The 55,567-nt window shown below is 64.5% G+C and carries 53 protein-coding genes (2 of these 53 running past the window's edge); 26 read left to right on the top strand and 27 right to left on the bottom strand.

All coding sequences use genetic code 11. The features are described from left to right. Positions 1-1,663: the 3' portion of a TonB-dependent receptor domain-containing protein gene (locus AC07X6_RS07005; protein WP_494790490.1), read on the top strand. The gene continues 398 nt to the left of window position 1, outside the view; only the last 1,663 of its 2,061 coding nucleotides appear in the window; its start codon lies beyond the left edge, outside the window; its stop codon occupies positions 1,661-1,663. A 4-nt stretch (positions 1,664-1,667) separates the two neighbouring features. Here the strand turns inward: AC07X6_RS07005 and AC07X6_RS07000 are convergent, their stop codons facing one another. The 8 genes from AC07X6_RS07000 to AC07X6_RS06965 all read right to left on the bottom strand — a co-directional run bounded on the left by AC07X6_RS07000 (position 1,668) and on the right by AC07X6_RS06965 (position 8,440). Continuing rightward, positions 1,668-2,018, bottom strand: coding sequence for a glycine zipper family protein (locus AC07X6_RS07000; RefSeq protein ID WP_494790489.1), 351 nt, complete (start codon positions 2,016-2,018; stop codon positions 1,668-1,670). Positions 2,019-2,115: 97 nt separating this feature from the next. Beyond that, on the bottom strand, positions 2,116-4,239 hold the full coding sequence (locus AC07X6_RS06995) for a sodium-translocating pyrophosphatase (protein ID WP_494790488.1): 2,124 nt from the start codon (positions 4,237-4,239) through the stop codon (positions 2,116-2,118). 179 nt (positions 4,240-4,418) lie between these two features. Then, positions 4,419-5,075: an adenylate kinase gene (gene adk, locus AC07X6_RS06990; RefSeq protein WP_230538443.1), complete on the bottom strand. Its 657-nt coding sequence runs from the start codon at positions 5,073-5,075 to the stop codon at positions 4,419-4,421. Positions 5,076-5,318: 243 nt separating this feature from the next. Further along, entirely contained in the window at positions 5,319-6,074 is a 756-nt protein-coding gene (gene kdsB / locus AC07X6_RS06985) for a 3-deoxy-manno-octulosonate cytidylyltransferase (RefSeq protein ID WP_230538444.1), read from the bottom strand. A 2-nt stretch (positions 6,075-6,076) separates the two neighbouring features. Continuing rightward, the gene (locus tag AC07X6_RS06980; protein WP_010395789.1) at positions 6,077-6,253 is read right to left on the bottom strand and encodes a Trm112 family protein; all 177 of its coding nucleotides are present in this window, start codon (positions 6,251-6,253) and stop codon (positions 6,077-6,079) included. Beyond that, complete coding sequence (lpxK, locus tag AC07X6_RS06975; RefSeq protein ID WP_494790487.1) at positions 6,234-7,289, bottom strand: tetraacyldisaccharide 4'-kinase; 1,056 nt, start codon at positions 7,287-7,289, stop codon at positions 6,234-6,236. Before lpxK ends, AC07X6_RS06980 begins: the two co-directional genes overlap by 20 nt. Before the next feature lie 111 nt (positions 7,290-7,400). Further along, positions 7,401-7,841, bottom strand: coding sequence for an ExbD/TolR family protein (locus tag AC07X6_RS06970; RefSeq protein WP_230538446.1), 441 nt, complete (start codon positions 7,839-7,841; stop codon positions 7,401-7,403). Further along, positions 7,838-8,440 carry a MotA/TolQ/ExbB proton channel family protein gene (locus tag AC07X6_RS06965; RefSeq protein WP_230538447.1) on the bottom strand — a complete coding sequence of 201 codons (603 nt, stop codon included), beginning with the start codon at positions 8,438-8,440 and terminating at the stop codon, positions 7,838-7,840. The genes AC07X6_RS06970 and AC07X6_RS06965 overlap by 4 nt, the downstream gene beginning before the upstream one ends. An 881-nt stretch (positions 8,441-9,321) precedes the next feature. Between AC07X6_RS06965 and AC07X6_RS06960 the strand changes: the two genes are divergently transcribed. Both AC07X6_RS06960 and xseA read left to right on the top strand, forming a co-directional pair. Then, entirely contained in the window at positions 9,322-9,453 is a 132-nt protein-coding gene (locus AC07X6_RS06960) for a hypothetical protein (protein WP_265334726.1), read from the top strand. 316 nt (positions 9,454-9,769) lie between these two features. After that, positions 9,770-11,131, top strand: a complete 1,362-nt coding sequence (gene xseA / locus AC07X6_RS06955) for an exodeoxyribonuclease VII large subunit (RefSeq protein ID WP_494790486.1) — start codon at positions 9,770-9,772, stop codon at positions 11,129-11,131. An 83-nt stretch (positions 11,132-11,214) separates the two neighbouring features. On the opposite strand, the gene AC07X6_RS06950 is transcribed toward xseA, so the two are convergent. From AC07X6_RS06950 to AC07X6_RS06925, 6 genes are all read right to left on the bottom strand, one after another. Next, the gene (locus tag AC07X6_RS06950; RefSeq protein ID WP_494790485.1) at positions 11,215-13,677 is read right to left on the bottom strand and encodes a TonB-dependent receptor; all 2,463 of its coding nucleotides are present in this window, start codon (positions 13,675-13,677) and stop codon (positions 11,215-11,217) included. 107 nt (positions 13,678-13,784) lie between these two features. After that, positions 13,785-14,825, bottom strand: a complete 1,041-nt coding sequence (locus tag AC07X6_RS06945; RefSeq protein WP_494790484.1) for an ABC transporter ATP-binding protein — start codon at positions 14,823-14,825, stop codon at positions 13,785-13,787. A 1-nt stretch (position 14,826) separates the two neighbouring features. After that, the gene (locus tag AC07X6_RS06940; protein ID WP_494790483.1) at positions 14,827-16,203 is read right to left on the bottom strand and encodes a GH1 family beta-glucosidase; all 1,377 of its coding nucleotides are present in this window, start codon (positions 16,201-16,203) and stop codon (positions 14,827-14,829) included. Positions 16,204-16,228: 25 nt separating this feature from the next. After that, the gene (locus AC07X6_RS06935; protein WP_478310464.1) at positions 16,229-17,047 is read right to left on the bottom strand and encodes a carbohydrate ABC transporter permease; all 819 of its coding nucleotides are present in this window, start codon (positions 17,045-17,047) and stop codon (positions 16,229-16,231) included. Then, on the bottom strand, positions 17,044-18,036 hold the full coding sequence (locus AC07X6_RS06930; RefSeq protein ID WP_494790482.1) for a carbohydrate ABC transporter permease: 993 nt from the start codon (positions 18,034-18,036) through the stop codon (positions 17,044-17,046). Before AC07X6_RS06930 ends, AC07X6_RS06935 begins: the two co-directional genes overlap by 4 nt. Positions 18,037-18,044: 8 nt before the next feature. Beyond that, positions 18,045-19,337 (bottom strand): extracellular solute-binding protein, encoded by a 1,293-nt coding sequence (locus tag AC07X6_RS06925; RefSeq protein ID WP_494790481.1) that lies wholly within the window; start codon positions 19,335-19,337, stop codon positions 18,045-18,047. 392 nt (positions 19,338-19,729) lie between these two features. Here AC07X6_RS06925 and AC07X6_RS06920 point away from each other — a divergent pair, with 392 nt between their 5' ends. The 4 genes from AC07X6_RS06920 to kdoO all read left to right on the top strand — a co-directional run bounded on the left by AC07X6_RS06920 (position 19,730) and on the right by kdoO (position 23,071). After that, entirely contained in the window at positions 19,730-20,749 is a 1,020-nt protein-coding gene (locus AC07X6_RS06920; RefSeq protein WP_230538454.1) for a LacI family DNA-binding transcriptional regulator, read from the top strand. Between the two features lie 184 nt (positions 20,750-20,933). Beyond that, entirely contained in the window at positions 20,934-21,512 is a 579-nt protein-coding gene (locus AC07X6_RS06915) for a superoxide dismutase (protein ID WP_070224622.1), read from the top strand. A gap of 244 nt (positions 21,513-21,756) precedes the next feature. Next, positions 21,757-22,116 carry a lysozyme inhibitor LprI family protein gene (locus tag AC07X6_RS06910; protein WP_230538456.1) on the top strand — a complete coding sequence of 120 codons (360 nt, stop codon included), beginning with the start codon at positions 21,757-21,759 and terminating at the stop codon, positions 22,114-22,116. Between the two features lie 79 nt (positions 22,117-22,195). Then, positions 22,196-23,071: a Kdo hydroxylase KdoO gene (gene kdoO, locus AC07X6_RS06905; protein ID WP_494790480.1), complete on the top strand. Its 876-nt coding sequence runs from the start codon at positions 22,196-22,198 to the stop codon at positions 23,069-23,071. Between the two features lie 118 nt (positions 23,072-23,189). On the opposite strand, the gene AC07X6_RS06900 is transcribed toward kdoO, so the two are convergent. After that, a complete protein-coding gene (locus AC07X6_RS06900; RefSeq protein WP_494790479.1) occupies positions 23,190-24,770 on the bottom strand; it encodes a CYTH and CHAD domain-containing protein in 1,581 nt (526 codons plus the stop codon). A gap of 120 nt (positions 24,771-24,890) precedes the next feature. Here AC07X6_RS06900 and mgrA point away from each other — a divergent pair, with 120 nt between their 5' ends. Continuing rightward, positions 24,891-25,931 (top strand): L-glyceraldehyde 3-phosphate reductase, encoded by a 1,041-nt coding sequence (gene mgrA, locus AC07X6_RS06895; RefSeq protein ID WP_474295355.1) that lies wholly within the window; start codon positions 24,891-24,893, stop codon positions 25,929-25,931. Positions 25,932-25,936: 5 nt separating this feature from the next. On the opposite strand, the gene AC07X6_RS06890 is transcribed toward mgrA, so the two are convergent. The 3 genes from AC07X6_RS06890 to AC07X6_RS06880 form a co-directional block, all read right to left on the bottom strand. Next, positions 25,937-26,425 (bottom strand): DUF2244 domain-containing protein, encoded by a 489-nt coding sequence (locus AC07X6_RS06890; protein WP_230538460.1) that lies wholly within the window; start codon positions 26,423-26,425, stop codon positions 25,937-25,939. 96 nt (positions 26,426-26,521) lie between these two features. After that, positions 26,522-26,839 carry a hypothetical protein gene (locus tag AC07X6_RS06885; RefSeq protein ID WP_494790478.1) on the bottom strand — a complete coding sequence of 106 codons (318 nt, stop codon included), beginning with the start codon at positions 26,837-26,839 and terminating at the stop codon, positions 26,522-26,524. Between the two features lie 66 nt (positions 26,840-26,905). Continuing rightward, positions 26,906-27,241, bottom strand: coding sequence for a hypothetical protein (locus tag AC07X6_RS06880; RefSeq protein ID WP_230538462.1), 336 nt, complete (start codon positions 27,239-27,241; stop codon positions 26,906-26,908). A 286-nt stretch (positions 27,242-27,527) separates the two neighbouring features. On the opposite strand from AC07X6_RS06880, the gene AC07X6_RS06875 reads away from it, so the two are divergent. The 7 genes from AC07X6_RS06875 to AC07X6_RS06845 all read left to right on the top strand — a co-directional run bounded on the left by AC07X6_RS06875 (position 27,528) and on the right by AC07X6_RS06845 (position 34,150). Then, positions 27,528-27,845, top strand: coding sequence for a DUF4148 domain-containing protein (locus AC07X6_RS06875; protein WP_230538463.1), 318 nt, complete (start codon positions 27,528-27,530; stop codon positions 27,843-27,845). 130 nt (positions 27,846-27,975) lie between these two features. Next, on the top strand, positions 27,976-29,388 hold the full coding sequence (locus AC07X6_RS06870) for an efflux transporter outer membrane subunit (RefSeq protein WP_494790477.1): 1,413 nt from the start codon (positions 27,976-27,978) through the stop codon (positions 29,386-29,388). Between the two features lie 64 nt (positions 29,389-29,452). Next, positions 29,453-29,959: a MarR family winged helix-turn-helix transcriptional regulator gene (locus AC07X6_RS06865; protein ID WP_230538465.1), complete on the top strand. Its 507-nt coding sequence runs from the start codon at positions 29,453-29,455 to the stop codon at positions 29,957-29,959. 10 nt (positions 29,960-29,969) lie between these two features. Then, positions 29,970-32,108, top strand: coding sequence for an FUSC family protein (locus AC07X6_RS06860; RefSeq protein ID WP_494790476.1), 2,139 nt, complete (start codon positions 29,970-29,972; stop codon positions 32,106-32,108). Further along, a complete protein-coding gene (locus AC07X6_RS06855) occupies positions 32,098-32,298 on the top strand; it encodes a DUF1656 domain-containing protein (protein ID WP_070224633.1) in 201 nt (66 codons plus the stop codon). The genes AC07X6_RS06860 and AC07X6_RS06855 overlap by 11 nt, the downstream gene beginning before the upstream one ends. A 38-nt stretch (positions 32,299-32,336) precedes the next feature. After that, positions 32,337-33,245, top strand: coding sequence for an efflux RND transporter periplasmic adaptor subunit (locus AC07X6_RS06850; protein ID WP_494790475.1), 909 nt, complete (start codon positions 32,337-32,339; stop codon positions 33,243-33,245). Next, entirely contained in the window at positions 33,242-34,150 is a 909-nt protein-coding gene (locus AC07X6_RS06845; protein WP_494790474.1) for a LysR family transcriptional regulator, read from the top strand. Before AC07X6_RS06850 ends, AC07X6_RS06845 begins: the two co-directional genes overlap by 4 nt. 9 nt (positions 34,151-34,159) lie before the next feature. On the opposite strand, the gene AC07X6_RS06840 is transcribed toward AC07X6_RS06845, so the two are convergent. The 5 genes from AC07X6_RS06840 to AC07X6_RS06820 form a co-directional block, all read right to left on the bottom strand. Next, complete coding sequence (locus AC07X6_RS06840; RefSeq protein ID WP_494790473.1) at positions 34,160-34,702, bottom strand: ester cyclase; 543 nt, start codon at positions 34,700-34,702, stop codon at positions 34,160-34,162. A 130-nt stretch (positions 34,703-34,832) separates the two neighbouring features. Beyond that, complete coding sequence (locus AC07X6_RS06835; protein ID WP_494790472.1) at positions 34,833-35,525, bottom strand: SDR family NAD(P)-dependent oxidoreductase; 693 nt, start codon at positions 35,523-35,525, stop codon at positions 34,833-34,835. A gap of 81 nt (positions 35,526-35,606) precedes the next feature. Beyond that, positions 35,607-35,831, bottom strand: a complete 225-nt coding sequence (locus tag AC07X6_RS06830) for a hypothetical protein (RefSeq protein WP_494790471.1) — start codon at positions 35,829-35,831, stop codon at positions 35,607-35,609. Between the two features lie 12 nt (positions 35,832-35,843). After that, positions 35,844-36,515 (bottom strand): thiol:disulfide interchange protein DsbA/DsbL, encoded by a 672-nt coding sequence (locus tag AC07X6_RS06825; protein WP_494790470.1) that lies wholly within the window; start codon positions 36,513-36,515, stop codon positions 35,844-35,846. Positions 36,516-36,662: 147 nt separating this feature from the next. Further along, a complete protein-coding gene (locus tag AC07X6_RS06820; RefSeq protein ID WP_494790469.1) occupies positions 36,663-38,213 on the bottom strand; it encodes a TonB-dependent receptor domain-containing protein in 1,551 nt (516 codons plus the stop codon). A 245-nt stretch (positions 38,214-38,458) separates the two neighbouring features. Here AC07X6_RS06820 and AC07X6_RS06815 point away from each other — a divergent pair, with 245 nt between their 5' ends. Continuing rightward, a complete protein-coding gene (locus AC07X6_RS06815; RefSeq protein ID WP_494790468.1) occupies positions 38,459-40,747 on the top strand; it encodes a M1 family metallopeptidase in 2,289 nt (762 codons plus the stop codon). After that, complete coding sequence (locus AC07X6_RS06810; RefSeq protein ID WP_230538474.1) at positions 40,744-41,628, top strand: hypothetical protein; 885 nt, start codon at positions 40,744-40,746, stop codon at positions 41,626-41,628. The genes AC07X6_RS06815 and AC07X6_RS06810 overlap by 4 nt, the downstream gene beginning before the upstream one ends. Here the strand turns inward: AC07X6_RS06810 and AC07X6_RS06805 are convergent, their stop codons facing one another. After that, complete coding sequence (locus AC07X6_RS06805; RefSeq protein ID WP_474295332.1) at positions 41,629-42,519, bottom strand: LysR family transcriptional regulator; 891 nt, start codon at positions 42,517-42,519, stop codon at positions 41,629-41,631. Positions 42,520-42,631: 112 nt separating this feature from the next. Between AC07X6_RS06805 and AC07X6_RS06800 the strand changes: the two genes are divergently transcribed. Then, the gene (locus AC07X6_RS06800) at positions 42,632-43,435 is read left to right on the top strand and encodes a DODA-type extradiol aromatic ring-opening family dioxygenase (RefSeq protein ID WP_494790467.1); all 804 of its coding nucleotides are present in this window, start codon (positions 42,632-42,634) and stop codon (positions 43,433-43,435) included. Between the two features lie 70 nt (positions 43,436-43,505). Here AC07X6_RS06800 and ylqF read toward each other — a convergent pair whose 3' ends face one another. Further along, entirely contained in the window at positions 43,506-44,426 is a 921-nt protein-coding gene (gene ylqF / locus AC07X6_RS06795; protein ID WP_230538477.1) for a ribosome biogenesis GTPase YlqF, read from the bottom strand. Positions 44,427-44,653: 227 nt separating this feature from the next. Here ylqF and AC07X6_RS06790 point away from each other — a divergent pair, with 227 nt between their 5' ends. Then, on the top strand, positions 44,654-45,451 hold the full coding sequence (locus AC07X6_RS06790) for a hypothetical protein (protein WP_494790466.1): 798 nt from the start codon (positions 44,654-44,656) through the stop codon (positions 45,449-45,451). Positions 45,452-45,614: 163 nt separating this feature from the next. Next, entirely contained in the window at positions 45,615-45,938 is a 324-nt protein-coding gene (locus tag AC07X6_RS06785; protein ID WP_230538479.1) for a BREX-1 system adenine-specific DNA-methyltransferase PglX, read from the top strand. Here the strand turns inward: AC07X6_RS06785 and AC07X6_RS06780 are convergent, their stop codons facing one another. Continuing rightward, on the bottom strand, positions 45,939-46,865 hold the full coding sequence (locus AC07X6_RS06780) for a histone deacetylase family protein (RefSeq protein ID WP_230538480.1): 927 nt from the start codon (positions 46,863-46,865) through the stop codon (positions 45,939-45,941). Positions 46,866-47,091: 226 nt separating this feature from the next. Here AC07X6_RS06780 and AC07X6_RS06775 point away from each other — a divergent pair, with 226 nt between their 5' ends. The 5 genes from AC07X6_RS06775 to AC07X6_RS06755 all read left to right on the top strand — a co-directional run bounded on the left by AC07X6_RS06775 (position 47,092) and on the right by AC07X6_RS06755 (position 52,935). Then, entirely contained in the window at positions 47,092-48,000 is a 909-nt protein-coding gene (locus AC07X6_RS06775; RefSeq protein WP_494790465.1) for an AAA family ATPase, read from the top strand. A 5-nt stretch (positions 48,001-48,005) separates the two neighbouring features. After that, the gene (locus AC07X6_RS06770; RefSeq protein WP_494790464.1) at positions 48,006-48,992 is read left to right on the top strand and encodes a DUF58 domain-containing protein; all 987 of its coding nucleotides are present in this window, start codon (positions 48,006-48,008) and stop codon (positions 48,990-48,992) included. Further along, on the top strand, positions 48,989-51,010 hold the full coding sequence (locus AC07X6_RS06765) for a transglutaminase TgpA family protein (protein ID WP_494790463.1): 2,022 nt from the start codon (positions 48,989-48,991) through the stop codon (positions 51,008-51,010). Before AC07X6_RS06770 ends, AC07X6_RS06765 begins: the two co-directional genes overlap by 4 nt. Positions 51,011-51,018: 8 nt before the next feature. Further along, a complete protein-coding gene (gene mltB, locus AC07X6_RS06760) occupies positions 51,019-52,164 on the top strand; it encodes a lytic murein transglycosylase B (RefSeq protein ID WP_494790462.1) in 1,146 nt (381 codons plus the stop codon). Between the two features lie 438 nt (positions 52,165-52,602). Beyond that, positions 52,603-52,935, top strand: coding sequence for a hypothetical protein (locus tag AC07X6_RS06755; RefSeq protein ID WP_034751784.1), 333 nt, complete (start codon positions 52,603-52,605; stop codon positions 52,933-52,935). Between the two features lie 102 nt (positions 52,936-53,037). On the opposite strand, the gene cysM is transcribed toward AC07X6_RS06755, so the two are convergent. Next, a complete protein-coding gene (cysM, locus tag AC07X6_RS06750; protein WP_035825682.1) occupies positions 53,038-53,940 on the bottom strand; it encodes a cysteine synthase CysM in 903 nt (300 codons plus the stop codon). Positions 53,941-54,192: 252 nt separating this feature from the next. Between cysM and AC07X6_RS06745 the strand changes: the two genes are divergently transcribed. Continuing rightward, positions 54,193-55,567, top strand: the 5' portion of a protein-coding gene (locus AC07X6_RS06745; RefSeq protein ID WP_494790461.1) for an FAD-dependent oxidoreductase. It continues 395 nt past the right edge of the window; the window shows 1,375 of its 1,770 coding nt (coding positions 1-1,375); the start codon lies at positions 54,193-54,195; its stop codon lies off the right edge, out of view.

Raw genomic sequence — 55,567 nt, 5'->3', positions numbered from 1 at the left:
CACGGCTTACCGCCCGGATCTGGGCCGCCAGGACTTGAACTGGATCTCGCCCGACATGATCGAGCGCATCGAAGTGGTGCGTGGTCCCATGTCCTCGCTGTACGGCTCGGACGCCATGGGCGGCGTGATCAACATCATCACACGCAAGGTGCCGGGCAAGTGGAACGGCTCGGCCACGGCCAACTACACGCAGCCGCAGGACAGCGACCGCGGCACGGCGCACCAGTTGGGCGTGAACCTGGCTGGTCCCTTGTCGGACACGGTCGGCATGCGCCTGGGCGTGAACCAGTCGCGCCAGAATCCCGATGAAAAATCCTTCGACAAAGCGGGCGCCATGGGCGGCGAACGCAACCAGACTGTCTCGGGCCAGCTGACCTGGGCGCTGGACAAGAAACAGAACCTGTCGCTGGACGCCAGCTATGGCAGGCAGGAAGCGAGCAATTCGAGTGCGCATGATGCGGATGGCGAGCCGCTGGTCTACAGCTGGGGCGCCAACAAGCTGATACGCAAGAGCGTCAGCCTCGGCTACGAAGGCCGCTGGGACTTCGGCAAGACCACGGTCAACCTGTATCACAACGACTTCGATAACCAGGACGTCGGCACGGTGGCGAAATCCAAGGACAGCACGCTCGATGCCAGCCTGGAAAAACGGCTCGGCTGGGGCGGCATCGAGCAAATGCTCGTGATGGGCGGCCAGTGGAAGCACCAGGAACTGACGAACACGAATACCATCGGCACCGTGCCCACCGATTATCTGGGCAACACCGTGAGCGGCGCGACCCTGTCGGGCACCACCTCGGCCCTGTTTGCGGAAGATCAATTGTTCTTGCGCGAAAACTTGACGGCCACGGCCGGCCTGCGCCTCGATCACCACAGCAAGTTCGGCAACCACTACAGCCCGCGCCTGTACCTGGTGTACCACCCCGCCCCCGCCTGGACCATCAAGGGCGGCGTGTCGCAAGGCTTCCGCGCCCCGAGCCTGAAGGAAAACTCGCCGGCGGCAGCGACCAACTCGGCCGGACGCGGTTGCGGCAGCCTGAAACCGCTCGGCTACATCACGGGCGACTGCTACATGGCCGGCAATGCGGACCTGAAGCCGGAAACGAGCACGGCCGGCGAGATCGGCGTGGCGTGGGAACAGAATGGCTGGGACGTGGGCCTGACCTGGTTCCACACGGATTTCAAGAACAAGATCGACTATGCGCCGCTGGGCTTTTACCAGCAGCGCTGGTGGACCAAGATGACGAATATCCAGAAGGCGCGCACCAGCGGCCTGGAAGCGACGGCCACCATCCCGCTGACGAAAAACCTGAACTGGCGTAACAACGTCACCTACATGGCGGAAGCGAAAAACCTCACTACGGGCGCCAACCTGCTGTCCACGCCAAAACTGTCGTGGTACTCGGCGCTGGGCTGGCAAGTCAACGACCAGCTGTTCGGCGAAGTGTCGGCCCAGTACACGGGCAAGGAACTCGATGCCGGCAAGCTGGCCGACAAGGCCTACACCATCGTCGACACGGTCGTGTCATACAAGGTCACGCCCCAGTGGACGGTACGCGGCGGCGTGCAAAACCTGTTCAAGAAGGGCCCGATGGCCGACGGCCTGGTCGACTACTACGTGCCGGGACGCCGCATGTTCGTCGGCCTGACGTCGCGCTTCTAAGCGGCTAATAACGGGGCGGCGGCGTATCGGGCGGCGGCGTGGCGGCATTCGCCGGCACGCTGCCCAGCATCCGCCCGGCCAAGGGCACCTTGTGGCCGCTCGCATACATACATTTTTGATAAGGGTCATCGTAGCTGCGCTGCATGCCATGCGAGGAGCTCTCGGCCGCGCCCGTGCCGGCCAGCTGCGCCTGCGCATAGCCACGGCAACTGCCGTCATCGCCGCGAAATTGCTCGAAACTCTTGCCCGTGCCGGGCAAGACCATGGCCGACGGCCCTTCCGGCAGCACCGTGCAGGCGGCCAGCAGCAGCGGCGCCAGCAGGCCGGCACGCCCCATCAACGCTATCGTGTTCATGTTCGCCTCCCCGTCAGCGCACGCTGGCCGGTGCTACGGCACGCCATGCCGTACTGCAATTTTTCACGTGCCACGGGGCTGCGGGAACCGCACCCTCTTATTGCGCGGGCAAGCTTTGCACAGGTGTCGCCGGCGCCAGGATGGGTGGCGCGGGCGCGTGGACGGGTGCCGGCGCTGCCACGGCCAGCCAGCCCGTGGCCGGCAGCAGCGGCACCAGCAGCAGGGCCACGATATTGATGATCTTGATCAAGGGGTTCACCGCAGGACCGGCCGTATCCTTGTACGGGTCGCCCACCGTGTCGCCCGTGACGGCCGCCTTGTGCGCGTCCGACCCCTTGCCGCCGAAGTGGCCATCCTCGATGTATTTCTTCGCATTGTCCCAGGCGCCGCCGCCCGTGGTCATGGAAATGGCCACGAACAGGCCCGTCACAATCGTCCCCATCAAGAGACCGCCGAGTGCCGCAGGCCCCAGCAGCATGCCCACGACGATGGGCACGACGACGGGCAGCAAGGACGGCACGATCATTTCGCGGATGGCCGACGCCGTCAGCATGTCGACGGCCTTGTCGTATTCGGGCCGCGCCGTGCCTTCCATGATGCCTTTGATGTCGCGGAACTGCCGCCGTACTTCCACTACCACGGCACCGGCCGCGCGGCCCACGGCTTCCATCGCCATGGCGCCGAACAGGTACGGTATCAGGCCGCCGATGAACAGACCGACGATGACCATCGGGTTCGACAAGTCAAACGTGATGTGCTGGCCCACGGATTCGAGCGCATGCGTGTAATCGGCAAACAGCACCAGCGCGGCCAGCCCGGCCGAGCCGATGGCGTAGCCCTTGGTGACGGCCTTGGTCGTATTCCCGACGGCATCCAGAGGATCGGTGATGGCGCGCACGGAGTCGGGCAAGCCCGACATTTCCGCGATGCCGCCCGCATTATCCGTGATGGGGCCATACGCGTCGAGCGCGACGATGATGCCCGCCATCGACAGCATCGACGTGGCCGCAATGGCGATGCCGTACAGGCCGGCCAGCTGGTACGAGACGAGGATGGCGACGCAGACGGCCAGCACCGGATAGGCAGTGGACTTCATCGACACGCCCAGGCCGGCGATGATATTCGTGCCGTGGCCCGTCGTCGACGCTTCGGCGATATGGCGCACGGGCTTGAAATCCGTGCCCGTGTAGTACTCGGTGATGTACACCATCAGGCCCGTGAGGACGATGCCGACGACGGTGGCGCCCAGCATCTTGTAGCGCATGGCGTCGTCGGGCCACAGCAGCCACGTCACGACGGCAAAGCCCACCAGCGACAGGCCGGCCGCCCACCACAGGCCCGTGTACAGGGCCGACATGATCTTCTTGCCCGGGGCCGTTTTCACCATCGAGCAGCCGACGATGGAAGCGAGGATGGAGACGGCGCCCAGCAGCAGCGGGTAGATGATGGCCGTGCTGCTGGCCTCTGCCATCAGCAGCGCGCCCAGCAGCATGGTGGCGATCAGGGTCACGACATAGGTCTCGAACAGGTCGGCCGCCATGCCGGCGCAGTCGCCCACGTTGTCGCCCACGTTGTCGGCAATGACGGCCGGATTGCGCGGGTCGTCCTCGGGGATGCCCGCCTCGACCTTGCCCACCAGGTCCGCGCCCACATCGGCGCCCTTGGTGAAGATGCCGCCGCCGAGACGCGCGAAGATGGAAATGAGCGAGGCGCCGAAGGCCAGGCCGATCAGGGGCTTGATCAGGTCATGCTGGGTCAGGCCGGGCGCGCCCGTCGTCGCCAGCAGCCAGTAGAACAGGGTCACGCCCAGCAAGCCCAGGCCGACGACCAGCATGCCCGTGATCGCCCCGCCCTTGAAAGCCACGTTCAAGGCCTGGTTGATGCCCAGGGTGGCCGCCTGCGCCGTGCGCACATTGGCCCGCACGGAGACGTTCATACCGATGAAGCCGCAGGCGCCCGACAGCACGGCACCGATCAGGAAGCCCAGCGCCGTGTGCAAGCCGAGCAGCACATAGATGGCGATCAGCAGCACCACGCCGACGATGGCGATGGTGCGGTACTGGCGCGCCAGATAGGCGGCCGCGCCCTGCTGGATGGCCAGGGCGATTTCCTGCATGCGCGCGTTGCCGGGATCCTGCCTCAGGATCCAGCTGCGCGACACCAAACCGTAAATGACTGCGACCACGCCGCAGGCTACCGCAAACCACAAACTGGCTGCCATATCGTCCCCTTCTGTTTTTATCCGACGTCATTGCCAACAGCTGCAGACCGCACCGGGTAGGCACGCGCAGCCAGGAAAACACGACCTGCAAAAAACCTGAACCACGAAAACGACACGGCACCGCTGGCGAAAAGCGGGCACAAAAAAAGCGGACACTCAGGTCCGCTTTTCAATACTGCTTATTCCGCCAGGGCGGCAAATGCGCTGTCGCGGATTTGCTCGACCGGACCGACGCCGGCGATGCGGCGGTATTTCGGTGCGCCCGGCAGACCGGACTTGGCCCAGTCGTTGTAGTAACCGAGCAAGACCTTGGTCTGGTTGTGGTACACATCCAGGCGCTTCTTGACCGTTTCTGCCTTGTCGTCGTCGCGCTGGATCAACGGTTCGCCCGTGATGTCATCGACGCCGTCGACCTTGGGCGGATTGAATTTGACGTGGTAGACGCGGCCCGAACCCGGGTGGCTGCGGCGGCCGTCCATGCGCTCGATGATCGACTCGTCCGGCACGTCGATTTCCAGCACGTAGTCAACATGGATGCCCGCATCTTTCATGGCGTCCGCTTGCGCGATGGTGCGCGGGAAGCCGTCGAACAGGTAGCCATTGGCGCAATCGGCGTCCTGCAGGCGGTTCTTGACCAGGCCGATCATGATGTCGTCCGACACGAGGCCGCCCGCATCCATGACTTTTTTCGCTGCCAGGCCCAGTTCCGTGCCTTCCTTGATCGCCGCGCGCAGCATGTCGCCCGTGGAGATTTGTGGAATATTGTATTTTTCTTTGATGAAATTAGCTTGGGTGCCCTTGCCGGCACCGGGTGCTCCTAAAAGTATCAGACGCATTGAAAAGTTCCTAAAAAACAGATTTTGGATGGTGGTATGTGTAATTATTTTTAGATGGTGTTGCTATGGCTATCTTTCCCTACGAAACTTACCACAAAAAATCCCCAGAGCGCCAGTTTGCTATCGAATTGCTATGCCCTGATTGATCAAAGCCAGCAATTAGCGAGGCGGACGTTTCAAAATGTGGTTTTTGCTGCAGGCATACAAATTATATTTGCACGCCTGCCGTTTTGCGGGTAGCGCTTACAGGGCGCCGTAGTGGGCTTGCACCCTGGCAAGATCTTCCGGCGTGTCGACACCGGCGGCCGGCGCCGAGTCCGTGACGTGAACGGCGATGGCAACACCGTGCCACAGCACGCGCAACTGCTCCAGCGCCTCGATGGCTTCCAGCGGCGATGCGGACAATTGCGGATATTCTTGCAAAAATGCATTGCTGTACGCATACAGGCCGATATGGCGCAGCGGCACGTAGCCTTGCGGCAAGTTTTCACGGGACTGGGCGAAGCCGTCGCGGTGCCACGGAATCGTTGCACGCGAGAAATACAAGGCGCGGCCGTTCTTGTCCAGCACGACCTTCACCACGTTCGGATTGAACGCATCGGCCACGTCGTGCAACGGATGGGCGCACGTGGCCATGGGGACGGCGGCGCTGATCTGCGCCGCGCAGGCGGCCAGCAGGGCCGGATCGATCAGCGGTTCGTCGCCCTGCAGGTTGACGACGACGGCGTCCGGCGGCAAAGCCAGCGTGCGCGCCACTTCGGCGATGCGGTCCGTGCCCGACGGATGGTCGGCGCGCGTCATGCACACTTCCACGCCATGCGCGGCGCAGGCGTCGCGGATGGACTCATGGTCGGTGGCGACGATGACGCGCGCGGCGCCAGAGAGCGCCGCCTGCTCGGCCACGCGCACCACCATGGGTTTGCCGCCCAGGTCGGCCAGCGGCTTGTTCGGCAGGCGCGTCGAAGCCAGGCGGGCCGGGATGATGACGATGAACGCCATCGTTATTCCACTGCGTCTTGCAGGGTGCGCGCTTCGTCCGCCCACATGATGGGGATGCCATCGCGGATAGGATAGGCCAGGCGGTCGGCGCGGCAAATCAGTTCCTGCGCCTTTTTATCGTGTTCAAGCGGACCCTTGCAAACAGGGCAGACCAGGATATCAAGCAGTCGAGCGTCCACGACATTTCTCCACAATTTGTTGGGCCAGCGCGCTATCGATGCGCGCACTGACGGGGACGACCCACAGTCTCGGGTCATCTTTGAGATGTTCAATTTGCGCACATTTTACTGCATCCTTCTCGGTGATCAAGATCACATCCGTGTCGAGTGCCGCAAATGGCTGGTCGAGGAAGTCGTGATGGTCGGGCAGGGGCAGTTCCATGAAGTCCAATCCGGCCCCGCGCAGCATGGCAAAGAAGCGCCGGGGGTTGCCGATGCCGGCCGCCGCCACGATGCGCCGGCCGCTGGCCGCCAGGGTTTCCAGGGGCATGCGCTCGGTGCGGTCGAGCAGGCGTTCGGCCACGCCGCCATCGAGCAGCATCTGCACCACCAGCGAGCCCTTGGGCGCGACCTGGTCCACCAGTGCCGGCGCCAGCGCGGGCGCATTGATCACCGTCACGTCGCGCCGGCGGCGCGGCGATTCGCGCAACGGTCCCGCCGGCAGCAGCCAGCCATTGCCCGCGCCGCGGCCGTCGAACAGCACGATTTCCACGTCGCGCCGCAAGGCGTAATGCTGCAAGCCGTCGTCCGTGACCAGCACGTCGACGTCCGGGTGCGCCGCCAGCAGCGCCCTGCCCGCTTGCGCGCGGTCGCGCCCCACCATCACGGGGCAGCCGCCGCGCTGGAAGATCAGCAGCGGCTCGTCGCCCACCTGCTGCGGCGTGGAAGCGGCGGTGACGGCGCGCGGCGAACGGTCGGCGCTGCCATGGCCGCGCGAAATGACGCCCGGGCGCATGCCCGCGTCGCGCAAGGCTTGCACCAGCCAGATCGTCAGCGGCGTCTTGCCCGTGCCTCCGATAAAAATATTGCCGACGACGACGACGGGCACGGGCAGGCGCGCCGATTTCAGGATGTTTGCCCGGTACAGGCCGCGCCTGACGCTGCTCAGGGCGCCGAACAGCAGCGAGACGGGCCACAGCGCGCACGCCAGCGGGCCGCGCGTCAGCCAGGCGCGGGTGAGTGTGGTTTCAAGCTTGGCGGGGGAGGATGTGGGCATGGGGTGTCAACTAAAATTGGAACCCAAAATCGACACCTGGGGTGGGGGGGCGGGGGGGGTCGGACCCTGAGGGTCCGACCCCGGCACTTCGGTTGGGGTTGGGGGTTGGCCTTACTTGCCGCCCGCCTGCGCCGCGAACGTCAGCTTTTCATAGCCGGCCAGGCGCGCCGCTTCCATCACGTGGATGACCATCTGGTGCATGGCGAACTGGTCGGCGTTGACCACCACCACGGGCGTCTGCGCCGGCGCCTTACCGCCGTTGGCAGCCTTGGCCGCGTTCTGCAGGGCATCGGCCAGGCCGGCCACGTCGCGGAACGAGACGGGTTCGCGGTTGACCGTGTAGTTGCCCTTGGCATCGATGGTGACGTCGATCTGCTGCGGCTTATCCTTGACCTGCTCGGCGTCGGCCGTCGGCAAGGTGATCTGCAGCTCCGTAAACTTGCTGTAGGTGGTGCTGACCATGAGGAAGATCAGGATCACCAGCAACACATCGATGAACGGGATCAGGTTGATTTCGGGGTCTTCACGCCCCTTGCCTTTGCGGAAGTTCATTTGCGGCCACTGTGGACGATGTCGACGAACTTGACGGCTTGTTGCTCCATATCAATGACGAAGCTGTCGACGAGGGCGCGGAAGTGGCGGTAGAAGATCAGGGCCGGCATGGCGATGGCCAGGCCAAACGCCGTGTTATACAAGGCGACGGAAATACCGTGCGACAGCGCCGTGTTCGACGCGGTGGCGCCGGGCGAGGCAAAAATCTCGATCATGCCGATCACCGTGCCGAACAGCCCCATCAGCGGCGCCAGGGTGGCGATGGTGCCCAGGGTCGTCAGGAAACGTTCCAGCGTGTGGGCCACGCCGCTGCCCGCCTCTTCGATCGATTCCTTCATCACTTCGCGCGGCGCGTCGACGTTGCGCAAGGCGGCGGCCAGCACCACGCCCAGCGGCGAATTGTCTTCCAGCTTGGCCACCGTGTCCGGCGTGATCTTGCCGCTGCGATACACCTGCACCACTTCATCAAACAGCTTGCGGGGCAGGATCTTGGCACGTCGCAAATACAGCAGGCGCTCGATGATCAGGGCCAGGGCGACGATGGAAGCGATCAACAACAGCCAGATGGGCCAGCCAGCGGCTTGAAATATAGCGAGCAAAAGAAACTCCTGGTAAAGGGAAGGCGGCGGACCACCCGGACAGCCTGTATTGTACCGAGCGCCGAAGACCGATTGTACGTCCGCGCAGGAATGGCGCAATGTAGCGCGTTGCCGCGCCGGCGGCAAGTGGCGCCTGCATGGCACTTGTCCACACGGCGCGGCAGGCGCGTGTCGCTGGCGCTCAGTTTTGCACACTTTGTGTGGATAAGATTGTGAGCAAGCATGAAGTCCAGCATGCAAGTCATTGATTTACATGAAAATTATCGTGCTGCGCAAAATACAGGCATAGCAGCTTATCGCCAGTAGTCAATGTCAATAAATTAATACCTGAAGAGTTCTGCACATTTACTGTGGACAAGATTGTGCGCAAAGCCGTGCAATTCATCTAAGTCATTGATTTTAAACAAAATTAAATCAATGAGTAAAAAAGTGGCAGGCAGCGCGCAATCGGCGGCAGAAGGAGCGTCAAAGTTCTGCACACAATCTGTGGACAAGATTGTGCGCAAGCTCAAAGATAGACGCTAAGTACATTGATTTATATCGTTTTTATTGCCGTGCATAAAAATGTAGCAAGGGCTGAAAAGCTGGGTTTTCAGCGTCCGATTTGACTTCAAAAACGCAGTTTTCCACCGCGAAGCCAGTTTCACACATAAAGTGTGGATAAGATTGTGAGCAAGCCGATTGACTCCATGCAAGAGCATTGATTTTAAAGGAGTTTTTTTCAATGCTGAAAAATAAGGCAGCGCAAGCGCCTGCTCACGCCCTGGAAAACCCGGAGAAAAGACGAAACGATTTATGCGGTTTTGCACATATTCTGTGGATAAGATTGTGAGCAAGGCGCACGACTGCACGCTAGACCCTTGATCTATATGGCTATTTTTATGCTGCGCAAAATTCAGGCAAGCCATGCCATGGGCATTCCGCTGGCTAAATCCGCTGCCGTGCCAGAGTTCTGCACATTTTTTGTGGATAAGATTGTGCGCAAGGCCATGCATGGCATACTAAGCACTTGATTCCTATACACTTTATTTCCGTGCGCAAAAATGTAGCAAGGCATTTTTCTTCACCGAAAGCAGCCTGCCCGGCCATGTTTGTCCAAGGCAAAAAGTTCCGCACACTTTCTGTGGATAACTTTGTGCGTAAGTGGCAGGGGCTGCACTGATGTGCTTGATATTAAAGGATTTTTTCCCTGTGCACGCAAATCAGGCATGCGGGAATTCTGCATGAAATCAATTACTTAGAAATAGATCTTGTTGTTTTGCACGATATATGACATAAGCATGACCTCGCCGATAATATGTGGACAGCTTTCTTCTTTCCCCTTGCCTGATGATGAACGACACCCCGACTGACAGCGGCTTTGCCGCCCCGCCCGTGCTGACCGTCAGCGCCCTGAACCAGGCCGTCGCGCGCCTGCTCGAGCGCTCGTTCCCCCTGACCTGGATCGCCGGCGAGATTTCCAACTTCACGCGCGCCGCTTCCGGCCACTGGTATTTCACCTTGAAGGACGATGGCGCCCAGGTGCGCGCCGTGATGTTCCGCGGCCGCGCCCAGTTTGCCGGCTTCACGCCGCGCGAAGGCGACAAGGTGGAAGTGCGCGCCCTCGTCACCCTGTACGGCGCGCGCGGCGATTACCAGATCAACGTGGAAGCCATTCGCCGCGCCGGCGTGGGCGCCCTGTACGAAGCGTTCCAGCGCCTGAAGGAAAAACTGGCCGCGCAGGGCCTGTTCGACCAGGAACGCAAGCGCGCCATCCCCATGTTCGCGCGCAGCATCGGCATCGTCACCAGCCCGCAGGCGGCCGCCCTGCGCGATGTCTTGATCGCGCTCAAGCGCCGCGCGCCGCACGTGTCCATCATTCTGTACCCGACGCCCGTGCAGGGCCAGCAGGCGCCGGAAAAAATCGCGCACGCCATCCGCACGGCGTCAACACGGGCCGAGTGCGACGTGCTGCTGGTGTGCCGTGGCGGCGGCAGCATCGAGGATCTGTGGTCGTTCAACGATGAAGCCGTGGCATGCGCGATCGCCGATTGTTCCATGCCCGTGATCAGCGGCGTGGGCCACGAGACGGATTTCACCATTGCCGACTTCGCGGCCGACCTGCGCGCGGCCACGCCGACGGCGGCGGCCGAACTGGCGGCCACGCCGCGCGCCGACTGGATGGCGTCCCTGCGCGCCGATGCGGCGGACCTGCGCCGCGCCATGCGCCGCAGCCTCGACGATGCGGCGCAGACGCTGGACCGTCACAGCCGCCGCCTGCTCAACCCGAAGGCGCAGCTGCAGCAGCAGCGTTTGCAGCTGCTGGCCCTGTCCACGGCCATGACGCATGCGGCGCGCGCGCCAGTCAGCCAGGCACAGTACGCGCTCGAACGCCTGCGTTCGCGCTGGACGGCCTTGCGGCCCGACGTCACGGCGCCACGCGCCCGCCTGGTGGACATGCAGCGGCGCGGCGGCGCGGCCATGGCGCAGCTGGTCAGCCAGCGGCGCCACCGCCTCGACGGCCTGGCGGCGCAGCTGGAACTGTTGAATCCGCAGCGCACGCTGGAACGCGGCTACGCCATCCTGCGCGACGAAAAGGGAAACATCGTGCGCTCGCCGGCCCAGCTGCAGGCGCGCCAGAACGTCAACGTGCGCCTGGCCGAAGGCAGCGCGCAGATCGGCATCGCCAGCGTGCAGGCGACGTTAGAGTAAAAAAGGCCGGGGAAGCTCCCCGGCCCAACACCTTCCCCTACTGAGTGGACTGCGACTGCAACTGCTCTTTCACACTACCTCATTTAAAACTTCATCGACACGCGCGCGCCAAACGTGCGCGGCGCGTTGTAGAAGGCGCCGTAGATCTGCTGCGTGGGCTGGCATGGCATGCCCACGTCCGTGCAGATTTCATTGACGTCCAGCTTGACCGCCTTGTCGGTGGCGTTCTGCACGAACGCTTCCACCGTGTACGCCTTGTTCGCCGGCTGGAAGCGCAGGCTCAGGTCCAGGGTCGTGTAGGCTTCCTGGCGCTTGACGCCCGCATGGCCCGGCACGTCGCCGTTGAACGCGCCCGCCCCCACATACGACATGGTTTCATAGTGCACCGAGGCGCGCGGCGTGAGCTGGCCGCCGGCGACCGTGAAATCATGCTCGTACTGGACGGTGGTGGAAAACTTCGGCGCATGCTTCATGGTGCTGCCGCCCACGTTCACCAGTGGCGCCGTCGAGCCGCAGGACTGGCCATTCGCGCGCGCCGCATCGACGTCGCACGACATGAAATCATCGTACACAGCTTTGAGCCAGGTGGCGTTGCCCGTCAGGCGGTCGACCTTCGTCGGCCGCCACACCCATTCCGCTTCCAGGCCCTTGACGGTGGCGCCGGCCGCATTGAAGTTGGCCAGCACGCTGTTGACCACCTGCGATTCGAGCTTGTCCTTGTACTTCATCAGGAAGGCGTCGAGGTTCAGGGTCAGTTCGCGGTTCAGCAAGTCCGACTTGAAGCCGATTTCATAGCTGGTCAGCTTTTCCGGCTTGGTGGTGGCGCCGCCGTCGCCGATGGCCGGCGAGTGGAAGCCCGTCGTCACGGAGCCGAACAGCAGAATGTCCGGGCGCAGCTTGTACTCGATGCGGCCCAGCCAGGTGGCCTGGCCGTATTTCAGGTCGGCCGTATTGTCGCCCGGCGTATTGCCGCAGGCGGCCGCCGTGATGGCGCCGCCGGGGCCGATATTGTGCGTGTTGGCCAGGCCCGTGCCCGGCGTGACCAGCTGGCGCAGCTGGTCGGCGGTCAGCACGGTGGTGCCCAGCGGCGTGTTGGCGGGCCAGTTCGGACAAGCCCAGTTCTTGCCGCCGATGTCGAATTTATGGTCTTTCGTGTAGCGCGCGCCGGCCGTCAGCTTGATCTGGTCCGTCAGCTGCTGGCTGACCTGGCCGAACACGGCTTTCGATTTGAGCTGGCGGTCGCCCTGGATGAAGGACATGGACGACGCATACTGGCCCACGGTCGGCTGCACGAAGATCACGGCGCCGTTGGCAATATCCTGCTGCACGGCCGCCTGCGAAATCTGGCTGCGGTCGATATCAAAGCGCACCTTGTTCTTTTCATTGAACAGGAACAGGCCGGCCACCCACTGGAATGGCGCATCGTCGTCCGAGCGCGCCTGCAGCTCGTGCGAATAGCTATCGAACTGCGCCCAGTCGGTGCGGTTTTCCGACTTAAAGCCGGGGAACAGGCCCGCATCGGCATCGTTGCTGTTCTGGCGCTTGTACCGGCTCCAGCTGCCCAGGTAAGTAAAATCCAGCGCATCGGTCGGCTTGTAATTGAGCTTGCCCTTGTAGGTCAGGATCGACTGGTCCAAGGTGCCCGGCGTATCGATCAGGGCCGAGCGCAGCTTCTCACCCGGCTTGGGTTCGGCCGCCAGGTAGACGTTGCCAGCGCCCTGGTCGAGGAAATAGTCGGCAATAAAAGTGCCGCGCAGCTGCGGCGTGAACTTCCACAGCAGCGAGGCGCGCACGCCCATCTGGTCGCCGGCGCCATACTTGGCCGTGCCCGGCATGACGTTCGAGCCGCGGCGGAAGTCCACCGTGCCGTCATGGCTATCCTTGATGGCGGCGATGCGCAGCGCCACGTCGTCGGAGAACGGGATATTGAGCATGCCCTGCGTCTGCAGGTGGCGGTAATCGCCCACGGTGATGCCGGCCGAGCCCATGAACTTCGATGTGTTTGGCGCGGCCGACACGAGATTGACGGCGCCGGCCGTCGAATTGCGGCCGTTCAGGGTGCCCTGCGGTCCGCGCGCCACCTCGACGTGGGACAGGTCATACATCAGCGCCGTGGCGCCCTGGGGACGCGGCGAATACACGCCGTCGACATAGAAGGCGACGGCCGGGTCGCCCAGCTCCGTGTGGTTGGCCGAACCGACGCCGCGCATGTAGACGTGCACGCCGCCCGAGTCGCCATGCTGCTCGACGACGAGGCTGGGCACCATGGTGGCCAGCGACGCCAGGTCCTTGACCTGGTTGTTTTGCAGGGTGTCCTGGTTGAAGGCGGTGACGGCCAGCGGCGTCTCCTGCACGAAGGTGTTGCGGCGCGTGGCCGTGACGACGATGCGGTCCATCTGTTCGGCGGCCGGTTTTGCCGTGTCGGTGGCTGCCGTGGTGCTGACCGCTTCCTGGGCCATGGCGGCGCCGCTGCCCAGCAAGATGCACTGGGCGAAGGTCGCATGCGCCAGGCTGAGGGCGATGGTATTGCGTTTGAGCTGTTGCATTGTTGTTGTCTCCTGTACCGCTGGTTGAATGATGATCACATAGCTCTTTGGCTACTGCTGCACATTTTTTGGGTGTCAATCTGAAGTCATGTCGCCTCCGTGCGGGGTCAATGGGTAGCCACGGCGCGCCCGGCCGTGTCGAACAGAAAGGCATGGCCCTCTTCCGGCGCGAAGCCGATGGCGCTGCCCTGCGCCAGCGCGTGGCGCGCCTCGCCGTGCAGCTTGATGGCCACCGCATGCGAACTTCCCTCCAGCGTCGCGTGGATGATCTGCGCGTCGCCCAGCTGCTCGATCAGGGTGACGGTGGCGCCGTAGCCCTCGCTGCGCGGCACCAGGCGCAGGTGTTCGGGGCGTATGCCGACCAGCATGCCCGCCGCGCCGCCAAGCTGGCTGGCCAGCGCCGGGACGGCGGCGCACGGCAAAAAGTTCATGCGCAGGGCGCCGATGAAGCCGGCGACGAACTGGCTGGCCGGATGGCGGTACAGGGCCAAAGGCGCGCCCACCTGCTCCAGGTGGCCGCCGTGGAAAACGGCGACCCTGTCACCCAGGGTCATGGCCTCGACCTGGTCGTGCGTGACGTAGATCATGGTTGTGCCCAGTTCCTGGTGCAGCTTGGCCAGTTCGATGCGCGTCTGCACGCGCAGCGAGGCGTCGAGATTGGACAGCGGCTCGTCAAACAGGAACACCTTGGGCTGGCGCACGATGGAGCGGCCGATGGCCACGCGCTGGCGTTCGCCGCCCGACAAGGCCTTGGGTTTGCGGTCGAGCAGGTGCGTGATCTGCAAAATCTCGGCCACCTTGCCGACTGCGGCGCGCACTTCGGCTTCCGTCTGGCCCGCCAATTTCAAGGCAAAGCCCATGTTGTCGCGCGCCGTCATGTGCGGATACAGGGCGTAGCTCTGGAACACCATGGCGATGCCCCGCTCGGCCGGCGCCACGTCGTTGGCCAGCAAGTCGCCGATGCGCAGCTGGCCCGCGCTGATGTCTTCCAGACCCGCGATCATGCGCAGCAGGGTTGATTTACCGCAACCGGACGGCCCCACGAAGACCATGAATTCGCCGTCATGGATATCGAGGTCCAGGCCCTTGACGATTTCCGGGCCGTCGCCGTAGGTCTTGCGGATGCCGCGCAGCGAAATGGCGGCCATCTCAGTGCTCCCCGGCCAAGGCTGGTGCTGCCAAGGCATGCGCAGAGCGCTGCGCGGCGATGAAGTCGCGGTACCACAGGGCGCTGTCCTTGAAGCTGCGCTGCTGCGTGGCGTAATCGACGTACAGCATGCCGAAGCGCTTGGCGTAGCCCGAGTTCCACTCGAAGTTATCCATCAGGCTCCAGTAGAAATAGCCGCGCACGTCGATACCCTGCGCAATCACGGCGCGCAAGGCATCCAGGTGCAGCCGCACGTACTCGATGCGCGCCTGGTCATGGATCTTGCCGCCGACGGGCTTGTCGGCCACGGCCATGCCGTTTTCCGTGATGTAGACGGGCGGCAGCCGGTATTCGCGGTGCAGGCCCACGAGCAGCTCCGTCAAGCCTTGCGGATAGGTTTCCCAGCCCATGTCGTTGACGCCGAGCTTGCATTCGGGCTTGCGCGGCGGCGTCTCGGCGCTCATGAAGGCGCGCGTGTAGTAGTTCACGCCGAGGAAATCGATGGGCTGTTTAATATCTATGAAATCGTTTTCAAAGATGGCCAAAGCGGAAGCGTCGGCGTGTTTCAGGGCCAGGGCCGGGTAGCGGCCCTTGAAGATGGCGTCCATATACCACTGCACCGAGCGCGCATATTCGAGTTCGGCCAGCTCCCGGTCTTGGGCGCTGTCGGTGGCCGGCGTGGCCGTCCATTGATTGAGCACGATGCCCAGTTTCGCGGGCGGATTGACGGCGCGCATGGCCTGCATGGCCAGACCGTGCGACAGCAGCAGGTGGTGCGACACTTGCACGGCGGCGGCCGGATCGGCCATGCCGGGCGCGAACTGGCCCGTGCCGTGGCCCAGCACGGCCGTGCACCACGGCTCGTTATGGGTAGCGATGCTGGCGACCCTGTGGCCGAAGCGGCGCGCCACCTCGGCCGCGTAGGCGGCGAAGTGGTAGCAGGTGGCGCGGTTGAGCCAGCCGCCCTCGTCCTGCAACGCTTGCGGCAAGTCCCAGTGGTACAGGGTCAGGTGCGCATCGAGGCCTTTGGCGGCCAGGGCGTCGAGCAGGCGGGAGTAAAAATCGAAGCCGGTCTCGTTCCAGGCGCCGGAACCCGTGGGCTGGACGCGCGACCAGGACATGGAAAAGCGGTAGGCGTTCACGCCCAGGCTGGCGATCAGCTCCACATCCCCGGCGTAGCGGTGATAGTGGTCGCAAGCCACGTCGCCATTGCTGCCGTCGATGATCTTGCCATCCGTGTGGCTGAAGGTATCCCAGATGGACGGGCCGCGGCCATCGATGGCCGCGGCGCCCTCGATCTGGTAGGCGCTGGTGGCCACGCCCCAGGTGAAGGCGGCGGGGAAGTTGGTATCGGTATCGTCGTTATGCATGGTGGTCATGTCAGTGTGAGTGGTTAAGAAAGTTCTAGCCTTTGACGGCGCCTTGCGTGAGGCCCTCGATCAGGCGCTTCGAGGCGACAAAAAACATCAGCAGCAGCGGCAGCACGGCGATGGCGGCGCCCGTCATCAGCGCGCCCCACTCCGTGTTGTTCGGCGCCTGCATGCTGCGCAGGGCCAGCGGGATCGTGTAGTTCTCGACGGAGCGCATGACGACCAGCGGCGTGATGAAATTGTTCCACGAGTTGATGAAGGTGATCAGGCCCAGGGTGCCCATGGCGGGGCCGATCAGCGGCAGCACGACCCGCCAGTAGATAGCGAACTCGCCGCAGCCGTCGATGCGCGCCGCCTCGATCAAATCCTTCGGGATGGCCGTGCCGATGTACTGGCGCATCAGGAAAATGCCCAGTGCGCCCGCCGCGCCCGGCACGTACAGGGCGCGCGGCTGGTCCAGCCATCCGAGGAAATCCATCAGCATGAAGGTGGGAATCATATTCATGAACGAGGGGATGATCATCGACGCCATCACCAGGGTAAACAGGGGCCGCTTGAAGCGGAATTCGTACATGGCGAACGCATAACCGCCCAGCGAGCAAAAGAACAGGGTCAGGATGGTCGTCATCAGGGCCACGTACAGGCTGATGCCGATATTGCGCCAGAACGGCAGGCGCTCCTGCAGCAGCTCGATGTTGTTCAGCAGGGCCGTGCCGAACCAGCGCGGCGGCGGCAGGCTGTAGATCTCGGCGCTCGTGTGCGTGGCGAAGACGAACATGAAGTAGAACGGCGCGACCATGATCAGGGCGCCGATGGCCACCATGGCGTAGGCCGTCCAGCGGGTAGTCTTCATTTGGCCTCCTTGGCTTCTCGGCGTTCATTGCGGCTGAAAATGCGGTTGTTCACCCAGGTGGTACTGGCGATGATCAAAAACAGCAGCCAGGAAATGGCCGACGCCGTGCCGAAATCGCCCGAGGAAAACGCCGTCTTGTAGACGAAGATGGCCGTCGTCATCACGGACTGGCTCACGCCGCTCGATTCGGCCACCAGCACGAACGGTTCCTCGAACAGCTGCAGGTTGCCCATGATGGTGAGGGTCACGGCCAGGTAGATCATGGGGCGCAGCTGCGGCAGGGTGATGTACCAGAACTGCTGGCGTTTCGACGCACCGTCGATGGTGGCCGCTTCATATAAATCCTTCGGTATCACCTGCAGCGCGGACAGGTACAGCACCAGATTCCAGCCCAGGTAGCGCCAGAAAATCACGAAGGCGACGGCCGGCTTGATGAACAGCGAGCTGCCCAGCCAGTCGATCGATTCTGCCGGAAACAGCCCACCCACCAGCGGCAGGCTGGCGCACCACTGGAGCAGCACATTGATCTGGCCATAGTCGCGCGAAAACAGGGTATTGAAGACCATGGCGATGGCCACGCTGGAGGTGATAAATGGTAAAAAGTAAATGCCGATCACCAGGTTGCGCGAGCGCTTGAAGCTGTTGTGGATGAACGCTGCCAGCGGAATGGCCACCAGATGCTGCGGCACGCCCGAGGCCAGCGCCAGCCAGACGGTATTGCCCAGCGAGCGCAAAAACCACGGGTCGCTCAAGGCATACTTGTAGTTGTCCAGGCCCACCCACTGCATGGCTTCCACGCCGCTGGCCGCTTCCCACTGGTTGAACGACAAATAGATGGAAAACAGCAGCGGGAACAGGCTGAAGACGGCGAACAGGATGAAGAAGGGGCTGATGAAGATATACGGCGCCCATTTTTTCATGTTGATGCGTTTTTTGGCGGGCCGCGCCGGGATGGATCCGGTTTCGGCGCATTGCATGGTCGTATTCATGCCGCTTCCTAGCGCCGCGCGCGGTGGGTGATCAGGGCCTTGGCGTCAGCCAGCGCCGTCTTGATATCCTTGTTTTGCGCCAGCACGCTTTCCAGTTCCATGTTGACGATGTCGCGCGCCACGGCGTCGAACTTGTCGACGCGGATGACGGGAATCTTCGCCGCCGTGTCGCGCGCCAGCAGGCGCGTCTTCTGGCCGCCGAAATACGCTTGCGGCTCGTCCATCATCGGGTCCGCATACGCGGCCTTCAGGGCCGGGAAGGCGCCGATCTCTTTCAGCGAGTGCAGCTGGATATCCTTGTTGACGGTCATGAACTTGATGAATTCCCAGGCCTGGGCTTTATTCGCCGCCTTTTTCGGAATGCCGTAGAAGGAGCCGCCGTACGACGCCAGCGCGCCGGCCGGCAGGTTCGCCGCGCGCCACTGGCCGGACGAAGCCGGCGCCAGCCACTTGGCCAGGTGGCCGCTGAGCCACGATCCCATCATCTGGCTGGCCACCTTGTCGCGTTTAAAACCTTCGGCCCATTCGCCCGTCCATGCCACGGTGCGCGCATCGATGCCAGCGATCCTGGCCGCCCTGGCCAGCTCGAACGCTTTCACGAAACGGGGCGAGTCGACCAGCACCTGCCCCTTGTCGCCAAAGTAAATGCCTTCGCCATCTTTCAGATTGGCGCGGATATAAATGTCGGCCAGGTCGCTGGCGCCGGCCAGCAGATAGGTGCCCGTGGCGGCCTTGAGCTTCTTGCCGGCGGCGATGTACGATTCCCACGAAGCCGTCAAATCGCTTTCCTTGATGCCCGCCTTGTCCATCAAGTCCTTGCGGTAGAACAAAGTGCCCGGTCCCAGGTCTGCCGGCATGGCGCCCAGGGTGCCGCGCGAACTGGTCGCCTGCACGAAGGTGAAGGGCACGAACTGGGCGCGGTACTGCCCTGCCCCGTATGGCGCTTGCAACAGGTCTTCCATGCCCTTCGATTCGGCGAAGCTGCCGACATAGCGGAAGTCGATGGCCATCACGTCGGGCAGGCGCGCGCCAGCCGCCAGCGCCGTCGTCATCGAGTTATGGTGGTCGTCGATCTGCAGGCTGACCAGCTTGACCTTCACTTGCGGGTACAGTTTTTCCCACAGGGGCAAGGCCGTCTTGACGGCGCGGTCCAGGTCGGGAAAGGAGGCGACGGTGATCGTGGCCGGAGCCAGGGCAGGCAACGGTGCGGCAGGCGGGGCGGCGGCGGCGGCGGCGGCGGCCACGCCACAGGCCAGGGTCAGCGCGGCCAGGGGGGCGGCACCAAGGATGCTTGACTTCATTATTTCATCTCCGTTTATTGAGCGTCTTCTATCTTGAAAACGTTTTCACAACATGCGTCCATTTAACACCGCAAAGAAAATCAAGTCAACCGAAAAAGTTGTCATTTTTATCGAGGGTGGCGTGGCAAGTTGCACGCCGTGGCGCGTGTTCTCCTATGAGAAAACGCAAAATTTCGTCATTTGAGCCGCCGTTGTTTTTTGTGAAAACGTTTTCATAATTGGATCGGGATAGCGCGCCAACGCGTAACCCGACGTGCACGGCCAACAATATGTCGGGTTACGCCCGCAGGGCTAACCCGACCTACGGCCCACCGTGGGCATTTATGGTAATCTTTCAATGAAAAGGTTTTCAGAACACTGACGACCAGCCATCTTGATACCCAGGAACCACCTTGAACGATAGCGACCACGCCGCCTCTCCCTCCACCCTGCTCGACGTGGCCCGCCAGGCCGGCGTGTCGCCCAGCACCGTTTCGCGCATCCTGAACGGCACGGCCAGGGTGTCTGACGACAAGCGCGACGCCGTGCTGGCGGCGATTGCCCACATGAAATTCGCGCCGAACCAGATGGCGCAGGGGCTGAAAAAGGGCCGCTCGATGACCATCGGCATCGTGGTGCAGGATATTTCCAGCCCCTTCTTCGATGAAAGCCTGCGCGGCGTGGACGATGGATTGAAAGACACGGGCTACGCGTCCGTCATCGTCAGCGGGCACTGGAATGCGCAGGAAGAAGCGGATCGCATCCGTCTGCTGCTGGCGAGAAAGGTGGACGGCATCATCCTGCTGTCGGGGCGCATCTCGGACGAGAGCGTGCTTGATTTCTCGCAGCAGCGGCCCATCGTCTCGACGGGCCGCCTGCTGGCGACCAAAAGCGCCATCGGCTTCAAGCTCGACAACGAATACGGCGCCTACCTGGCCGTGCGCCACTTGATCGAACTGGGCCACCGCCGCATCGCGTTTGTCGCCGGGCCCGCCAACAACACGGATGCGGCCGAGCGCCTGACGGGCTACCAGCGCGCGCTGCGCGAAGCGGACATCGCCATCGACCCGAAGCTGATGGCGGAAGGTGATTTCCACGAGGCAAGCGGCATGCTGGCCATGAACCACTTGTTTGATACGCAGCAGCAGTTCAGCGCCGTCTTCGCCGCCAACGACCTGTCCGCCTATGGCGTGCGCCTATGTTTGTACCGCAAGGGCATCCGCGTGCCCGACGACATCTCGCTCGTCGGTTTCGATGACTTGCCCGGCTCGTCCTACACGACGCCGCCGCTGACGACCATCCACCAGCCCCTGTACGACATCGGCCGCATCGCCACGGAAGCGCTGCTGGGGCTGATCAATGGCGAGGCCGTGCAGGCGGCGATACCTCCTCTGGAACTGATCGTCAGGGAAACTACCCGACGTGTTCGCTAGGTCTGGCGCTGAACGAGAATCACTACGCCAGCAGCATCCACGACGCGTGCGGGAATCTGCAGCAATGGCGCATCCGCTTTACAATAGTGGCTCGTTCAGCAAGAATGCTTGGTTCAAGCACGCAAGGCTCAACCCTCCGGCCCGGGCCGGAAGACTCCGAACACTCACCATAAAGGGACATCACATGGAACATACTCTGCCACCACTGCCGTATGAAATGGACGCTCTGGCGCCGCATATTTCGAAAGAAACCCTGGAATACCACTATGCCAAGCATCACCAGGCGTATGTCACCAACTTGAACAACCTGATCAAGGGCACCGAGTTCGAAAACCTGTCGCTGGAAGAAATCATCAAGAAATCGTCGGGCGGCATTTTCAACAACGCGGCACAAGTATGGAACCACACCTTCTACTGGAACGGCATGAAGCCGGCCGGCGGCGGCGCGCCTACCGGTGCCGTGGCTGACGCGATCAACGCCAAATGGTCGTCGTTCGACAAGTTCAAGGAAGAATTCACCAAGTCGTGCGTGGGCAACTTCGGTTCGGGCTGGACCTGGCTGGTGCAAAAAGCCGACGGTTCCGTCGACATCGTCAACACCTCGAACGCCGGCTGCCCGCTGACCACCGGCGACAAGCCGCTGCTGACCTGCGACGTCTGGGAACACGCTTACTACATCGACTACCGCAACCTGCGCGCCAAGTACGTGGAAACGTTCTGGGGCCTGGTCAACTGGGATTTCGTTGCCAAGAACTTCGCGTAAGCGGTTCCTGACAACGTAAAACGGACGCGCCCGCGGCATTCGCCGCTGCGGCGCACCAAAAGAAGCCTGTGCTTGCGAGCGCGGGCTTTTTTTATGTCCACGCAGAAAGTAGATGCGGGCGGCACACACTGGTCAAGCGAACAAGATCAGCATGCGCGATGTTATAAGATACGCAAGCGCACGCCCGTGCTTGCCGGCCAGCCTCGCCGCCATCCCTTGCTGAAAGAAAACAATGAAAAAATTCATGCTTGCCCTGCTCGTGTTTGCCTCCGGTTCCGCCTTCGCCAACTCCGCCTGCGACACGCCGCGCAACGACTTCGACGGCCTGTATTGCCTTAACAAGGTGTACCAGGAAGCGGACAAGGAACTCAACGCCAACTACAAGAAACTGAGCGCCCAGCTCGATGCCGCCGGCAAGCAGAAGCTGAAATCGGGCCAGCTGGCGTGGATCAGCAACCGCAACCAAAATTGCTCCAAACGCGAATCGTCGGGCTTTTATGTGAACCTCGATTGCGCCACCCAGACCACCATCGAACGCGCGCAATTCCTGCAAGACCGCGTGCGCGAATGCGTGAGCGCCGGCTGCCAGAACAGCAAACTATGATGTAACACTGCGCCAGCGCAAACGGGAGCGGGCGGCAAGCGCATAAACTGGCGGCTCCGACCTCTTCCCCGTTTGCGCCATGAGCAAGCTCGTCGACATTTCCCTGTCCCGGTGGGACGCCAGCGGCAGCGCCGCGCAGCAAGCGGCGGCGCTGCAGGCGCTCGAAGACGGGCAAGTCGTGCTGCTGCCCCGCCTGGCTTTCCCCCTGCAACAGGAAGAGCATGCCCTGCTGAACGGCGCTGTGGGTAGCGCCAGCAGCGCCAAGAACATCAGCTGGGAACCGGCGCGCGGCGTGCGGGGCCAGGGCGATGCCTGCGATGCGGCCCTGCTGGCCGCGCTGATGCGGCGCTATGCGCGACACACGCAGCACTTGCTGGCCGGCTTGCTGCCCGGCTATGTTCCCCACCTACAGCAAGGCAAGGGCAGCTTTCGCCCCGTGGAAATCGCCGGGCGCATCACCTCCTGGCGCAAGGACGATACGCGCCTGCACGTCGACAGCTTTCCCTCCTCGCCCACGCAAGGCCGGCGCATCCTGCGCGTCTTCACCAACATCCATCCGCGCGACGCGCCCCGCGTGTGGAAACTGGGCGCGCCATTCGAACAGGTGGCGCAGCATTTTTTACCCCTTGCAAAGCGTCCGCAACCCGTGCTGGCGGCGCTGCTGCAATGGCTGCACGTCACCAAGTCGCGGCGCACACCCTACGATCACTACATGCTGCAGCTGCACGACGCCATGAAGGCCGATCTCGCTTACCAGGCGCAGGTGGAGCAGCAAACGCATGCGTTCGCGCCGGGCCAGACGTGGATCGTCTTCAGCGACGCCGTATCGCACGCGGCCCTGCGGGGACAGCATGCGCTGGAGCAAACCTGGCTGCTGCCCGTGCGCGCCATGGCTGCGCCCGACAAGTCGCCGCTGGCCATCCTCGAACGCCAGTTGCAGCGGCCGCTGGCCTAGCCTGCGCTGGACTGGACTGATTAGGTCTGGCCTGATTGGTCCGGCCTGATGGGATCCGGCCTGATGGGGTCCGGCCTGATGGGGTCTGGCCAGGTCTCACACCCCGATCAAACCGGATTCAGGCCGGCAAACGGGCCGCCTTGAAGCGCCGCCAGGCCTTGTGCATGCGGCCATCGGCACCTTGCGCTTGCGCGCGCGCCGCCAGGTAGCCGCGCACAAAGGCCGCGTGCAGCCGCAATCCGTCCTGGGCGGACTGGTCAGCCTGGTCGGCCTGGCCAGCCTGAACTTCGGGCAATTGCTGCAGCAGCCGGTCGGCCACCTGCACATCGTTGAGCCAGCCCAGTTCATCCTGCAGCGCCGACAGCCGCCCCACATACGGCTTCACAGCCCGGCCCGCAAACAGCGAGGCAAAGAATTCCGTCGCATACCGCGTCTTCTTGGCCGCGATGCGCACCTGGTGGCGCTGCTGCGGCGTGGCATGCAGCAGGCGCTTGCCGCGCTTCATCAGGCGGCGCTGGTCCTTGCGCAGGGTGGCGCGGGCAAACGGCGACACGCGCGCGTCCAGGCGCCGCAATTGGCGCATGGAGCAACCGTCGCGCCATGCGCGCGCCTGCAGCCAGCGCTGCACGCCCAGCATGCAAGCCGTATAGCGCGCCGAAGTGACGGCCTGGGCCGCTTGTTGGTGCTTGAGCCGCGCCTGCGCGTGCGCCGCCTGTGCCAGCGCGGCCGCATCGGCCTGCGCCTCGCCATCGAGCTGCGCCAGGGTGTTACCAGCCAACACATCCCAGTCGCGCGCCTCGCCCAGCGCGCCGCCCAGCCAGTCGAGTTCCCCCTTCAAGGCGTCAGGCAGCACCAGCAGGGACTTGAACATACCCAGCGCCGAGCGCAAACGGCGCAGTCCCACGCGCATCTGGTGCACGCTTTCCACGTCTTCGCCCGCCGCCACGCCATCCTGGTTGCCGCTGACTTGCTCCAGGCAATTGCCGGCGATGGCCAGGAACACTTGCTCCACCGACATCGCCGCATCCAGCGCCAGCGGCTGCGCCTTGACCGCCTGCAGAGGCTGCGGCACCGCGAGACGGTAACCGCGTTCCGCCTTGCTCATGTGGCCCAGCTGCAGCGGCACGTCCTGCAGCAGCGCCAGCGCCACGTCGAACAGGCTGGAAGCTTGCCCCTGCTTCAATTCCAGTTCGACCTCGCTGACGGGCACGCTGCGCGCGGCCCCGTCCGTGCCGCTGTCAATGACGCCCTGGTCCAGCACGCATTCGATCTGATCGCCCTGCGGCGTGCGCAACTGCCAGACGGTGCGCTCGATGCGCGTGGTAAACACGGGCTGCAAGCCGTCGCGGACAGCGTCCTGGCGCAGCAGCGCGCGGACGGGTTGCTTGCGGCCGATGGCCGACTCGAGCGCGGCGAGATCCGGCTGCGGCCCCGGCACGTCGCCTTCCCATTCGTGGCGGCTGTGCAAGCCGCCATTGACCGTGCCGCCCGCCTTCAGGGTTTGCACCCAGTGTCCGTCCACCTGGCGCACGCGCAAGCCTGCGTGGTGGCGGCACAGCTGCAAATCGGGCGTATCGACATAGATATCGTGCATCTGCAGCACCTGCGGCGCACCTTGCGCAGTCTGCGCCAGCAGCGGGTGGGCGCGCAGGCGGGGCGCGTCTTGCGGCGCCAGCAGCAATTTCAATTCGATTTCCATGACCGCTCCTTGCGAGATTCCTGAACGCCCATTGTAAGGCGCGTCCCGCCGCGCGCAAGGCGCACGCACGCAGACCTTGATTTTGCGCCAAAATAGGCGATTCATTTACAAGGAGATGCCATGACCTACCACGCCGCCGAGAACCGCTACGACAGCATGCCATACCGTACGTGCGGGCGCAGCGGACTGAAACTGCCGCTGCTGTCCCTGGGGCTGTGGCACAACTTTGGCGACAGCAACAATCTGGCTTCGCAGCGCGACATGCTGCGCACGGCCTTCGACCTGGGCATCACGCATTTCGACCTGGCCAACAACTACGGCCCGCCGTATGGCAGCGCGGAAAGCAATTTCGGCAAGCTGCTGCGCGACGATTTTTTACCCTACCGCGATGAACTGATCATTTCCACCAAGGCGGGCTGGGACATGTGGCCAGGCCCGTACGGCCAGGGCGGCGGTTCGCGCAAATACGTGCTGGCCAGCCTGGACCAGAGCTTGCGGCGCCTGGGCCTCGATTACGTCGACATCTTTTACTCGCACCGCTACGACGCCGACACGCCGCTGGAAGAAACCATGGGCGCGCTGGCCACTGCCGTGCAGCAGGGCAAGGCGCTGTACGTGGGCCTGTCCTCGTATTCGCCGCAAAAGACGGCCGAGGCGGCCGCCCTGCTGAAAGAATGGAAAGTGCCGTGCCTGATCCACCAGCCCGCCTACAATATGCTCAACCGCTGGATCGAGGAAGACGGCTTGCTCGATACCTTGCAGCAAGAAGGCATGGGTTGCATCACGTTCACGGCGCTGGCGCAGGGTTTACTCAGCGACAAATACCTCGACGGCGTGCCGCAGGATGCGCGCGTCAACCGCCCCGGCGGCGGCTCGCTGCTGCAAAAACACCTGAGCGCGGAAAACCTGGCCCGCGTGCGCGCGCTGAACCAGATCGCCGCGCAGCGGGGCCAGACCCTGGCGCAGATGGCGCTGGCCTGGGTGCTGCGCGATCCGCGCGTCACCTCGACCCTGATCGGCGCGAGCAGCAGCGCGCAAATCCGCGAAAACGTGGCCGCGCTGCAGCAGTTGTCGTTCACGGCCGACGAGCTGGCCGCCATCGACGTGCAGGCGCGCGAAGGCCATATCAACCTGTGGGAAGGCCCGTCGCGGGCCGTGTAAGGCGTTCACGGTGGCGCTGGCGGCGAGATGGGTGGTGGCAGCAGGGCCAGCAGTTCCTGCGCCACCTGCCGGCGCCGTTCGGGCGTGGCGAACACGCCCACGTCCACGTGCGCGCCGCCAGCGCCGCTATCCTTGATCTGTATCAACTGGCGCGGCCACTGCGGCACGGCGATGCGCGTGCGCCACGGATAAAAATGGTGGCGCCGGCAGTGGCCGGCGCTGACCTGTTCGATGATCAGCTCGCCGTCGCGCAGGGCGATGTGCTCATAGTCGCGCGCATGGCGCAGGTAATGCAGCAAGGCAAGGGCCACCAGGCCCAGTTCGGCGAACGAAAAGACGGGAATGTACCAGAGGCCGCGCAGCGCGAAGGCGGCGGCAATCGTCAGGGAAAACAGGCAAAGCAAGCCATAGGCGCGCAATAACTGGCGCGCCGTCAAGGCACTGTGGCGCGCCAGCAGCCATTGCGGCTGCTCGCGCGAGTGATCGCGTGGCATGACGCCTCCCGCACTATCGCTCCATCACCCTATCACCGTGGCGGCCTTCGCCGCCGCCAGATTCCGCCAGGCCGTTCAGACCAGCTTGCGCCAGGGTCAGGCGCCCATGCGCACCAGCGCGTGGCCCACGTGCTGCCACCAGTGATCGCGCGACCTGACCTGTTTCAGGCAAGACGTGTCGATTTCCGAGGGAAACACGCGATCCTGGCACGCCTTCGTTTCCAGGGCATAGCGCTGGTTTTCCGCTGCCGCCAGGGCCACGACCAGCCAGAACGCCAGCGCCAGCAACATCACCAGCAAACTCCAGGCCAGGTGATTGGTGTTACTTTTTTCGCCAAAAAACTCGCGCGGCCGCGTCTCGCGGTACATCGACATCAAGTCTTTTTCTTTCTCTTCCGACATCTGCGTTTGCATCCTCTGACATCCTATCCTGTGCCGGCCGGCTGGCCATGGCGGCGCGCACGCCGCCTTGCCTGTATTTTACGCTGATGGCGCAGGAGGGACAGTAATTCGTGGGGGCAATTTCCCCTCGCCCTCCTCTGCCGGCGGCACGGGCGCCAGGCTTTCCACATGGTCGACGTCGATGTCGCCGCCATCGGGCGCCGTGTTGTGGGGTTCCACGCCGGCCCGCTCGCCTGTGCCGGCCGCATCGCTGTCGTTATCGAGCTCCTCCGCATCCTGGCCGGGCACGCCCTGCATGTCGCTGCCGCTGTCGGAACTGTCGCTGGGACCGAGCGCGCCCTTGCCATGGCCGCTGCCCAGCACGCGGTCGGAAGTGACGGGTAAATTGTCCGGGTCGAGTGAACTGCTGCTCATGGCCGACTCCCGTTAATCAAAAAACCAGCTTACTCCCCTGGCGCGGCCAGCGGCGCACGCCTGCACGGCATCTTCCCCAGGGGAAATGCGGCATCGCACAAATATTTTCAGAAATTACTTCACAAATGTACTATTCATTGCTATAGTTAATTCAAGTAAGCATCTTCTCATCCAGAAACTGCTTCATCGGCGGCACGGCGCCCACCAGCGCCCTGCCGACGAACCGACCGGTACGTGGCGATCCGGCCCATCCACCCAGCCATCATGCACATTTTGGAGTCTTATCATGCAAGCCAAATCACTCATCGCAGCATTGTTCGCCATCACCACCGCCGCTTCGGCTTTTGCCCAGAGCGCCGCGCCTGCCGCTACCAGCCAGCAACTCACGCGCGCTGACGTCACGGCCGAATACATCCGTGCCCGCAACGCCGGCGAAATCGCCACCAGCGAAGTCGACTATCCGAAAACGCCGGCCACCGCCGCCAGCAAGGTGACGCGCGAAGAAGTCATGGCCGAGTTCTACGCCGCCCGCAAGGCTGGCCTGATCCCGCAAACGGAAGCGGACTTTGACGTCGCGCAAACGACAAAACACGTCGTGAAATAAGAAACCAGTCAGCCGGTTTCAGTCAGTCAGTAACACACCTCAGTTGCGGCGCAGCACTCGGGCCACTCCCGAAGCTCACCGCGGCGAGCTGTCAGCAGCACCCCCAACATATCTCTCCCGGAGTCCCTGCATGTCCCTGCACCGCCGTTTGCTTGCCGCCAGCCTGATCCTTGCCTTGAGCGCTTGCGCCGACATGGGCCATATCGCGCCGCAATCGGCCATGCTCGATGCCAACAAGCTGAAAGCGAGCCAGGCCATGGATGCCGCCGCCAGTGCCGCCATACAATGGCCGCGCACGCAATGGTGGCAAGACTTGCACGATCCCCAATTGAACCGTTTGATGGATCAGGCGCTGGCCGACAGCCCCACCCTGCGCGGCGCCCAGGCGCGCGTGCGCCAGGCCGAAGCGCTGGCCGGCGCGGCGGAAGACAAGACGCGCCCGCAGGCGGACGCGAACGTCTCCATCAACCGCGAACTGTATTCGCAGCACGGCAGCACACCGGCCCCGCTGGCCGGCAACTACGCCTGGCGCAACCAGGCCACCGTCACGGCCTCGTACGACCTGGACCTGTGGGGCCGCAACCGCGCCGCCCTGTCCGCCGCCCTGGGCGACGTGCAGATGGCGTCGGCCGAATCGCAGATGGCCCGCCTGGCCCTGGAAACGGCGCTGGTGCGCACCTACATCCAGCTGTCGTATGAATTCCAGCTGCAGGACGTGATCGAACGCAGCCTGGCGCAGCGCGCCCGCATCCTCGACATCACGCGCCAGCGCAAGGCGGCCGGCATCGGCACGGACATTGACGTGGCGCAAATCGAAACCACCTTGCCGGCCGGTCGCCGCCAGCTGGAGCAGTCGGCCGAGTCGCTGGCCCTGCTGCGCAACCAGTTGGCCGCGCTGGCCGGCAAGGGTCCGGCCGCCGGTGCCGCGCTCACGCGCCCCGTGCTGCGCCTGGACCAGCCGCTGGCCATTCCCGCCGCCCTGCCGGCCGACCTGATCGGCCGCCGCCCCGACATCGCCGCCCAGCGCTGGAGAGTGGAAGCGGCGGCGCAGCGCATCGACGCAGCCAAGGCCGAGTTTTATCCGAACGTCAACCTGGTGGCCTTTGCCGGCTTCCAGGCCTTCGGCTTCAGCCATTTTCTCGACGCGAACTCGGACATCCGCGGCATCTCGCCCGCGCTGAGCCTGCCCATCTTTGCTGGCGCCCGTTTGCGCGCCCAGCTGGGCAGCCAGACGGCCGTGTACGACGGCGCCGTGGAGCAATACAACGCCACCGTCATCAATGCCATGTCGGACGTGGCCAATGCCGTTACCAAGGCACAATCGCTGGCCAGGCAGCACCAGCTGACCGTGCAGGCGCTGGCCACGGCGCAACGCGCGCGCGACCTGGCGGAAAAGGCGTACAAGGCGGGCATGAGCGACGCCATCGCCATGCTCAACACGCAAGTGGCGCTGCTGGCGGAAGAACAGCAGCAGGCGCAGAATGGGGCGCGCGAGCTCGATCTGTACGTTTCCTTGATGAATGCATTGGGAGGCGGCATCTAGGCTCGCGTTGCCCTAGCCCAACAAGATACAATCGGAGCTTTATTGATACATGAAGGAATATGACATGACCGCTTTTGACGCCACCTCCAAGCGGCTGCAAAACATCCGCACGCGCATGCCAGGCTTCCCCATGGAACTGATGCGCCTGCTGCGCATGACGTACCACATCCAAAAAGGCATGAAGGACCTGACCAATGCCGCGCTGAAAAAGCACGACCTGGTCGATGCCAGCTACATGGTGCTGGCCGTGCTGTACGGCACGGAAGACGAAACCTCGAACGCCTGCACCCTGGGCATGGCCTGTCACGAAAAGCCGGCCAACCTGACGCGCGTGTGCAACGACCTGGAAACGCGCGGCCTGATCCACCGCGGCACGCGCCCCGGCGACCGCCGCTCGGTGATGATCTCGCTGACCGACAAGGGCCGCGCCCTGATCGAAACGGCGCTGCCCGACGTGTACCAGGAAACCTCGGCCCTGTATGAGGGTTTTACTGAAGAAGAGCTGCAAGTGCTCGACAAGCTGTACGTGCGCCAGTTGCGCAACCTCAACAATCTCAACAACCAGAACTGATAGCCTATCGATGACGCCAGCCACAACACCTACATTTGGGCCCCTGACCCGGGCGGCCCGCTGGCTGGCGCTGGCGCTGCAAGACTGGCGCACGACGGAAGGCGAACGCTGGATCTACGTCGGCAAGACCCTCATCGCATCGTTCTGCGCCTTGTGGCTGGCCTACCGCCTGGGCCTCGATTCACCGAGCACGGCGATGACCACCACCATCATCCTGGCCCTGCCCAGCAGCGGCATGGTGCTGGAAAAAAGCTTTTACCGCCTGTGCGGCACCCTGCTCGGATGCACGGCCGCGCTGACCCTGATCGGCCTGTTCCCGCAGCAGCCGGTGCTGCTGTTCGCCGGCCTGGCCCTGTGGGTGGGCCTGTGCACGAGCGGCTCGGCCCTGCACCGCAACGCCCAGTCCTACGTGTACGTGCTGGCCGGCTACACGGCCTGCATGATCGTGCTGCCCGCCATCGAGCAGCCGACGCAGGTGTTTTCGCTGGCCGTCACGCGCGTGGCCGAAGTGGGTCTGGGCATCATCTGCTCGGCAGCGGTGTCCAGCGTGCTGCTGCCGCGCCACCAGGGCACGCAGGTGATGCGCACGGTGCAAGCGCGCTACGGCAAATTCCTCGCCTTTTGCCAGGACGTGCTGCAGCAAAAACTCACGCCGGCCCAGGTGGAACTGACGCATCTGCAGTTTGCCGCCGACGTGGCGGCGCTGGAACTGGGCCGCTCGGCCGCCCTGTTCGAAGTGACCAGCAAGGTGAGCCACGTGCGCGCGCAAAACCGCAAGCTGCACGCCTTCAACGCCACCTTCATGACGGCGCTGACCACCTTCTATACCTTCCACCGCCTGTTCGACCGCCTGCAGCGCGACGGCGAAACACAAGTCATGCAGGCGTGCGCGCCCCTGTACGCCATCGTTGCCGAGGCGCTGCAAACGACGCCCTCGCAAGACTCGCTCGACACCATGCAGCTGCATCTGCAAACGGCGCTGGGCCAGGCGCGCGCAGACATTGATGTGGCGCATATCAAGCATGCGCAGCAGATCGACTTCGACACCGTCTGCGAGCTGCTCGAGCGCTTTGCGCGCGACATGAGCCGCTTTCACGAAGTGTATTTCAGCCTGGCGCACGATACGCCGCTCGAAGTGAGCACGCCGCAGGCGTATGCGCCGAAGACGCCGCCCGCGCTGGTGATCGCCAGCGGCGCGCGCGCCGGCATCAGCCTGGCCCTGCTGGCGCTGGGCGCCTACTTCCTCGCCTGGTCCTATGCCGGCACGGCGATGCTGATGGCAGCCGTGTTCTGCGCGCTGGCGTCGTCCTCGCCGCGCCCCATCCTGATGATCCGGCAAGTGCTGGCGGGCTTTTTGATCGCCATGCCCCTGTCGCTCGTGTGCGTGTACTTCGTGCTGCTGCACGGCGACGGCTTCCCCATGCTGGTGCTCAGTTTTGCGCCCTTCCTGGCCGTCGGCCTGTACCTGATGACGAATCCCGCCAAGCTGGGCGTGGGCCTGGGCGTGTCGACCTTCATCACGCAGATGGCGCCGCTGAACGTCATGCGCGTCGACGGCGCCGGCTTTCTCAACACGGGCATGGCGCTGATCGTCGGCCTGATGCTGGCCGCCCTCGTGTTTGCCGTGCTGCTGCCAGAGCACACGATGGGCCACAAGGACCATATCGGCCGGGCACTGTGGCGCGAAGCGCTGCATGCGTGCACGGCCCCGGCGCGGCGCGTGAAACACCGCTTCGACAACCGCGTGCGCGACCTGCTCAGCCAGCTCAATGCGGCGGCCGGCCCGGCGCCGGGCGAAGCCACGCGCGCCGTCGTGCGCCAGGCCCTGACCCTGCTGGAAATCGGCCATTCCGTGATCGAATTGCGCGAACTGATCGCGACCGCCCGCCCGGGCGCCACGCGCCACGCGCTGCAGCAGTGCGTGGACCACATCGCCGGCTGGCTGCGCACGCGCGGCGATGCGCAGCTGCAGGCGGCGCTGGCCGCCACCCTGCAGGCGGGCGCCGTGGTGCGTGCGGCGCAGGCCGAAGCGGGTGCGACACAGGAACGCGGCGCGCGCCTGCAGACGGCGCTGGCCGACCTGCATTCGATCTACACCTCATTGCTCGACCACATGGCGCCTGGCGCCGGAGACCACCATGCCGCGTGAATTCGCCCTGTTCGGAATACTGATTCCCACCCTGCTGCCCCTGTTCATCCTCAGCATCGGCCTGCAAACCCTGCTCGACCGCGTGCTGGGCTGGCTGGGCGTGTACCGCATGGTGTGGCACCCGTCGCTGGCGCGGCTGTGCATCTTCATCGCCATCTTCGGCGCGCTGGCGCTATCGCTTTACAAATAAAAAAAACTGTTCAACCCGATCAAGGAAAGGCTGCCGACATGGTAAGCAAACTGACCCGCTATGCAATCACCCTGCTGCTACTGGCCGCAGCCCTGTGGATAGGCAAGACCGTCTGGGACCGCTACATGGAGTCGCCATGGACGCGCGACGGGCGCATCAAGGCCGACATCGTCAACATCAGCGCCGACGTGGCCGGCACCGTCACGGACGTGCTGGTGCGCGACAACCAGGTGGTGCAAAAGGGAGATATCCTGTTCGTCGTCGACAAGGAGCGCTATGCGAGCGCGCTGGCGCAGGCCAACGCCGTGTTGGCCGCGCAAAAAACGGAGCTGGGCCGCCGCGGCAAGGAAGCACAGCGCCGCGCAGGCCTTGACGCCAGCATCATCTCGACGGAAAGCCGCGAAAGCGCCGCGTTTGCCGCCACCTCGGCCTCGTCGCAGGTGCAGGCCGCCGTGGCCGCGCGCGCGCTGGCGCAACTGAACCTGGAACGCACCACCGTGCGCGCCCCCGTCAGCGGCTACGTGACCAACCTGAACGTGCACAAGGGCGATTTTGCCGCCGTCGGCGCCCCCAAGCTGGCCGTCATCGACAGCGCCTCGTACTATGTCGTCGGCTACTTCGAAGAGACCAAGCTGGGCATGCTGGCGCAGGACGACAAGGCGGAAATGAACCTGATGAGCGGCGGCACCCTGCACGGCCACATCGAAAGCATCGCGCGCGGCATCACCGACCGCGACGCCGCCACGGGCCGCGAACTGCTGGCCGACGTCAATCCCACCTTCAACTGGGTGCGCCTGGCGCAGCGCGTGCCCGTGCGCATCCACATCGATGAGCAAGACAGGAATCAGGTCCTGGTGGCCGGCACCACCTGCACCGTGGTGATCACGCCCCACTCGGCGCCGCATTCGGCACCGGCGCCGAAACCGGCGGCCGCGCACCCCGCATGAGCGGCGGCGCCGGGCGCCTGGCGGAAATCGCCCTGTTCCTCGATGCCGCGGTGCTGGGCAGCTTTTCCGCGGCCGGCCGCAAGCACGGCCTGTCGCCGGCCGCCGCCAGCGCCGCCATCGCGCGCCTGGAAGCGGCGCTGGGCGCCACCCTGTTCGAGCGCACCACGCGCCAGCTGCGCCTGACGGAAGAAGGTGCGCACTACCGCCAGTACAGCGAACAGGCGCTGGACTTGCTGGCGCAGGCCGAAGACGGCTTGCACGGGGGCGGCGGCGCCGTGCGCGGCCTGGTGCGCATCTCGGCGCCGTCCGACATCGGCCGCCAGCTGCTGCTGCCCATGCTCGACCGCTTTGCCGCGCTGTACCCGCAGGTGCGCCATGCGCTGACCCTGACGGACATGACGGCCAGGCTGGTGCAGGACGAGGTCGACCTGGCCATCCGCTACGGCGAGCTGCCCGACAGCGAGATGGTGGCGCGCCTGCTGCACCCGGGCCGGCGCGTCGTCTGCGTGGCGCCCGCGCTGGCCGCCAGGGTCGGCGTGCCGGCCACGCCGCGCGACCTGGCGCTGCTGCCCACCCTCGTGCTCACGGCGGGCGACGGCGCGCCGCAGGACTGGCGCTACCGCGAAGACGGCAAGCGCCACAGCCTGCGCCTGCAGGGCGCCTGGCACAGCAACGACGGCGAAATCATCCGCCGCTGGGCCGTGGCCGGCCATGGCTATGCCTACAAATCCCTGCTCGACATCGGCGACGACCTGCGCGCGGGGCGCTTGCAAACGGTGCTCGACGATTACTTTGCCGACAGCGTTCCCCTGCACCTGCTGTACCGACGCAGCCGCTTCCAGCCGCCGCGCGTCGCCCTGCTGGCCGACTTCCTCGTGCAGCAGTTCGCCGCGCTGCAAGCCTGACGGCCGCCCTTACTGGGGCAGCACGCCCAGCTGGCGCAGCAGGGTCAGGTTGTCTTCCAGGTGCCAGTTGTCGCTGATGCGTCCCTGCGCATTGACCTGATATAAATCAAACGCCTGGAAATCGATGGCTTGCCCCTGCCCGCGCAGCTCGCCCTGCGGCGTGGGAAAGACGCCCGTGAAATGGCCCGTGAAGTGCAGGCGCAGGGTCACCCGGCTTCCTGCCACCAGCATGTCCTCGATGGCCACCTGCAGATCCGGCACGGCCGCGTGGAACACCTGCGACGCCTGCAGCGGGCCGGCCAGTCCCTGCGGCCGGCCGGCAGGCAAGGTGCGGTCCGTAAAATCGTCGGCCAGCGCTAGGCGCGCCAGGGCCGGGTCGCCACTTTCCCAGAACTCGGCATAGCGGCGCGCCGCCAGCACTACCGTGGCATCGGCTTGCGCGCCGGACAAATGGGCGGGCATGGGCAGCTTGGCGGCGGCATGGGCCGGCGTGGCAGCCAGCAGCGACAGGGCCAGGATGGCGGGAGCAAAAGAAGAAACAGGCATGGTCATTCCAGGTGAGTTGATCGGCGTGCAGATGGCACACCGCCATTCTGGACTCGCTTGCCCCGCCTGATAATTGGCCCAGCGTTTGAATCAATTGCTTGCAGCAGTTGAAAATAAGTTGAAAATGCGTTGAAAATCAGCGCCCGCCGGCCACGTCGAGGATGCTGCCCGTCACATACGTGGCGCCCGGCCCCAGCAGGTAGAGGATGGCGCCGGCGATTTCTTCCGGCTGGCCGCCAGACGCGTGGATGTCCGTATAGATGATGCCGGGCCGCACGCCGTTGACGCGGATGCCTTCGGCCGCCACTTCCTGCGCCAGCCCGAGGGTCAGGGTATCGACGGCGCCCTTGGAAGCGGCGTAATCGATGTATTCGCCCGGGGAACCGATGCGCGCGGCCACCGACGAGACGTTCACGATGCGCCCGCCCTGCCCGCCGTTCGCCGTCGACATGCGCCGCACGGCCTGCTGGCAGCACAAAAAGTAACTGATCACGTTGGTGCGCAGCACGCGCTCCAGGCGCTGCACGGAAATGTCGGCCAGCCGGCATTTCTGCTCCAGCACGCCCACATTGTTGACCAGCGCCGTGAGCGTGCCCAGGCGCGCATCGATCTCGGCAAACAGGCGCGCCACGTCGGCCTCGTCGCTGACGTCGGCCTGCACGGCAATCGCTTCGCCGCCCTCGGCCACGATGCGCGCGCACAGCGCTTCTGCCGCCTGCGCATCGCGCACATAGTTGACGCACACGGCATAGCCCTGGCGCGCCGCCAGCAGCGCCGTCGCCGCGCCGATGCCGCGGCTGCTGCCGGTAATCAGGATCACTTCCTTCATCGTCCCTCCTTGGTGGTTGTCACATCATCATACGCGGACGAAAAAAAACCCGCGCAAGGCGGGTTTTTCTGGCAGGCGCATTCAATTTCTAAAGTGCGTCATGGCATAAGTCAGATGCTGCCACCAGTGTTCGCGCGTGTGCACGGACGCCAGGCATTTCGCGTCGGCCTCGTTCTTGAACGCGGGGTCCACGCAAGCCTTGGTCACCAGCGCATTGCGCTGGTTTTCCACGCTGACGACGGCGATCGCCAGCCACGCCACGAGGGCCAGAGCCAGTGCGCACAGGGTCCAGGGCAGCTGTTTCATGACGTTCTCCGCTTACTTCCTGGCTGGCGCCGGGGCGCGCTCTTTCAGCACGCGCGCCACCAGTTCATCCATCACGCGCAAGGTCGCCGCCTGGGTTTGCGGCTCGGACTGGCCCGGACGCGACAATTGCGCCGGCGACGTGACGAAACGGCCATCGATGACGATGGTCGGCGCGCTGTCGATCTTGCTGGCGGTAATCAATTGTTCGTTGCGTTTCAGCTTGGTCTGCACGCCGAACGAGTTGAACATGTCCAGGTATTTCGCCTTGTCGATGCCGTTCTTGACCAGCAGGTCGAGGATGGCGTCATCGCGGTTCAGGCGGTTGCGCTCGACGTGGATGGCGCGGAAGATCTTGTCGTGGAACTGGTCCAGCTGGCCCATCGCTTCCAGCGTGGCATAGGCGTGCGCCTGCGGGTCTTTCGGGCCGGAGAAGGCCAGGTGGATGCGGCGGAAGGCGATCTTGTCGCCCTGCTTCTTGACCCAGTCGTGCATCAGCGGATCGAGCGCGTAGCAATGCGGGCAGGAATACATGAAGTACTCCACCACTTCCACCTTCTTGCCCGTGTCCGTGCGCACTGGGGTCGGGAGCGTGGTAAAGCCGGTATCGGCCGCCATGGCGCCGCCGGTGGCCGCCACCAGGGTGACGGCGGCAAGCAGGGGACGCAAGAAACGCAGAAAACGCATAATAATCCTTCATCATAAAGTGGTCGTGAACGGGGCGAGATTACCACTTTTTGCGCCGGCCATTGAAGCCCGGGTGGAAAAAAGGCGCTTTTACGCGCTCCGTTTGCGCCCGATTAAGCCGCTCTTAAGCGCCGCCGCGCGTCTGCCTCAGAAATGGTAGCGCGCCGACACGCGCAACTGGCGCGCATCGTTGAGGTAAATGCTGGAGCGGCAGCCCGGCGCATCGCCGTAATGGCGGCGGTTGGCCAGGTTGCTGCCGGCCAGTTCCAGCTCCCAGGCACCCAGCTTGCGCGCATAGCGCCCGTCCACGGTGGCAAACGCGGGCACCTGCGCCAGGCAGCTGTTGGCGAAATCCGGACCATAGCGCAGGGCGCGCAGCCATTGCACGCCCACGTCGGCACTGGCGCCGGCCTGCCCCGTCCAGTACAGGCGCAGGCTGGCCAGGGTTTTCGGCACGAGGGCGATGTCCGGGCCGTCGTAGGCGTAATCGTCATAGCGCGCATGCACCTGGCGCAGCTGAGCGTCGAGGCGCCAGTCGCGCGCCAGCGCCAGGCCGGCCTCGATGGCGATGCCGGCGCGGCGCGAGGGCTCGAGGTTGCCCGCAAAGCCCAGCTGGCCCAGGCTCTGGTCGAAGACGATCTGGTTGCTCAGGCGCTCGCTGAACAGGCGCACGGAAGCGCTGCGCGCCGCGTCGCCGAAGGTGGCGCCCACTTCCGTTTCGCGCCGCAGCTGTCCCGCCAGGGGGCGGTAGCCGGCGCGGGTATAGCCATCGTCGTCGATGCGGTAGCTGCGCGCGGCCTTGGCGTACACGCTCAGTTGCGGGCGCAGCTGCAGGCTGCCCTGCAAATCCCAGGCATTCTGGTTTTCCCAGTCGCTGCCGCCGGCGGGCATGTCGGCCGGATCGAGCTGGAACTGTTCATGCCGCAGCCCCAGCAGCAGTCGCGGCGCATACGCGCCGCCGAAGGCCAGCTCTTCGCGCAGCAGCAGCGCGCGCGAGTACTGGCGGCGCTGCCCGTCGCCATCGCGGCCCGGCGCCGCGCGGTCCGAGCGCCGCTGCCACTGCATCAGGTCCAGGCCCACTTCCGTATCCGTGCCCACGCCGCCCACCTTGCCGTAATGGCGCAGACGGGGCGCCAGTTGCCGGCGGCGGCTGCTGTAGCGCGATTCGCTGCTGCCGTCCTCGCCTGCATAGCGGGCCGTGGCGCGCTTTTCCCGCTGCGACAACTCCACGCCCAGCTCGAAACTGCCCACATAGCGCTGCACGAAGGCGCTGGCGCGCCGCACCTCATAGCGGTACAGGTCTTCCGGGCGGGCCGCCAGCAAGGCCAGGAACGGCGCCTCGGGCGCGGGATAGCGGGTGTCCTGGTTCAGCTGGTCGGCGCTGAAGCCGATGCGGCCCTGGCGCAGCTTCCATTCCGCGCCGCCGTTGAAGCCGCGCTGGTGAAACACGCTGCCATCGCGGTAATTGCCGTTGCGTAGCCCGTCGATGGCCACGTCGAGCGTCATGCCGTCCTGCTCGCGCGACAGCGCGCCGCGCACGCTGTGCTGGCCGCCCTGCGCCAGTTCGGCGGACAAGTCGCCATGCGTGACGCCGGCCGCGCCGCCATCCACGCCATCCTGCGCGCACGCCGGCATGGCCAGGGCGCACAGCAGCAAGGTGCGCGTGGCGATGGTCAGGGCGGGAGGGACAGGCATCATGGCGGAAAGCTGGGTGCGCTGCCGGGGCGCGGACGCTCGGCAGAGGGACGGAGGGATGGCAAAAGCGAATCATTATACCCACGGCGCACGGCGCCGCAAGCACCAGCCCGCTGGTACTTTCCTTATGCCAATATTTTATTGGTGATTTGGCATTTTTGTAGGTATATTAAGGTGCACCCGGCAATCCCGGGCGCAGCCGACTGCATTTAAAAATCAACAATAAGAAGTCACTGTGGGAGTCACGCATGGAAAGTCGTAGCACAACGCGCCAGGGGCCGCCAAGTCCCCGCGGCACGCGCCGCAGCATTGGTTTTTTCCCCATCTTGGGCAAGTTCAAAGCCCTCTCCATCGCCGCCCTGCTGCTGGCCGGCCTGGCCCTGCAGGCCGACCTGTTCGCCCAGCCGGGCCAGGGCAAGCCTGCCGGCGCGCCCGTGCCGCTGGCGCCATCGGCCGACGGCATCGCCCTGGCGTCGCCGCACGCGTCGGCCGTCGGCACGCCCAGCGCCAGCAATGCGTGGGGCGGCGCGCGCACGGGCGCGCAAGCGACCCTGTCGGACCGCGTGGTCGACTACCAGATCGAAGCGACGCTCGATCCCGTCAAGCACACCATCGATGGCCAGCAAAAGTTGCGCTGGCGCAACCGCAGCGCGCAAGCCGTCAGCAGCGTCTACCTGCACCTGTATCTGAACGCATTCGAAGGCGAACATTCGACCTTCTTCACCGAAAAGCGCAAGCTCGACACGGGCTTCCGCTCGGGCGTCGACACGCGCGACGGCGAGTGGGGCTACATCGAACTGCGCAGCATGACGCAGAACGGTGCAAAGGCGCCCTGGCATTTCGTCCAGCCGGACAACGGCCCGGCCACCGACCGCACCGTGGTGCGCGTCGACTTGCCGCAGGCCGTCGCGCCGGGCGCCGAGACGACGCTCGACATCCGCTTCTTCGACCAGCTGCCGCGCGTCATCGCGCGCACCGGCTATTTCGGCAGCTTCCACCTGGTGGGCCAGTGGTTCCCGAAAATCGCCGTGCTGGAACTGCCCGGCGAACGGGGCGCCACCGCGCCGCGCTGGAACGCGCATGAATTCCACCTCAATTCGGAGTTCTACGCCGATTTCGGCCACTACGACGTGAAACTGACCGTGCCCAAGGAGTACACGGTGGGCGCCACGGGCGAACTGCAGGGCGCGCCGCAGGAAAAGAACGGCATGCTCACGCATCACTACGTGCAGGGCGACGTGCACGATTTCGCCTGGACGGCCGACAAGCGCAGCGCCCAGCCCCTGCTGGGCAGCTGGAGCGGCCCAGGCAGCCCGCCGGTGGCCATCAAAGTGCTGTACCCGCCCGAATACGCCTCCAACGCGGCGCCCGCGCTGCAGGCGGCCAAGGATTCGCTCACGTATTTCTCGCGCACTCTGGGCCCGTATCCGTACAAGACCCTGACGGTGGTGATTCCGCCGTTTAATGCGGCCGAAGCGGGCGGCATGGAATACCCGACCTTCATCACGGCGTCCAGCTACGCCAGCCTGCAGCCGAAGACGGCGGCAGAATTCGGCCTCGACTTCGTCACCATCCATGAATTCGGGCATGGCTATTTCTACGGCATCCTGGCCTCGAACGAGTTCGAGGAACCGATCCTCGACGAAGGCTTGAACGAGTACTGGGACCAGCGCATGCTGCGCGCGCGCGGCCAGGACATCCACGCCACCACGCCCCTGCTCAAGCGCCTGGGCTTCGATCCCGCCTTCAAGGTCTTCGAATTCGAGCGCATGGCCGCACCGCGCCAGGATGCGGCCGACCCGCTGGGCCAGAATGCGTGGAACCGCCTGCAGGGCGTGGGCCCCGTCTACAGCCGCACGGCCGTCACCATGCGCGACCTGGAAGCGCGCATCGGCAGCGAGGCCATGGAACGGGGTTTCAAGGCCTATTATGAACAGTGGAAATTCCGCCACCCGAGCGTGGCCGACCTGCGCGAAGCGCTGGCCGAGGCGACGGGCCAGCGGCGCATCGTGGAACAGGTCTTCGCGCAGCAAGTCTATGCCAGCGCGAATATCGACGACCGCATCGGCAGCTTCACCAGCGAAGAGCAGACGCCGCTGGCCGGCACGGCGCTGGTGAACGGCAAGCGCGTGGAACACACGGCCGAGGCGCTGGAAAAGGAGGAGGAAAAGGTGCGCGAGGCGTGGGACAAGGCGCATCCGGACGCCAAGCCCGGCACGGGACCGTATCCGTATCTGACCAGCGTGGTCTTGCGCCGCCGCGGCGCGTCCGTGCCGCAGGTACTGCTGGTGAAGTTCGCCGACGGCACGTCCGAACGCGTGGTATGGGACAACGAGCAGCTGTGGCAGCGCTACACCTGGAGCAAGCCCGTGAAGGCCGTCTCGGCCGAACTCGATCCCGACCGCGTGCACTACCTCGACGTCAACAAGCTCGATGACAGCCGCACCCTGAAAGCCGATGCCTCGGCCGCGCGGCGCTGGAGCTTCGACCTGGCCGCCGCCTTCCAATACCTCCTTTCCCTGATTGCCATCGTATGAGCGCCACTTCCACGACACGGGCCAGCGGCCTGACCCTGACCACGCGCGCCAGCCGCGCCGCCCTGCAATGGCGCTTGCTGCTGCTGTGGGCGGGCTTGCTGCTGATCCCCGCCATCCTTGCCGTCTTTCCCCTGTGGCGCACCCTGAGCGCCAGCCTCGACCAGGCCGTGCATGCGGCGGCCCTGGCGCACCAGCTCGACATGTCGACCCTGGCCGACCTGGTCGCCAATGCGGCACGCAACGGCGCCGCCATCAACCAGGCCGCCATCACCGGCGCCATCCTGGCCTTGCTGCTGTCGCCGCTGCTGAGCGGTCTGGTGGTGACGGCCGCGCGCGCGCCTGCGGCGCTGGGCTTCGGCCCCCTGCTGACGGGCGCCTTCGGCGAATACGGCCGCATGCTGCGCATGCTGCTGTGGAGTATCGTGCCGCTGGGCGTGGCGCTGGCGATCGGCGCCGGCGCGCTGAAACTGGCAGACAAGCACGCGGCCAAGGCCATCCTGGAAGCGGACGCCGACCTGGCCCGCCACCTGGCCTTGCTGCTCACGGGCGTGCTGTTCCTGCTGGCCTGCGCCACGCTCGACGCGGGCCGCGCGGCGCTGGCCGTCGACCGTCGCCGCACGTCGGCCGTCAAGGCCTGGTGGCGGGGCCTCGGCATGCTGCGCCGGCGTCCGCTGGCCAGCCTGGCCATCTACCTCGTCATCACCGTGCTGGGACTGGCCCTGTATGCGCTGCTGGGCGTGGCCCGGCTGAACCTGGCCGCCCCCGGTCCGCTGGCCCTCGTGGCCGGCTTCCTGGCGACGCAGCTGGCGGTGCTGGTGCTGGCGTGGATGCGCAGCGCGCGCCTGTTCGCCTTGATCGACGTCAAGCGTTCAATCGCCTAGTCAGGCCCCCAGGCGCCCTTCATCGGCGAGGAAGTCGATGAAGGTGCGCACTTTCGACGACAGGTAGCGGCGGCTCGTGTACACGGCGTACACCTTGCCGCCCGCCAGCTGGTAGCCGTCGAAGAGGCGCACTAGCCGCCCTGCCGCCAGGTCCGCATCCGTTTGCCACGAGGGCAGCAGGGCAATGCCCATGCCGTCGAGCGCGGCCGCGTGCAGCAAGCTTTCGTTATTGCATTGCAGCACGGGCGAGAACTTCACCGTCTCGCGCCCCTGCTCCCCGTCGAAAGCCAGTTCATTTCCGTTTGACAACAAGGAATAGCTGATCATGGCGTGTTGCGCCAGGTCCTGCGGCACGTGCGGATGGCCCGCGCGCGCCAAGTAGGCGGGCGCGGCCACCAAATGAAAGGCGATGCTGCCGATGGGCCGCGCGATCAGGCTCGGCGACGGCGCCTGACTCACGCGCAGGGCCAGGTCGAAGCCCTCTTCCACCAGGTTGACGACTCTTCCGCTGAGGTCGACGTCAAAAGTCACTTCCGGGAAGCGCTCGCGGTAGGCGGCCAGCGTGCGCGTAAAGATGGCGTTGGCGAACCAGACGGGGGCGCTCAGGCGCAGCATGCCGCGCGGCACCACCGTCGTGCGGCCGACCGTCGCTTCCACCTCGTCGAGATTGTCGAGCATGTCGCGGCACTGTTCAAAATACACCTTGCCGATTTCCGTCAGGCTCAGGTGGCGGCTGCTGCGGTTCAGCAAACGCGCGCCCAGGTGGCGCTCCAGGTGCATCACGTGCTTGCTGACCATGGCCGGCGACAGGTCCAGGCGCTCGCTGGCCCGCACGAAACTGTCCAGCTCCACCACGGCGCGAAACACGCGCATGCTGCGCAAGGTATCCATGAGCATCCCATCATCAACAAAATGGAAATGATATATCAATAATTGCGATCTTGATCAACTGACCGCGCATGACTATCATCGACAGCATCAGCCATTCCCACCAGGAGCCGCCATGCAAGAGCACACCTTCCCCACGTATTTCCTGTCGCACGGCGGCGGCCCGTGGCCGTTCATGAAAGACCAGTTCGGCGGCCGCTACGACGTGCTCGAAGCATCGTTGCAGGATATCCCGCGCCAGATCGGCGCGCGTCCCAAGGCCGTGCTGGTGGTGACGGCGCACTGGGAAGGGCCGCAGTTTCTCGTCTCGGCCAGCCCCAAGCCCGGCATGATCTACGATTACTCGGGCTTTCCGCCGCACACGTACCAGATCCAGTACCCGGCGCCGGGCGCGCCGGAGCTGGCGGTGCAGGTAAAACAGTTGCTCGATGCGGCCGGCCACCCGGCGCGCCTGGACCACGAGCGCGGTTTCGACCATGGCACCTTCAGCGCCCTGTTCCCCATCTACCCGCAGGCGGACATGCCGCTGGTGCAACTGTCGCTCAAGCACGGCTACGACCCGCTGACGCACGTCGAAGTGGGCCGCGCGCTGGCGGGCCTGCGCCGGCAAGGCGTGCTGATACTGGGCAGCGGCCTCAGTTACCACAACCTGCGCCAGTTCGGCCAGGCGGGCGCCGCCGCCTCGCACCAGTTCGACGCCTGGCTGCGCCAGGCCATGGCCTTGCCGCCAGAACAAAGGCTGGAGCAATTGCTGGCCTGGGACCGGGCCCCGGGAGCGCGCCAGGCCCATCCGCAGGAAGACCACCTGCTGCCGCTGATGGTGGCGCTCGGCGCGGCCGAGCAGGAAGCGGCGCACGTGGTGTACCACGAGGAGGATTTCTTTGGGGCGCTGGCGGTGAGCAGTTTCAAATTCGGATAATCGGATAGCGCATGAAAAAAAGCGCCGCAACATTGCTGTCGCGGCGCTTTTTGCATGGTGAAGCGGTAACTTACGTGCCGCGCTTGCCGCGCGCCGCATTCTTCGCCTTCTCGGCGGCAAGCTCCGCTGCCTTGGCCGCTTTTTCCGCCATCTCGGCCGCGTGCTGGGCCAGCAGGGCGGCGCGCGTATCCGGCGTTTCCAAGGAGATACGCCCGAGGATGCCGCTGCGGTAGTCGAGCAACAAGGTGTGCGACGCTTTCTCGAAATCGTAGTCGCCGCCCTTGATGCGGAAACCGCGCCTGGCGGCGATGCCCTCGACCACGCCGATGGCGTCGACTTCATCGACCTTGGTGCCGTAGCGGGCGGCCAGCAAGTCCGGGTAGCGCTTGAGCAATTCCTCGGCCAGGAACACGGCCACTTCCTCTTCGATCAGCGCATTCGAGCCGATGGCGTGGCTGGCCGCCAGCATCAGGCCATCGCTGGGGATGGCGATCTTTGGCCACAACATGCCGGGCGTGTCGACCAGAATCGTGTTCTTGTCCAGGTACAGCTTTTGCTGCATTTTGGTCACGGCCGGCTCGTCGCCCACCTTGGCCACGCGCTTTTTCAGCAGCGCGTTCATCAGGGTCGACTTGCCCACGTTGGGGATGCCCATGATCATGATGCGCAGCGGCTTCGTCGGCACGCCGCGGTGCGGCGCCAGCGATTTCGCCAGGTCAGGGATGCGCGCCACGTCGCCCGGCTTCTTGGTCGTCATCGCATACGCGGTCACGCCTTCCTGGGCATTGAAATAGGCCACCCAGGCGGCTGTCGCGGCAGGATCGGCCAGGTCAGTCTTGTTGAGGATCTTCAGGCAAGGGCGCTGGCGGAACAGGCGCAGCTCGTCCACCATGGGATTGCAGCTGGCTGCCGGCAGGCGCGCGTCCACCACTTCAATCACCAGATCGGTGTTTTCCATGGTCTCGGCCGCTTTCTTGCGGGCCGCGTTCATGTGTCCTGGGTACCATTGTATCGCCATGCTCTTGCTTTCAAAATCGTTCGGTCAATCCGCTATTTTACGTGGTTGCCGCCACGACGTCCCATTTTCCGCCGCCAGCGCCAGCTGTGCGACACGAACGAGACAATTGGTGATAATTTGGCAGTTACATGAATGATAATATCCGCAGTCCGTCCAGCCTGGCCGGTTCACCATTGCAAGCTTAACCTGGCACGCCTTCCATGCACTTTTCCCGTTTTTGCCTCCTCGTCTCCCTTAGCGCCGGCCTGCTGCCCGCCATGGCCCAGGAACAAGCGGCGGCGCCCGGGGACCCGGTGAGCCAGGAAATGCAGCAGATCGTCGACGTGCAAGGCACGCGCGATCCCGACCTGCGCCCCTACCGCACCATGCTCAAGGGACTCGACGCGTATGCCGACCACCAGCGCCTGGCGCCGGACGCGCCGCTGCGCTTCATGCTGGTTCCCGCCACGCCCCAGGCCCGGCTCGATGGCGTGACCTTGCACCTGTCGGCCGACAACCTGTCCATCCCCGTGCCCCTGGCGGCGGACGGCAGCTTCACCTTGACGCGCGACAAGACGGCCTACGATGCGAATGCCGACCTGGTCAGCAACAAGAAGCGCGACACCCTGCGCTGGCGCGCCGACATCCATACGCCAGGACTGCCCGCGAACGTGCGCCGCCTGGGCGACTTGCGCCTGGAATGCGAAATCCGCTGGGCCGTCGAACAGGACCAGCTCCCCTTCGTCCGGCGCAACCTGTTCCGCCTGGCGGGCGGACCGTGCCACTCGTCGCTGATCCACGTACCGTTTCCCGTGCTGCGCAAGCTGCTGGCCGTGCAGGCGCGCTCGGGCGAGCGCACGCTGGACATCCGCGTCACGCAAGACCGCCAGCGCTTCGTGCCGCCGCTGCATGACGTGACCTGGGACGACAATACCCTGCTGACCCTGACCTATGCCGACGACGGAAAAATGGCCGGAGCCGCCCCGGCAGCGCCGTTGAAGGCAGCGCAGCGCCAGTGATGCGCGCCTGGGAAGCCAGGTCAAGTATTTCCACAAGGATTTTTATATTTACTGAGAGTAATAAAAAAGTGTGCTCTAATATCGCCTCTTAAATGAAAAGCAATTATTTCCAGGCTGGCTCCGCCAGGTGCAGGGAGATACGCGATGGGGATAGGTCGATATGATGATGGAACACACTGGCATGGCGCCCAAGCGCCCGCCGCGCAATGACTGGAAGAGGGAATGCCGGCAGTTGCAGGGGCAAGTGGCGCAGCTGGAAGAGCGCCTGAAACGCCAGAGCGCGGACAGTTATGGCTTGCAAATGCTGTATGACCAATTGGTCAATGAAATCAAGCACCACCGCGACATGCTGCAGCTCGACAGCTTCGATGCGGAGAAATCATCGCTCGTCTACACGCAAGCCTGGCGCCGCTTCATGGCCGGCGATGCGCTCGACTACCAGACGCACCGCCACACCAATTCCCGCAGCCGCCCCACCCTGCTGTAGTCAGAGTTCCGCCAGCGCCTTCACGTGCGCCGCCACGCTGCGGCCCAGCGACGACAGGTTGTAGCCCCCTTCGAGACAGCTGACGATGCGCCCCTTGCCATACTGATGGGCCACGGCCATCATCTGCTGCGTCATCCACGTGTAGTCGGCCTCCACCAGGCCCATGCCGCCCACGTCGTCTTCACGGTGGGCATCGAAACCGGCGGAAATGAAAATCATCTGCGGCTGCTGCCGGTGCAGCGCGGGCAGCCAGTGATCGAGCACCAGCTGGCGCACGGCATCGCCTTTCGAGCGGGCCGGCACGGGCACGTTGACGCGCGTATCCGTATACGATTCCACGTCGCTGTACGGATAGAACGGGTGCTGGAAAAAACTCACCATCAGGATGCGCGGGTCGTTCGCCACGGATTCGGCCGTGCCATTGCCGTGATGTACGTCAAAGTCGACGATGGCGACCCGTTCAAGCCCGCGCACGTCGAGCGCATGCTTGGCGGCGATGGCGATATTGTTGAACAGGCAAAAACCCATGGGTTCGCTGGGCCGCGCATGGTGGCCGGGCGGGCGGATCGCGCAAAAGGCGTTGCTGATCTCGCCATCGATGACGGCATCCGTGGCGGCCACGGCCGAGCCAGCGGCGGCCAGCGCCGCCTCGTAGCTGTGCGCGTTGAGCAGGGTGTCGCCGTCGAGCGGATAGTAATCGCCCGCCGGCGGCACGTTGTCGCGCACCAGGCCGATGGCCGTGGCGCTGTGGTTGCGCTCGATATCGGACAATTGCGCGCGCACGCCGTCGCGGTGCTCGACCAGGTCGCTGATGTGCGCGAGGATCAATTGATCGTTGATGGCCTGCAAGCGGGCCGGCGATTCGGGATGCCAGTCGCCCATTTCGTGGCGCTGGCAATCGGGATGGGTATAAATGGCTGTGCTCATGCGCTGTACTGGTTACCTCTGTCTCTATCCATTCTCCGGGAACACTGCATGGCATTCCTGTTCGCCCTGCGCGTTCTCGCATAAAATCACTGGCTGGTCTGTGCCGCCCTGGCCGTCCTTGCTGCCTCTCTAATCTACCACGAGCGCGCAACGGGCGGGCAGCGCGCTTTGACCTGGCCAAAGCGATTGTAAATTAAATAATCCATCGTACTGTGATAGAAATAGCATGTTTTCGAAAATACACCAGGCCGCACAGCAGATCGGCGAAGTTCTCGTCGGCAAACAGTTACAGATCCGCCAGACCCTCGCCTGCGTGCTGGCGGGCGGCCACCTGCTGATCGAAGACGTGCCCGGCGTGGGCAAGACGACGCTGGCGCATGCGCTGGCCATCTCGCTGGGCCTGCAATGGAAACGCCAGCAATTTACCAGCGACCTGCTGCCGGCCGACGTGGCCGGCATGAGCGTGTATGACCGGGGCAGCGCCAGTTTCATTTTTCATCCAGGCCCCCTGTTTACCCAGGTGCTGCTGGCCGACGAGATCAACCGCGCCACGCCGAAGACCCAATCGGGCTTGCTCGAAGCGATGGAAGAGCGGCAAGTGACGCTCGACGGCGTCACGCGCGCGCTGCCGCAGCCGTTTTTCGTCATCGCCACGCAAAACTGCGCACACCAGCTGGGCACCTTCCCCCTGCCCGAATCGCAGCTCGACCGTTTTCTCATGTGCGTCACCCTGGGCTACCCGGATGCGGCCGCCGAACGGGAACTGCTGCTGGGCGCCGACCGCCGCGCCATGCTGCAAACCTTGCCAGCCGTCATGAACGCGGAAGAATTGCTGCAGGCGCAGGCGGGCTTGCGCGCCATCCACGCTTCGCCTGCCGTGGTCGACTACGTGCTGGCCCTCGTGCATGCCACCCGCGTGCCGGGCGTGTTTGCCGATGGCCTCAGTCCGCGCGCCGCGCTGGCCCTGCTGCAGGCGGCGCGCGCCTGGGCCGCCCTGGCCGGACGCGACCACGTCACGCCCGACGATGTGCAAGCCGTGCTGCTGCCCGTCTGCGCCCACCGCCTGCATGGCGCGCAAGGAGCCTCGGATAGCCGCGCCCTGCTGCAGCACATGCTCTTGAACATCCCCGTCTGACCGGCATGCGCTGGCGCAATGTTTCCTGGCTGCCGGCACGCCCCTGGCTGGGCGCGCAGCGCGTGCACATCCGCCCCTCGCGCGCGGGCCTCGCCTTTGCGGTGCTGCTGCTGGCGCTGTGGATCGCCGCCGTCAACTACGGCCTGGGCCTGGGCTACGCCCTGACGTACTTCGCGGCCGCCTGCACCATCGCCGACATGCTGTTTACAAGCCGCAACCTGGCGGGCCTGGCCTTGGCCGCCACGCCCGGCAAGCCCGTCTTCACGGGCAGCCATGCCCTGTTCACCTTGCGCCTGATCAACCGCAGCACACGCCCGCGCCATGCGATCCACCTGGCCGCGTTCGGCTCGCCGGCAGCGCCCAGCCTGGCCGACATCGCCGCCCATGGCGAAACGGCCGTCAGCATCGGCGTAGCGGCGCAGCAACGGGGATGGCTCGCTGCTCCTCCCGTGCGCCTGTCCGGCCGTTTTCCGCTGGGCCTGTTTGTTGCCTGGTGCCACTGGCAGCCGGAGGCGCGCGTGCTCGTGTATCCGCAGCCCGAGCACAACGCGCCGCCACTGCCCTTGCCTGCCGGCACGGTGCGGCAGGTGCAACAAGCACAACCGCCGCGCACGTCCGGCGGCGCCCTGGAGCTGGCTGGCGTGCGCGCCTACCAGCCAGGCGATCCCTTGCACCGCCTGGCCTGGCGCCACATCGCCCGCCATGACGGCGAGCATTTATTCAGCAAACAATTCCAGCCTGCCACCGACGCGCAGGCGGGCGCAGCCCCTGGCAGCATCATGCTTGAGCACGCCGCCCTGCACGCGCTGGCGCCGGAAGCGCGTTTGTCTCGCCTGGCCGCCTGGGTGCTGGCAGCGGAGCGGGACGGCCAGCCCTATGGCTTGCGCCTGGGCGCGCTGACCGTGGCGCCGGGCCTGGGCCTCAGCCAGCGCGACGCCTGCCTGCGCGCGCTGGCCCTGCATGACTTACCTCCCAGCAAGGAGTCACCATGATCCGCTGGTTTAACAGCTTGCCGCGCGACAAGGCCGACATGCTGCTGCTGTTGCTGGCCGCCGCCATGGTGCTGGCGCCGCACGCGCTGCACCTGCCTGCGTGGCTGTCGGTGGCCGCCGCCGCGCTGCTGCTGTGGCGCGCCATCATTACCGTGCGGGGCCGGCGCCAGCCGCCGCTCACGCTGCTCGCGCCGCTGGCCTTGCTGGGCATCGCCGGCGTGTACGCCAGCTATGGCAGCGTGCTGGGACGCGATCCCGGCGTAGCCATGCTGGCCCTGCTGCTGGCCTTGAAATCGCTGGAAATGCATGGCCGGCGCGATATCTTCGTCTTCGTCTTCCTCAGTTTTTTCCTCCTGCTGGCGAACTTCTTCCATGCGCAAGGCATCCTCAGCGCCGTCTGGATGCTGGCTACCGTCCTCGTCTTGCTGGCCGGCCTGCTGTCGGCCCAGTACGGCACGCTGCAGCCTCGCCTGGCGCAAAGATTAAGTTTGCTGGGACGCATGCTGGCGCTGGCCCTTCCCCTGGCGGCCCTGATGTTTCTTGCCGTGCCGCGCATCGACGGCCCCCTGTGGGGCGCGCCGCACGAGGGCACGCAGGCGCGCACGGGCTTGTCCGACAGCATGCAACCGGGCGCCATCGCCTCGCTGGCCCTGTCTGGCGAACCCGTCTTCACTGCCCGCTTTTCCACCCCGCTCCCGCCGCAAGAGCAGCTGTATTGGCGCGGCGTGGTGCTGGGCGACTACGACGGCGCCACCTGGACGCGCCGGGGCGCGAAAGGGCGCGCGCCTGCCGGCGACAGCCGCATCGACATCGCGCTGGAAGGCCGGCCCAGCCAATATGAGGTGACCTTGCAGGCAAGCGGCCAGCGGCGCATCTTCGCGCTCGACGTGCCCCGCAGCATCGAACGCTTGCCCGGCAATCCCTACGTCGTGTCGTCCGCGCTGGAAGTGCTGACCATACAGCCTATTACTTCGACCGTGCGTTACCGCGTCAGTTCCCACTCCCGCTACCAGCTGCAGGCCGGCTTGTCTTTGACCCAGCAGCAACCCTGGCTGGCCTTGCCCGCCGGCAGCAATCCGCGCAGCGTGGCCTGGGCACGCGCCCTGCGCGGCAGCGGCGCGCAGATGCTGGCGCCCGCCGACGCCATCACCGCCGTGCTGGAGCACTTCCGCCGCGCGCCCTTCCGCTACACCCTGCAGCCGCCGCTGCTGGGCAAGCATGGCGTCGACGACTTCCTGTTTACGACGCAGGCGGGCTTTTGCGAACATTACGCGGGCAGCTTCGTCGTGCTGATGCGCGCCATGGGCATACCCGCGCGCGTCGTCACCGGTTACCAGGGCGGCGCACGCAACAGTGACGGTGCCAGCCTGACGGTGCGCCAGTCCGATGCCCACGCCTGGAGCGAAGTGTGGCTGGCGGGCCGGGGCTGGGTGCGCATCGATCCCACGGGCGCCGTCGCACCCCTGCGCACCGAGCGCAACCTGGACGCCGCCCTGCCGCCGGCACCGTCGCCGTTGACGGCGTGGCGCGCACTGGCCGGCCTCGATGGCGGCGCGCACGGGGCGCTTGCTGCCTGGCGCCAGCAATGGCAGCAGGCCGAGCAAGCCTGGAGCAGCTGGGTGCTCGACACCACGCCGCAGCGCCAGCGCGCCATGCTCGATGGCTTGAAAAACTTGCCGGCGAAGACACTGGCACTGGCTTGCGCCGTGCTGGCCCTGCTGTCCGCCGTGGCCGGCGCACTGGTCTGGTGGCGCCAGGCCCGGCAAGGCGATCCGCTCGACGCCCTGTACGCGCAGTTTTGCCGCCAGCAGGCGCGGCGCGGCCACAGCCGTGCGCCGCATGAAGGCCCGCACGGTTATGCTGCCCGGCTGGCCGCAGGCAAGGCCACACCCGAGGCGCACGCCGCCATCGCACAGTTTCTGGCAATCTATGCCGCGATGAAGTATGGTAATGCCAACCCAGACGAACAACTCCGCGCGCGGCGCAGCTTGCGCCGCCTGTTAACCCAATGCCGATGAGACGCTCCTTGTTACCGATCAAAACCTCCGCCCTGTCCCTGCTCCTCTCCCTTCCCCTGTGCCTGGCCACCGCGCACGCCGGCGAAAACAGCCATATTTCCGCCGCCGACCGCGCCCGTGCCGTGCGCGCGGCCAAGGCCCCGCCCGCCAAGGTCGCAGCCAAAAAAGCACCGGCAAAATTCGACTTCGAAGGCGAATTTGTCGACTATGCCAACTGGAAAGAAGTCCGCGCCTTCCTCGACGAGATGTCTGCCAAGCATGGCTTTGACCGCGCCGGACTCGATACCCTGATCGGCAAGGTGCGCTATGTCGAGTCGACCGTGCAGCTGATGAAACCGGCGCCGCCGGGCAAGCCGAAGAACTGGCAAGCGTACAGCGCGCGCTTCATCGAGCCGGTGCGCATCAATGCGGGCGTGAAATTCTGGGAAGAGAACGCGGAAGCGCTCGCGCGCGCCGAGCGTGAATATGGCGTGCCGGCCGAGATCATCGTCGGCATCATCGGCGTGGAAACCGTGTACGGACGCAATACGGGCCGCTTCCGCGTGCTCGACGCGCTGACCACCCTGGCGTTTTCCTATCCGGAAAGCCCGACGCGGGCCGCACGCATGGAATTTTTCAAGGGAGAACTGGAAAACGCGCTGCTGTACGCGCGCAAGGATGGCATCGATCCACTGACCCTGCTCGGCTCGTATGCGGGCGCCATCGGCCTGCCGCAGTTCATGCCTAGCAGCATCATGAAATATGCGGTGGACTTCGATGGCGATAGTCATATCGACCTGCGCAATTCCACGGCCGACGCCATCGGCAGCGTCGCGCATTTCCTCGTCGAACACGGCTGGCGGCGCGACGATCCGGCCATCAGCACCTATCCTGTCACCGTCTCGGCCAGCCGCGCCTGGGAAAAATTCATCGGCCAGGGCTTGCAGGCCAAGTACCGGCTGGGGGAATTGCAGGAAGCGGGCGTGAGCACCGTCGCGGCCACGCCCCAGAACATGCTGTTCGGCTTGATCGACTTACAAAATGGTTCAGAAGCAACTGAGTATCACTTGGCAACCAATAACTTCTTTGCTATAACTCAGTACAACAGAAGTTATTTTTATGCCATGTCAGTCATTGACCTGGGCAAGGCCATCAGCCAAGTGCGCGCACGCTAACCGAAAGTCAGTGTAAAGTTATAATATTACTTGTAAGAAAGCGTAAGGGATGTTGAAGCGGCCACCAAACAAGACTATGGTAGGGCCGATAACATGTGCCAGCCTCGCTCGCCAGCCTTTGTGCGGCACGGAATACGGAAATGGTTTTATACTTAACTTTTGTCAAAGTACAATTTTTGTTCTATCATGGAGCATAATAAAGAATAAATAGGTGTTGCAACCAGACAACACCGATTCTGTACAAAGCAAGATTAGCAGGCTTTCCGGTCTGAAATTGAATCCTGTTGTACAATTGTGTATATATCATGAAAAACTGTATCCCGGATCGTACCGTGTGTGAATTCGTTCCTTTTAGTAAAGAATGAACATGAACGCAGCAAGAGCGAGCTCCGAGTGTTTTTTACTTTGCAGTGCAACTACAGAAGGAACAATAACATCATGACAAACCAAGTCGGCATTGATATGAACAGCGATTCGGACTCCGACGATCTGCTTCAATACAACCCAAACAGATTGCTCGATACCCTGATCGAAAACCTGCGCCTGAAAAACGACGCAGCCTTGTCCCGCGCGCTGGAAGTAGCGCCACCGGTCATCAGCAAAATCCGTCACCACCGCCTGCCGGTCGGCGCATCGCTGTTGATCCGCATGCACGAAGTCAGCGACCTGAGCATCCGCGACCTGCGTTACCTGATGGGTGACCGTCGTAACAAATTCCGCATCAGCGACAAACAATTCAAGCCAAAAGAAGGCGAAACGCCACAAGGCTGATCCTGCCAGTTTCGCAGGTTTTCCCTCCCCGCCGTGGGGAGGGGGTAGTTTTCAGCAGTTCTCAGGCCGTCCTGGCCAACATCAGTTTCATGACTTCAGCCGTTACGCAGGGAAAACACCGGTCGACAAATAGCGGTCGCCGCGGTCGCACACGACGAATACGATGGTCGCGTTTTCCACCGTTTGCGAGATGCGCAGCGCGATTTCGCAGGCGCCGGCTGCCGAGATGCCGCAAAACAAGCCCTCTTCCGCCGCCAGGCTGCGCGCCATGCGCTCGGCCACGCCCTGGCTCACGTATTCCACCTGGTCCACGCGCGACTTGTCGTAGATTTTCGGCAAATAGGCTTCCGGCCATTTGCGGATGCCGGGAATCTGCGAACCTTCCTCGGGCTGGGCGCCGATGATCTGGATGGCGGGATTCTGTTCTTTCAAATAGCGCGACACGCCCATGATGGTGCCCGTCGTGCCCATGGCGCTGACAAAATGCGTGACCTGGCCGTTGGTATCGCGCCAGATTTCCGGTCCCGTGCTCTCATAGTGGGCGCGCGAATTGTCTTCGTTGGCGAACTGGTCGAGGATAACGCCGCGGCCATCCTTCTGCATCTGCTCGGCCAGGTCGCGCGCATATTCCATGCCGCCCGTCTTCGGCGTCAATAAAATGTCGGCGCCGTAGGCGGCCATGCTCTGGCGGCGCTCCACGCTGAGGTTATCGGGCATCAAGAGCAGCATCTTGTAGCCGCGCAAGGCGGCGGCCATGGCCAGGGCGATGCCCGTATTGCCGCTGGTCGCCTCGATCAGGGTATCGCCCGGCTTGATGACGCCGCGCTCTTCAGCGCGCTTGAGCATGGACATGGCCGCGCGGTCCTTCACGGAGCCGGCCGGATTGTTGCCTTCCAGCTTGCCCAGGATGACGTTGTTGCGCGCAAGCGCATCGGCGCCCGGCAAGCGCGTCAGCTGCACCAGCGGGGTATTGCCTATCGTATCTTCAAGTGTCTTGTAAGCCATCGTGTCTGTTTGAGTAATTTCAACAAAGACCCATTCTAATATGAGATGCTGGGCAGCGTATCGCTGATCGGCGGAGGCATCCGGGTTCGCGTGCGCGTGCGCGCATGCCGCCGCATGCCGCATGGCGCCTGCCGCGCCGCCATTTCCGGGCATGCGCAGGGGGTATTGCGGCGGGCGCGCGCCGCATGCGCTAGACTCGCCACTGTTAGTTATTTTTGTTATTTGCTTATTCAGCCTCCGAACGGACTCGCCATGGCCAGCAGCACCCCCGAATTCATTCCCGAAACGACGCAGGACGATCCCGTCCAGTTCGCCACGCTCGACTTGCAGGGCCGCAGCCACCAGATCTCGCCCGTCTTCAATGCGCCCGAACTGCAGCGCTTGCAGCGCTATGGCACGCGGCAGCGCTTTGCCGATGGCGAGACGCTGTTCGAGGCGGGCAGCAGCAGCTTCGGCATGCTGGTGATACTGTCCGGACGCGTCAGCATCAAGCGCCACGAAGTGCTGGGGCAGGCGTCCGTGCTGCGCGAAGTGGGCGTCGGCCATTTCATTGCCGAGGTGGCGCAATTGTCCGGCCGCCCCACCCTCGTCAACGGCAGCGCCGTGGGCGAGGTGGAATTGCTCGACATCAGTTCGGAATCCTTGCGCGCGCTGATCGTCGCCGAGGCGGAGATGGGCGAACGCATCGTGCGCGCCCTGATCCTGCGCCGCGTGGCGCTGATCGAATCGAATTCCGGCGGCCCCGTGCTGGTGGGCCCGCGCGGCAATGGCAATCTGTTCCACCTGCAAAGCTTTCTGTCGAGCAATGGCCATCCGCACACGGTGCTCGACCCGGCCACCGATGCGGCCGCCGCCGCGCTGGCCCAGCGCTACCAGCCGACGCCGCAGGATTGGCCGCTGGTGGTCTGTCCTGATGGCAAGATCATGAAAAATCCCGGCAATGCGGAACTGGGACGCTGCCTGGGCATGCTGCCCGATTTGTCGGGCGACAAGATTTTCGACGTGCTGGTGGTGGGCGCCGGTCCCGCCGGCCTGGCCACGGCCGTGTATGCGGCCTCCGAAGGCTTGTCGGTTCTGGCGCTGGAACAGCGCGCGTATGGCGGCCAGGCGGGTGCCAGCGCGCGCATCGAAAATTACCTGGGGTTTCCCACCGGTATCTCCGGCCGGGCGCTGGCGGGACGTGCCTATGTGCAGGCGCAAAAGTTCGGCGTCGAAATCGCCACCCCGGCCAGCGCCGCCAGCCTGCTGTGCGACACCTGGCCGCTGCGCGTCAACTTGTGCGACGGCACGCAGGTGCGCGCCCGCACGGTGGTGCTGTCGTGCGGCGCGCGCTACCGCCGCCCCTCGCTGGCCAACCTGAAAACGTATGAGGGACGGGGCGTGTATTACTGGGCCTCACCCATCGAAGCCAAGCTGTGCCGGCAGGAAGAGATCATCCTGGTCGGCGGCGGCAATTCGGCCGGCCAGGCGGCCGTGTTCCTCTCCGGCCACGCCGCCAAGGTCCACATGGTGATCCGCGGCGAAGGGCTGGCGGCCAGCATGTCGAGCTATTTGATCGAGCGCATCGCCGCCACGCCCAACATCACCTTGCACACGCACACGGAAATCATCGCCCTCGAAGGCGACG

Source organism: Janthinobacterium sp. GW460-12-1-14-LB5, assembly GCF_059423585.1.
The sequence above is the reverse complement of the archived record's forward strand: the minus strand, read 5'-3'. Positions and strand labels throughout refer to the sequence as shown.

What these genes read in the sequence shown, in the direction of transcription:
- AC07X6_RS07000 (WP_494790489.1), bottom strand. Translation starts at nt 2,018, where the DNA reads ATGAACACGATAGCGTTGATGGGGCGTGCCGGCCTGCTGGCGCCGCTG.
- AC07X6_RS06995 (WP_494790488.1), bottom strand. Translation starts at nt 4,239, where the DNA reads ATGGCAGCCAGTTTGTGGTTTGCGGTAGCCTGCGGCGTGGTCGCAGTC.
- adk (WP_230538443.1), bottom strand. Translation starts at nt 5,075, where the DNA reads ATGCGTCTGATACTTTTAGGAGCACCCGGTGCCGGCAAGGGCACCCAA.
- kdsB (WP_230538444.1), bottom strand. Translation starts at nt 6,074, where the DNA reads ATGGCGTTCATCGTCATCATCCCGGCCCGCCTGGCTTCGACGCGCCTG.
- lpxK (WP_494790487.1), bottom strand. Translation starts at nt 7,289, where the DNA reads ATGCCCACATCCTCCCCCGCCAAGCTTGAAACCACACTCACCCGCGCC.
- AC07X6_RS06970 (WP_230538446.1), bottom strand. Translation starts at nt 7,841, where the DNA reads ATGAACTTCCGCAAAGGCAAGGGGCGTGAAGACCCCGAAATCAACCTG.
- AC07X6_RS06960 (WP_265334726.1), top strand. Translation starts at nt 9,322, where the DNA reads ATGCTGCGCAAAATTCAGGCAAGCCATGCCATGGGCATTCCGCTGGCT.
- xseA (WP_494790486.1), top strand. Translation starts at nt 9,770, where the DNA reads ATGATGAACGACACCCCGACTGACAGCGGCTTTGCCGCCCCGCCCGTG.
- AC07X6_RS06950 (WP_494790485.1), bottom strand. Translation starts at nt 13,677, where the DNA reads ATGCAACAGCTCAAACGCAATACCATCGCCCTCAGCCTGGCGCATGCG.
- AC07X6_RS06945 (WP_494790484.1), bottom strand. Translation starts at nt 14,825, where the DNA reads ATGGCCGCCATTTCGCTGCGCGGCATCCGCAAGACCTACGGCGACGGC.
- AC07X6_RS06940 (WP_494790483.1), bottom strand. Translation starts at nt 16,203, where the DNA reads ATGACCACCATGCATAACGACGATACCGATACCAACTTCCCCGCCGCC.
- AC07X6_RS06935 (WP_478310464.1), bottom strand. Translation starts at nt 17,047, where the DNA reads ATGAAGACTACCCGCTGGACGGCCTACGCCATGGTGGCCATCGGCGCC.
- AC07X6_RS06930 (WP_494790482.1), bottom strand. Translation starts at nt 18,036, where the DNA reads ATGAATACGACCATGCAATGCGCCGAAACCGGATCCATCCCGGCGCGG.
- AC07X6_RS06925 (WP_494790481.1), bottom strand. Translation starts at nt 19,337, where the DNA reads ATGAAGTCAAGCATCCTTGGTGCCGCCCCCCTGGCCGCGCTGACCCTG.
- AC07X6_RS06915 (WP_070224622.1), top strand. Translation starts at nt 20,934, where the DNA reads ATGGAACATACTCTGCCACCACTGCCGTATGAAATGGACGCTCTGGCG.
- AC07X6_RS06910 (WP_230538456.1), top strand. Translation starts at nt 21,757, where the DNA reads ATGCTTGCCCTGCTCGTGTTTGCCTCCGGTTCCGCCTTCGCCAACTCC.
- kdoO (WP_494790480.1), top strand. Translation starts at nt 22,196, where the DNA reads ATGAGCAAGCTCGTCGACATTTCCCTGTCCCGGTGGGACGCCAGCGGC.
- AC07X6_RS06900 (WP_494790479.1), bottom strand. Translation starts at nt 24,770, where the DNA reads ATGGAAATCGAATTGAAATTGCTGCTGGCGCCGCAAGACGCGCCCCGC.
- mgrA (WP_474295355.1), top strand. Translation starts at nt 24,891, where the DNA reads ATGACCTACCACGCCGCCGAGAACCGCTACGACAGCATGCCATACCGT.
- AC07X6_RS06890 (WP_230538460.1), bottom strand. Translation starts at nt 26,425, where the DNA reads ATGCCACGCGATCACTCGCGCGAGCAGCCGCAATGGCTGCTGGCGCGC.
- AC07X6_RS06885 (WP_494790478.1), bottom strand. Translation starts at nt 26,839, where the DNA reads ATGCAAACGCAGATGTCGGAAGAGAAAGAAAAAGACTTGATGTCGATG.
- AC07X6_RS06880 (WP_230538462.1), bottom strand. Translation starts at nt 27,241, where the DNA reads ATGAGCAGCAGTTCACTCGACCCGGACAATTTACCCGTCACTTCCGAC.
- AC07X6_RS06875 (WP_230538463.1), top strand. Translation starts at nt 27,528, where the DNA reads ATGCAAGCCAAATCACTCATCGCAGCATTGTTCGCCATCACCACCGCC.
- AC07X6_RS06870 (WP_494790477.1), top strand. Translation starts at nt 27,976, where the DNA reads ATGTCCCTGCACCGCCGTTTGCTTGCCGCCAGCCTGATCCTTGCCTTG.
- AC07X6_RS06865 (WP_230538465.1), top strand. Translation starts at nt 29,453, where the DNA reads ATGACCGCTTTTGACGCCACCTCCAAGCGGCTGCAAAACATCCGCACG.
- AC07X6_RS06860 (WP_494790476.1), top strand. Translation starts at nt 29,970, where the DNA reads ATGACGCCAGCCACAACACCTACATTTGGGCCCCTGACCCGGGCGGCC.
- AC07X6_RS06855 (WP_070224633.1), top strand. Translation starts at nt 32,098, where the DNA reads ATGCCGCGTGAATTCGCCCTGTTCGGAATACTGATTCCCACCCTGCTG.
- AC07X6_RS06850 (WP_494790475.1), top strand. Translation starts at nt 32,337, where the DNA reads ATGGTAAGCAAACTGACCCGCTATGCAATCACCCTGCTGCTACTGGCC.
- AC07X6_RS06845 (WP_494790474.1), top strand. Translation starts at nt 33,242, where the DNA reads ATGAGCGGCGGCGCCGGGCGCCTGGCGGAAATCGCCCTGTTCCTCGAT.
- AC07X6_RS06840 (WP_494790473.1), bottom strand. Translation starts at nt 34,702, where the DNA reads ATGACCATGCCTGTTTCTTCTTTTGCTCCCGCCATCCTGGCCCTGTCG.
- AC07X6_RS06835 (WP_494790472.1), bottom strand. Translation starts at nt 35,525, where the DNA reads ATGAAGGAAGTGATCCTGATTACCGGCAGCAGCCGCGGCATCGGCGCG.
- AC07X6_RS06830 (WP_494790471.1), bottom strand. Translation starts at nt 35,831, where the DNA reads ATGAAACAGCTGCCCTGGACCCTGTGCGCACTGGCTCTGGCCCTCGTG.
- AC07X6_RS06825 (WP_494790470.1), bottom strand. Translation starts at nt 36,515, where the DNA reads ATGCGTTTTCTGCGTTTCTTGCGTCCCCTGCTTGCCGCCGTCACCCTG.
- AC07X6_RS06820 (WP_494790469.1), bottom strand. Translation starts at nt 38,213, where the DNA reads ATGATGCCTGTCCCTCCCGCCCTGACCATCGCCACGCGCACCTTGCTG.
- AC07X6_RS06815 (WP_494790468.1), top strand. Translation starts at nt 38,459, where the DNA reads ATGGAAAGTCGTAGCACAACGCGCCAGGGGCCGCCAAGTCCCCGCGGC.
- AC07X6_RS06810 (WP_230538474.1), top strand. Translation starts at nt 40,744, where the DNA reads ATGAGCGCCACTTCCACGACACGGGCCAGCGGCCTGACCCTGACCACG.
- AC07X6_RS06805 (WP_474295332.1), bottom strand. Translation starts at nt 42,519, where the DNA reads ATGGATACCTTGCGCAGCATGCGCGTGTTTCGCGCCGTGGTGGAGCTG.
- AC07X6_RS06800 (WP_494790467.1), top strand. Translation starts at nt 42,632, where the DNA reads ATGCAAGAGCACACCTTCCCCACGTATTTCCTGTCGCACGGCGGCGGC.
- ylqF (WP_230538477.1), bottom strand. Translation starts at nt 44,426, where the DNA reads ATGAACGCGGCCCGCAAGAAAGCGGCCGAGACCATGGAAAACACCGAT.
- AC07X6_RS06790 (WP_494790466.1), top strand. Translation starts at nt 44,654, where the DNA reads ATGCACTTTTCCCGTTTTTGCCTCCTCGTCTCCCTTAGCGCCGGCCTG.
- AC07X6_RS06785 (WP_230538479.1), top strand. Translation starts at nt 45,615, where the DNA reads ATGATGGAACACACTGGCATGGCGCCCAAGCGCCCGCCGCGCAATGAC.
- AC07X6_RS06780 (WP_230538480.1), bottom strand. Translation starts at nt 46,865, where the DNA reads ATGAGCACAGCCATTTATACCCATCCCGATTGCCAGCGCCACGAAATG.
- AC07X6_RS06775 (WP_494790465.1), top strand. Translation starts at nt 47,092, where the DNA reads ATGTTTTCGAAAATACACCAGGCCGCACAGCAGATCGGCGAAGTTCTC.
- AC07X6_RS06770 (WP_494790464.1), top strand. Translation starts at nt 48,006, where the DNA reads ATGCGCTGGCGCAATGTTTCCTGGCTGCCGGCACGCCCCTGGCTGGGC.
- AC07X6_RS06765 (WP_494790463.1), top strand. Translation starts at nt 48,989, where the DNA reads ATGATCCGCTGGTTTAACAGCTTGCCGCGCGACAAGGCCGACATGCTG.
- AC07X6_RS06755 (WP_034751784.1), top strand. Translation starts at nt 52,603, where the DNA reads ATGACAAACCAAGTCGGCATTGATATGAACAGCGATTCGGACTCCGAC.
- cysM (WP_035825682.1), bottom strand. Translation starts at nt 53,940, where the DNA reads ATGGCTTACAAGACACTTGAAGATACGATAGGCAATACCCCGCTGGTG.